Below are 57,671 nucleotides of genomic sequence, written 5' to 3'. Positions count from 1 at the left end.
TCGGTGCTGCCGAGCGCGCTGCCGGCGACCCAGGCGAGGAGGCTGCCGGGGTGGTCCGGGTCGGTGGCCACGGCACAGCCTTCCACGCCGCGCAGCCGGGCCACGGCGCCTTCCACCGCGTCCAGTTCGACCCGGTAGCCGCCGAGGGAGACCTGCCGGTCGGCGCGGCCCGCCAGGGTCACGGCGCCGTGCCGGTCGCGGCGGGCCAGGTCCCCGGTCGGGTAACGGCGCACGCCGTCGGCGAGGGCCGTACTCGCCTGCCGGTCCGGCGCGTTCAGGTAGCCGGTGGACAACCCCCGTCCGGTGACGACGAGTTCACCCGTCTCGCCGGTGAGCGCCGGCCGCCCGGACGCGGTGACGACCTCCAGGCGCCGGTACGGGGTGCCCCGCCCGACGGGCACGGAGGTGCGCGGCCCGTCCGGCCGGGTCCACCGGTGCAGGCTGCTGGCCTGGGGGGTCTCGGTGGTGCCGTAGAGGTTGAACAGCGCGGCGCCCGGCGCCAGTCGGGCCGTCTCCTCGGCGCGGGTGTCGTGCAGGGGCTCGCCGTGGAACACCACCGCCCGCGCCGATGGCAGGACGCGGCCGGCCCGGACGGCGGCGAGGATGCCCGCCTGCGAGGGCGTCAGGTGCAGCACGGGGGCACCGGACCGCGCCAGCAACTCCAGGTGCAGGTCCGGCCGTTCCGCCTCGCCGGGCCCCGGCACGTGCACCCGGGCGCCGACGGTCAGCGGCAGCAGCAGGGCGCGCAGTACGGGGTCGTGGGCGGGCGGTGTCGTCAGGCAGCAGACGTCGTCGGCGCCCAGGCCCAGCTCCGCCGCGTACCAGGTCAGCGGCTCGGGAAGCGCGTCGGCGGGCAGCACCACGAGCGCCGGGCTCCCGGAGGTGCCGGAGGTGACGATGAGATGACCGGGCGCGTCCGGCTCGAACTCCGCCTGCCCGGCGTCCGGTTGCCCCGTGCCCGGTTCCCCCGGCGCCGTCCGGTCCACCCGCTCGTACGGCACTCCCGGCACCGCCTGGGGCCCGGTCCCCAGCACCAGCGCGACCTCGGCCGCGTCCAGCACCTCCCGGCGCCAGGGCGCGGGGGCCTCGGCGTCCACGAGCAGCGCCGGCCGCCCGGCGTACCAGGTGCCGAGCAGCGCCGCGGCGAGCCCCGCGGTGCGGCGGGCCAGCACCGCGACGGTCCGGCCGGGCTCGGTCCGCTCCCGCACCAGGGCGCCGACCCGGCGCACCCAGGCGGCCAGCTCCGCGTACGTGACCGTGCCGTCGCCGCCGACCAGCGCGGGCCGGTCCGGCCCCCGCTCAGCCTGCTCCAGCACGGCACGGACCAGGTCGGCGCAGGTACGGCGGGGCCCGGCGGCCGGCGCGAGCCCGGCGGCGGACTCGGCGAGGGCCGCGGCTCCGGGAGCGGCTCCGGCGGGCTCGGCGAGCACCGCCAGCAGGGCCTCCCGGCACGCCTGGAGGAAGTCCCCGGCCGTACCCGCGTCCCAGAAGTCCGTCGCGTGGACCAGCCGCAGCCGGTAGCCCCCGTCGGGGCGACGCGACAGATAGAGCCCGAGGTCGAACAGGGACCAGCGGACCGACGGCTCCTCGGCGGCGGCCTCGTGGCCGCCGAAGGAGGCGGGCGGCGCCGCCTGCGTCAGATCGTTGAACCACGCCTGGAACAGGGGGTTCTCCTGCGGGGACCGCTCCGCGCCGACCTCCGCCACGATCTCGTCGAAGGTCACCGCCATGTGCTCGGCCGCGCCGAGTACCGCCTCGGCCACCGGCCCCAGCACCGCACGCGTCCCGGCGCCCTCGGGCACGTCCACGCGGACGGGCACGGTCCGCATGAAGAAGCCGACGGCCTCGTGCTGCTCCTCCGTCTCGCGCCCCGACATCGGCACGCCCACGAGCACACTGCGCCGACCCGCCCACGCCGCCAGGGCCCGGGCGTACGCGCCGAGGCCGAGGGTGGCGACGGTGACCCGCTCCGCCCGGCAGACCTCGTCCAGGCGGCGGCTGGTCTCCGCGTCGAGGTCGGCCAGCACCTCCGCCCCCCGGTGGTCCGGGAGCCCGGTGCGCGGCCGGGCGTGCGGCAGACCCAGCCGCTGCGGGGCGCCGTCGAGCCGGGAGCGCCAGAACTCCAGGTCGGCGGCCCGCCGTTCGGCCGCCCGCGGGTCCTCGGGTGCCGACGCCAGCGCGTCGCCGAAGCCCACGGCGTCCGGCAGCCGCGCGGCACCCCCGCGCGCCCGTGCCGCGTACAGCTCGGCGAGGTCGTGCTGGAGCAGGTCCAGGGAGCGCTGGTCGCAGACCAGGTGGTCGACGCTGAGCACCAGCCACGACCCGGCGCCCGCCGCGTCCCGCAGCAGGCCCACCGCGAGCCGGGGCAGCCGGTCGGGCGGGAAGGGCACGTCCGCGATCCGGGCGACGAAGTCCCGTACCGCCTCGTCGGTGACCGCCGCCAGGGTGCGCTCGGTGAACAGCTCGGGCGTGCCCCGCGGCAGGACGCGCCGCCGCGGCCCGCCGGAGGACTCCAGGACCGTGCGCAGCGACTCGTGGCGGGCGATCAGGTCGGCGCAGGCCGCGCGCAGGACGTCCGGGTCGAGCGCGCCGGACACCCGCAGCACCCCCACCACGTTGTACGCGGGGCAGCCGGGGAACACCTGCTGCCACAGCCACAGCCGCCGCTGCTCGGGGGAGGCCGGGCCGTCGCCGCCCGGCCCGCGGGGAACGGCCCGGACGCGCGCGGTCCCGGGCAGCCGGGCGCGCAGCCCGGCGAGCGAGACGTTGTCCCGCAGGAACACCGACAGCGGGAGCCGGACCCCCCAGCGGCCGAGGATCCGCCCGGCGAGCCGGGCAGCGGCCAGGCTGTGCCCGCCCGCGTCGAGGAAGCCGACGCCCTCGTCCTCGGGGACCGAACCGACGGCCTCCGCCCAGCAGCCGGCCAGGTCGTCGACGGGCTGTCGGGCGCGGACCGGCGCGGCGAGCCGCTCCTCGGCCAGCGCGCGCAGCGCCTTGTCGTCCCGCTTGCCGCTGCCGGTGAGCGGCACGGCCTCGACGGCGGTGAACAGCGCCGGTACGAACGCCTCGGGCAGCGCCGCGGCCACCCGGTCCCGCAGCCCCTGCCACAGCGCGTCGTCCGCAGCGGTCCCCGGCGCCGGCACGACGAAGGCGCACACGGTCGCCGCGCCGTCCGGACCGGGCGCCGCGACCACCGCGGCGTCCCGCACCCGCGCGAGGGCCCGGAGCACGTCCTCGGTCTCCCGCAGCTCCACGCGCTGGCCGCGGATCTTCACCTGGTGGTCCATGCGGCCCAGGTACTCCAGGGCGTCCCCGTGCCGGCGCACCAGATCGCCGGTCAGATAGAGCCGGGGCACCGGACACCAGTCGGGCGCCGCCACGAACGCCGCCTCGGTGAGGTCGGGCCTGTTCAGATAGCCGAGGGCCAACGGCACGCCCCCGATGGCAAGTTGACCCGCCTCACCGGCCGGTACCGGTCGCAGGTCCTCGTCCAGGACCACCAGCGTGCAGTTGTCGATCGGGCCGCCGATCAGCACGGTGCCGGGATCCGGCGGGCACTCCCACGCCGTGACGTCGATGGCCGCCTCGGTCGGGCCGTACAGGTTGTGCAGCTCCGCGTCGAGGACGGCCCGGAAGCGCCGGACGAGACCGGGCGTCAGGGCCTCCCCGCTGCACACGACCGCGCGCAGCGAGACGCAGCCCCGCGCGCCCGGCCAGCGCAGGAACTCCTCCAGCATCGACGGCACGAAGTGGCAGACGGTCACCGCGTGCCGGACGACCCAGTCCACGACCTCGCCCGGATCGCGGTGCGCGCCCGGGGGCAGCAGCACCTCGGTCGCGCCGGACACCAGCGGGCCGAGCAGTTCCCAGCCGGACACGTCGAAGGTGGCCGGCGTCTTCTGCAGGACGCGGTCCGCAGGCCCGAAGCCGTACGTCTCGCACATCCACAGCAGCCGGTTGCACAGGGCGAGGGAGGGCACGACGACGCCCTTGGGCTCGCCGGTGGAGCCGGAGGTGAACAGCACGTAGGCCGGATGGTCGTCGGCGACCGGGGCCGGCGGCGCCCAGTCCCGCGCGGCCACGGGGAGCCCGTCGAGGCGCAGCACCCGGGTGGCTCCCTCCGCCGGGCCCGCCAGGCTGTCCGCCGTCTCCCCGGTGACCAGCGCGAGCCTCGCCCCCGAGCGGCGCAGGATGCCGAGGCGCCGCTCCCGCGGGTCCTCGGGGGCCAGCGGCAGATAGGGCAGGCCCGCCTTCAGCGCGCCGAGCAGGGCGAACACCAGGGCGCGCCCGCGCGGTACACAGACGGCCACGACGTCACCCGGGCGGCCGCCGGCCTCGGTCAGGAGGCGGGCGACGGCGTCGGAGGCAGCCTCCAGTTCGGCGTAGCTGACCGTCCCCGCGTCGTCGACGAGCGCCACGGCGTCCGGCGTGGCGGTGGAGACGGCCCGGACGAGTCCGGGCACGCCGCGGGGCGCCGGGCGGTCCCGGTCCGGGCCTCGCAGGATTGCACCGCTGGCATCGGCCGTCGAGCCGTCCATGCGCGTTCCCTTCCGGTGCGGTGAGGTGGGAAAAGCTTGGCGAGTCGGGTTCGGCGCGGGGCTGGGGCCGGCGTGGGGATCGGGGGCGGCGCCGGGGCCCGCGGGGTCAGCCGCCGTCCGTGGCGAGGCGGCGCGCCCTGCGGTCGTTGCGGCGCAGCAGCGACAGCCCGGCGACCAGCCAGGCGGCGCCGACCAGCGCCTCCAGGGCCGCCTGCGCCGCCCAGGGCCGGCCGTCGGCCAGGGCGCGCAGCGACTGGGCGCCGTGGGTGAGGGGCAGAAGTTGCGCCAGAGCGCGCACGGGCGCGACCAGCCGGTCGGTCGGCGCGATGATGCCGCACAGCACGAGCAGCGCGTACACCGCGAGGTTGGTCAGGACGGGGGAGGCGGGGTGCAGGGCGGCGACCGCGGCGACGGCCAGGCCGAACGCGGTGGCGCTGAGCGCGGTGAGGACGAACAGGCCGGAGCCCTGGAGCAGCGCGCCCATCAGCCGCCACTCCTGGAAGAAGGCGCACACGCCGACCACCGCCACCAGCGCCGAGGCCACCGCCTCCACCACGTAGATCCAGCACCGGGTCAGATGGACGAGGGACAGCCCCGGCCGGCTGATGCGCACCCGGTACAGGGTGCCGGCGGCCCCGTCCTCGGTCATGGTGTCGGCCGCCTTGACGACCGCGGCGAGCGACAGGACGTGCACACAGGCCCCGATGATCGCGAACCGCCGCCCTTGCACGCCGCCCGCGAGATAGCCGAGGTAGGCGAGGAACAGGGGCTGGAGCACGCACCGGGGCACGGTGGAGCCGACGAGGGTCTTCACCCCGTACACGGCGAGGTAGTCGCGGCGGGCCGCCCCGGCGACGACCGTCAGTCCGCGCAGGCGTTCAGGACAGCGCAAGGGTGCCTCGCTCCCTCGCCCGGTGCAGCACCGTGCGGAACGCCCAGCGGGCCAGCAGCGCGTAGCCGCCCGTGGTGGCCCCCAGGCAGACCCACGCGGTGACGCTCTGCGCGCGGCCCTCCGCGGCGGCGGTGAGCGCCTCGGTGGCCCAGCGCAGCGAGATCACGTCGGGCACGTGCCGCAGCCAGACGGGCAGCAGCCGGATCGGTACGATCATGCCGCCGAGCAGCGACATCGGGTAGACCAGCGCCTCCGCGATCCGCATGGCGGCGGGGGTGAGCAGGAACAGGCAGCTCAGCAGCGCGCCCAGCACCAGGGCCGAGGCGAAGGTGGCGAGGGCGGCCAGGACGAAGGTGCCCGGGTGCGCGATGCGCAGCGGCTCGCCCGTGAGCAGGCCGACGCAGCCGATGGTCAGCGCGATCAGCAGGGCGCAGCGCAGGGCCGTGCCGAGCGTCTTGCCGAACAGCACCGTGCCGAGGCCGGTGCGCCGGGTGAGGATGCCGGGCAGGGTGCCCTGCGCCAGCTCCTCGCGCAGGATCAGACCGGTCTGCCAGATGGCGCAGCTCCACAACGCCAGCACACCGCAGCCCAGCTCGATCTGACGGGCCGTCAGCATGGAGTGGGGGCCGCGGGCGAGCAGGGTGGCCAGGCACAGCGCCGCCGGCACCACGCAGCCGGGGATCACGGCGCTGAGGATGTGCTGCTGGCGGAGCTGGAAGACCATGGTGTGCCGCAGCACGGACAGCAGGGCGCGGGGTCCGGACGCCGTCGTCATCCGTCCTCCCCGTGCCGGGGTCCCGCGAGGCGGCTGAACACCTGCTCAAGACCGACCGGTTGGACGCGTACGTCCCTGATCGTGCCCGGGGGCCACAGCCGGGACAGCTCGCGCAGCGATTCCGCGCTCCACTCGGCGACCTCGAACTGGGTGCGCCACAGGGCCGCTTCGGCGGCGCGCTCGCTGGACAGGGTCCGGATGCCGAGGCCGTCGTCCGCGTCCGCCGCCACCGGGCAGGGGGCGTCGGACAGGACCACGACGGTGGTGGCGGCACCGCTCTGCTCCAGCAAGTCGGCGAGCGGCAGGTCGTGGCTGACGGTCCCGCCGCGCAGGATCACCACCCGGGACGCCAGCCGTTCGATGTCCTGGAGGTTGTGGCTGGTGAGCAGGACGCCGACGCCCTCCTCGGGCAGCTTGGCCACGACGGAGCGCAGCCGTTCGGTCTCCAGCGGGTCCAGGCCCACGGTGGGCTCGTCGAGCATCATCAGTGCCGGGCGGGCCATCAGGCCGACCGCGAGGTGCAGCCGCTGCCTCATGCCCTTGCTGAACGCGCCGACCGAGCGGTCCGCCACGTCGAGCAGTCCGACGGAGGCGAGCGCGTCGCGCGCCGTGGGGGCGAGGGACTTGGCGGGCAGGCCGGACAGGGAGCCGAAGAGCATGGCGTTGTCGAGGGCGGACAGCCTCGGGTAGAGCCCGCGGTCGCCGCCGAAGACCACGGACAGGCGCGTGCGGACCGATCGGGGGTCGGCCGCCACGTCGACGCCGTCGACCAGGACCCGGCCCCTCGTCGCGGTCAGCAGGGTGGCGATGATGCGCAACAGCGTGGTCTTCCCCGCGCCGTTGACGCCCAGCAGCCCGACGATCTCCCCGCGGCCGACCGTGAAGGACACCTCCGACAGCGCGGTGACGACCTTCTTCTTGTCCACGTAGTCACGGCCGACGCCGTCCAAGAGCAGGGCGGGCGGCGTCACCGGTCCCCCTCCCGCGGGCCGGTGCCGGGCGGCTCCCAGGGGGCGGCCCACGGCTGCTGCCACTCCTCCTCGGGCAGCGCCCGCCGCCCGAACCGGCCCAGCCACTCGGAGGTGTCCGCCGGCGGTCTGCCGGGAAGGGGTGAGGACGGCACCGGCAGCGCGACCGACCACAGCGGACCGAGCCGGGCGCCGCGCGCCAGCTTCGCCTGGTAGGTCTCCATTCCGAGGTGGAGCGCCCTCAGGCCCTGTCGGTGCATGTATTCGATGGGCAGGTAGTAGCAGAGCGCGTAGTATTCGAAGGCTTTCCCGGTCTCCGCGTAGTCGAAACCTACCGCGCGCGCGTAGAGCGTCTCGCCGAATTCATACATGAGCGAGAAACCGACGAGCCGTCCGGAGCGGCGCGCGGTGAAGACCCTGGAATATTTCCCGAGCGCTTCGACCTGTCCGGCGAGATATCCCCGCATTCCCTCGTCATGCGCCTCGTGGCCGTATTTCCGCTGGATCTGCCCCAGTAACGGCGCGGCCTCGGCGTAACAGTCCTCCAGCTTTTCCAGGCCCAGTTCGTACCCGGCTGCACGGAACGTAGAGAACTCGTGACGGACCGCGATCCTCCGTTTACTGCTGAGTTTTCGCAGGTATTCCTCGAAGGGCGCGCCGTCGGTGACCACCGAGGCGTCGGCGCCGTCCATGGCGACCGCCGCGCCGCGCTCCCACAGCAGCCGGGCGGTGCGGCTCGTGGCGAACGGGAACAGCAGGCCGCGCCGGCCGCGGGCCGCGGCCCGCTCGAGTGCCGCGGCGAGGAGGGCGTCCAGCTCCGGGCCCGTGTCCGGGGCGGCGGGCAGGTCGTACCGGTACCCCCGGCGGGCGCCCGCGAGGTCCCAACTGCCGTCCAGGCCCAGCAGGTCGAGATGGCGCCGGGGTGCGTAGTACGGGTTGTGCTCGACCTCCACGTCGTACACCGGGAGGGCGCAGGCGAGCCGGTCGGGGGAGCCGGCCAGGAGGTACTCGACGCCGGATCCGGGCTCGCGCTCGACCGAGGCGAGCCACGCGTGCGACGCGTACAGCCCCCCGGGCGCGGCCAGGGCGTCCCACTCGGCCGCCGGGATCTCCGTCAGGGACGGTACGGCACGCACCTCGACCGTGACCGGCAAGGCGCACCCCCTTCCGCTCGACATGGTTCATTGCGAGGAACCCATCACGGATTTCGCCTCGTCAGAGGGAAACCCGGCGCAGAGGAAAGGAGTACCGTCCCCCGACAGAACTTCATATTAGCCAGGCGCCGACGATACGCCGCAGTGACCCAGGTCACACGACCCCGGTATGTACCAATGGCCCGAAACGTCATCGGGGTCCTTCGGCAACCAATGCGAAGTTCCTGTGAATCGACGCGGCGAAGTAATTGCTTGCCTCGGCCGAACGGGGATGCTTAACTCCCAAGGGATAACGGCCGAAGCTCGTGCGTCTTGACAGGTCCATAGGCTTAGGGGGAATCATCGACGGCGACTGCACGTCTGCAAGCACCGTCGGGCCGGTGGTCCATACGGCGCTCACCGAAGAACTCCTGCGGCTTTCCCTCCCGCGACTGCGGGCGGCATTCGGCCCCTCGGTCGAACTCCGCCCCTGGCAGGAGGCCCCGGAGCACGACGGGGTCCTGCTGATGGCCCCGCACGAACTGTCCGAGGCCCGGCGCGCCGCGGTCCTCCGCTCCGCCCGCTGGTCCTGGGCCCACCTCACCTCCGCCGGCGCCGACTTCATCGACCTCGCCGACTGGCCCGCCGACACCCTCCTCACCCGTAGCTGGCGCTGCTACGCGGCGCCGCTCGCCGAGTACGCCCTGCACGCCGTGCTGACCCACGAATGGCGGCGCGGGGCACCCTGGCAGGAGCGGGACACCCGCTCGGCACCGGCCGCGGACGCCCCGCCGGTCCCCGCCGGGGCCAGCACCGGCGGCGGCGCCGGGCTGTGGGGCGCCGAGGTCACCGTCGCCGGATGGGGGGCCGTGGGACAGCGCCTCGCCACCGTGTTCGACTCGCTCGGCGCCTCGGTGACCGTGCTGCGGCGCAGCCCCGAGCCCGGCTCCCGCATCGACCAGACCTCCGACCTCGGCCGGGCCCTGGACGCCGACCACCTGGTGGTGGCGCTGCCCCTGACCGCCGGCACCCGGCACCTGTTCGACCGGGCCGCGCTCGGCCGGGCCCGCCCGGGGCTGCACCTCGTCAACATCTCCCGCGCGGCCATCGTCGACCAGGACGCGCTCGCCGAACTCTGCGCGGCGGGGCGGCTGTCCGCCACCCTGGACGTCACCGACCCGGAACCACTGCCGACCGGACACCCGCTGCGCCGGCTGCCCGGCGTACGGCTCTCCCCGCACGTGGCGTGGCGCAGCCGCGCCAGCGACGTGGCGTTCGCCGACGACTTCGCCGCGATCTGGGCGGCGCTGGCCGCTCCCGGCGCTCCCGTCCCCGGCGTCGTACCGCCGACGAGCGCGGCCCGCGCCCGAGCCGCCGTACGCGGCACCCTGACGCCGGGCCGGTCATGACCGGCACCCGCGCTCACACCCCCACCACCGCCACCCCCACCCGTACTCCCACCGCCACCACCCGCACCGGCGCCGACAGGACAGGCCGATCATGACCAGTTCCCCCGCCCCCCGTCCGACCTCGGCGCCCGCACCGCGCCCCCTGGCGGTGCTCCTGCACTCCCGGCAGCCGCTCACCACCGACCCGGCGGCCACCTTCGACCCGGCGCACTGGGAGAGCGTCGTCCTCACCGACGCCGAGGCCGACGCGGTGATGCGCGAGGACGCCCCGGGCGCCACCCCCGCCGTGCACCGCGCGCCGCGCGACACCTGGGCCACCGAGATCCGGCGCCTCGCCGGGGACCGGCCGGTGCAGATCGTCACCAACGACGAGTACTGCCTCATCACCTGCGCCGCGCTGCGCGCCGAGTTCGGCCTGCCCGCCCGGCACCCGGACCGGCCCGCGCACTACATCGACAAGGTCCTGATGAAGGAGCGCCTCGCCGCGGCGGGCGTGCGGGTGCCGCGCTTCCTCGCCCTCACGGACGGGGTGCCGGAACCAGAGGCCGGCACCGCCCTGGTCACCGGGACCATCGGCCTGCCGGCCGTCGCCAAGCCCCGGCGGGAGGCCAACTCCCGCGGCGTCGCCATCCTGCGCGACCAGGCCGGACTGCGGGACTGGCTCGCCGCCCACCAGGGCGAACAGGGCTGGCAGATCGAGGAGTTCCTCGACGGCACCTTCCACCACGTCAACGGCCTGGTCCGCGACGGCGTGCTCACCCCCGTCCAGACCGGCACCTATCTCGGCCCGCTGCTCGACCTGCCCGACGGCCGTCGGCTCGGCGGCTGGACCGTCCCGTACGACAGCCGACTGGACCGGCGCGCGCATGAGCTGAACCAGGCCGTGGTCGCCGCCCTCGGCGGCGAGGGGGCCTTCGTCGTGCACACCGAGTTCGCCGTCAACCGCGAGGACGAACTGGTCGTCGTGGAGGTCGCCGGGCGCGCCCCCGGTGCCCTGGTCTCCGAACTGGCCCGGCTGCACGCCGGGTTGAACCTGGAGGAGGCCAACCTCGCCCTCCAGGCGGACCTTCCCCTGCCGCGGCCGCACCCCACGGGCACCGAGGCCGCCTGGGTGTGGATCCCCGTCATGCCGGGCGAGCGGTACCGGCACACCCCCGAGACCACGAGCAAGCGGCTCGTGCACGTCAGAGAGGCCGCCCGGCGCACCCACACCGGCACCTCGGGAGCCCTCGGCGTCTCGGTGCTGCTGTGGCACACCGACCCGGACGTCCTGGCCGCCGACGTGCGGACCGCGGCCACCGCCGCGTGGTGTGGCGCCTGACCCACCGGCCCCCACCACGCCCGCCCCGCCCGGCGCCCCCACGCCCCCGACACCCCCCGTCCACCAGCCCGGAGCTTGGAGAACGCATGGCCACCAGCACCGCACCGCCGAACGGAAGTCGGACCGGCACCTCGTACCTGTCCGGCCTCGCCGACGGCCGGCGGGTGTACCTCGCGGGCCGGCCGGTCGCCGACCTGGCCCACGACCCGAGGACCGAGGGCATGGCCGCCTTCCTCGCGGAACTGCTCGACGAGCACCGCCCGGACGGCGAGCTGACCGGACCCGACGGGTACCCCCTCGCCTACTCCCTGGCGCACTCGGCGGACGAGGTGCGCGCGCGGGGCCGGGCCTTCGCGCGGATCGCCCGGCTCAGCGGCGGACTGATGGGCCGCAGCCCCGACTTCGTCGCCACCGTCCTCACCGCCTGGGCCGGCGCCGCCGACCACTTCGGCCCCCACGCCGACAACGTCCGCGCCTACTGGCGGCACGCGCGCGCCGCCAACCTCCTGCTCACCCACGCCATCAGCGACCCGCCCGCCGACCGCCACCTCGGCCCCGGCCCCGACGGCGAGGTGCAGGCGCTGCGCGCGATCCGCACCACCGACGAGGGAGTGGTCGTACGCGGCGCCAAGATGCTGGCGACGCTCTCCCCGTTCGCCGACGACCTGGTGGTCTACCCGTTCCGCCCGCTCGGCGAGTCCGAGACCGACCAGGCCCTGTGCTTCGCCATCCCCGTCGCCACGCCCGGACTCACCCTCTACTCCCGGCCCTCCTACGCCTCCGCCCCCGCCGGGGACGGGCCGCTCGCGGGCCGCTTCGACGAACTGGACGCCGTCTGCCACTTCGACGACGTCCTCGTCCCCTGGGACCGCGTCTTCATCCACGGCGACGTGGCCGCCGCCAACAACCTGCGCCCCGGCACCGGCATGACCTCCTACGCCTGGCACCAGTCCGCGGTCCGCGCCTGGGTGAAGGCGGAGACCGTGTACGACCTGGCCGCCAGGTGCGCGCGGGCCGGCGGCCGCGACCGGCAGCCGCTCGCGCGCCAGCAGCTCGGCGAACTCGCGGGCATCGTCGAGACGTTGCGCGGCCTCGTCGTCTCCGCCGAGACCGGCGCCGGGCCCGACGGGTTCGGCGCGCACGTCTGCGAACCGGTGCCCCTCGCCGCGTCCGGGATGCTCAACGCCCGGCTCTACCCCCGCGCGATCGAGCTGCTCCAGGCGATCGCCAGCAGCGGCCTGGTGATGCACCCCGTCACCGCCGACGAGGACCCCGAAGCGGCCAGCCACGCCTTCATGCAGACCTACTTCGCCGGAGCCGGCGTCGACGGCCTGGCGCACGGCAGGCTGCTGCGGGCCGCCGCCGACCTCACCATGAACCGCTTCGGCACCCGCCAAGTCCTCTACGAGCGGCTCTTCCTCGGCCCGCCCGAGGCATTCCAGGCCAAGTTCCACGACCTCTTCGCAGCCGGCCGCACCGTCGACAGCCCCGTGCTGAACGGTCTCGGCGACTGAGTCCCTGAGTCCCGGCGCCGGCCGGCGCTGTCACGTGTACGTACCGACACCGATTGGATACCCCATGCCCATTCGCGAGTCCCACCTCGTACGCGCCCTTGAGCCGTTCAGGGGCTACGTCCTGAGCACCATGATCTTCACCCTCCAGCAGTCCGGCCTCCAGGACGAGTTCGCCGCCGGCACCACCGTCGACGCCCTGGTCACCACCAGGAAGCTCGACCGGGCACGCCTGACCGCGATGGCCGACTACTGGGTCGCCGCCGGGCTCCTCGACCGCTCCGTGGACGGCGTGCTCACCCTCACCGACCTCGCCCGCACCTACGAACAGGCGCGCCCCTGGTACGAGATGATGGTCGGCGGCTACGGCCAGACGTTCCTGGCGCTCGGCGACCACCTGGCCGAAGGCACCGGCCCCGCCCCCCGGCGCGGCGGCTACGTCGGCAGCGGTAGCTGCGGCATCAGCATGCACGACTCCCTGCCGCTGCTGCGCAAGCTGCTCGCCGAGGACGGGCGCGACTATCGGCGCCTGGTGGACCTCGGCTGCGGCAGCGGCGTCTACCTGACCGAACTGTGCGCGGACTACCCGGAGATGACGGCCGTCGGCATCGAGCCCGACGCCGACGGCGCCGCCGCCGCGCGCGCCTGGGTGGCGGGCCAGCCCACCGCGGACCGGGTGACCATCGAGCAGGTCGACGCGGTGCGGTGGATCGAGAACACCGAGGACAAGCCCGACCTCGCCGTCTACGCCTTCGTGATCCACGAGGTGCTGGGGCAGGAGGGCGAGGAGGGCGTGCGCCGCATGCTCACCAAGCTGTTCGCCGAGTCGCCCGACCTGACCCTGGCCATCGTCGACATCGACCTGAAGTCCGCCGACCGCGAGGCGATGTCCCAGCCGCTGGCGCAGGCCTACTACAACGCCTATCTGCTGATGCACCCCTTCACCAGCCAGCGCCTGGAGACCAGGCAGTGGTGGGAGAAGCTGTTCGCCGACTGCGGGCTGCGCGTCGACGCCTACGACACCACCGACCCGGCCATGGACTCCACCGGCTTCTGCGTCGGCTGGCTGCTGCGGAAGGCCGACGCGTGAGCGAGCACTACCGCCCGCGGGACAGCATGACCAAACCGCGCATCGCGTCCGGCCCGCGCACCTTCATGCGGCTGCCCTGGGTGGACGACCCGCTGGCCGCCGAGGGCCGCGTCGACGTGGCGGTCGTCGGCGTGCCCACCGACTCGGCGGTCTCCTACCGGTCCGGCGCCCGCTTCGGGCCGGAGGCGATCCGCGCGGCCAGCATCCTGCTGCGCGACCACAACCCGGCCACCGGAGTGGACGTCACCAGGGCCCTGTCGATGGTCGACGCGGGCGACGCGCCCGTCGTCCCCGGCTACCACGAGCTGACCCTGGAGCGGCTGGAGGAGTTCCTCGCCCCGCTGTACGAGCGGGGCATCGTGCCGCTGCTCCTCGGCGGTGACCACAGCCTGGTGATGGCGGAGATGCGCGCCATGGCCCGCCACCTCGGCCCGGTGAGCGTCGTCCACTTCGACGCCCACGGGGACGTCCTCGACGACTACTACGGCGTCAAGCACTTCCACGGCACGATGTTCCGGCGCGGCGTGGAGGAGGGCGTGGTCGATCCCCACACCAGCGTCCAGGTCGGCATGCGCGGCTCCGTGCACCCCGACGACGTCGACTCGGGCAAGGCGCTCGGCTACGACGTCATCGGCTGGGACGAACTGGCGGAGCTCACGCCCGAGGAGTTCGGGCGCAGGGTGCGCGAGCGGGTCGGCGACCGCCCCGTCATGGTCTCCTTCGACATCGACTTCATCGACCCGGCGTACGCGCCGGGCACCGGCACGCCCGAGGTGGGCGGGCCGACCTCCTATCAGACGCTGCGCTACATCCGGGCGCTGGGCCCGCTGAACTACCGGGGCCTGGACATCGTCGAGGTCGCGCCGCCGTACGACCACGCGGACATCACCAGCCACGCCGCGTCCGTGGTCGCATTCGAACTGCTGGGACAGGTCGCGCTGCGCTCCGGCCGGACGCGGGCGGCCGAGACGGGGGAGGAACACTGATGTCCACCACGACCGGCGTCACCGCACGCACCCAGGCCGGCCCCGAGCCGGACCGGCGGAATCTGACCTCCATGGAGACCGACGCGCTGATCGGCGGCCTCAACGTGTCCGACGGGCATCCCCGGATGCCGCTCACCGCCTCGCAGCGGGCCATCGTGGACAGCCTGCCCGCGCTGTTCGACGAGGCCGAGAAGCGCGTGTTCGAGGAGATCGAGGCCGAGGCCCAGCAGGCGTTCCTGCACGGCATCGGCCAGCACCGGGCACCCGTCGGCACCGGCCGGCTGGTCAGCTGCTACTCCTCGTCCGTCGCGATGGACATTACGGCCCGCGCGCTCGCGCACCGCACCGACACCATCGCCCTGGTGCACCCGACCTTCGACAACATCCCGGACCTGCTCAAGGGCCGCGGCCTGACGCTGCTGCCGCTGACCGAGGCCGAGTTGGCGGGCGGGGAGCCCGAACTGCCCGACGCGGTAGGCGCGGTGTTCGTGACCACGCCCAACAACCCGACCGGCTGGGTGCTGGCCGAGGACGGGCTGCGCCGCCTCGCCGCGTTCTGCGCCCGCACCGGCCGGGTGCTGGCCATGGACACCTGCTTCCGCGCGCAGGACGAGCGGGCGCAGTACGACACCTACGCGATCCTGGAGGAGTCCGGCGCGCAGTGGGTGGTCATCGAGGACACCGGCAAGCTCTGGCCCACCCTGGAGCTGAAGGCGGGCTTCCTGGCCTGGGGCGAGAACACCGACCTGCCGCTGCTGGAGTACTTCAGCGACGTGCTGCTGTCCGTGTCGCCGCTCGTGCTGCTGATGCTCACCCGGTTCGCCCAGGACGCCGGGCGCGGCGGCTACGCCGAACTGCACGACCTGATCGCCCGCAACCGGCGCGCCCTGGCCGAGGTCCTCGACGGCGGCCCGGTGACCCTCACCGACCCCGAGGCCCGGATCAGCGTGGCCCGGGTGACCCTGCCCGACGACGGCCCGGACGCCGCCGCCCTCTACGACGACCTGGTGCGGCGGGGCACCCACGTCCTGCCCTGCGGCCCCTTCCACTGGGACCGGCCGGAGGACGGCGTGCGCCAGGTCCGGCTGGCGCTGGCCCGCTCCGGACCGGACGTGGTCCGGGCCGCCCGCCTCCTGGTGGACGCGGTGCGCGCGCACCGCTGACCGGCGGCCGTGTCCCTCCCGTTTGCTCCGACCGACCCCGTGCAGCTGAGGCGGATGACGCGATGCACCACACCCCGAGCGGTCTTCGACTGGAAACCGCGACCACCCTGGACAAGGTGGCCGCCGAGGACTGGGACGCCCTCGCCGAACCCGAGGGCTTCTACCTGTCCCACGACTGGCTGCGCGCGGTGGAACGCGAGAGCGGTGCGCCGGTCACCTACCTCCTCGCGTACGCGGGCGACCGGCTGGTGGGCGGGCTGCCGCTGTACGAGATCGAGCACGAGCACAACAAGTTCTACGCCCGGCAGCCGCGCCTGGACCAGATGGGCGCGGGCGGGGAGTGGGGGGTCGCGGGGTCGCACCGCGGGTACAGCTGCGGGATACCGAGGGCGGCGGAGTACGACGACGCCGTCCTCGACCTGCTGCTGGACGCGCGCGCGAGACTGAGCCCCCCGTCCCGCACCGGCTCGCTGTTCCTGTTCGCCACCAACCGCACGGCGACGGCCCTGCACCGGCGCGGGGCCGCCGTCGACTTCGACTGCGGCGACGCCACCCTGCACACCGGGGGGCTGGGCTTCGAGGAGTACTGCGCCACCCTGGTCAGCCGCCGCCGGATCCGCCTGAAGGGCGAGTACGCCCGCTTCCTCGCCGCCGGGTACGAGCTGGGCCGGCAGCGGCTCGGCGAGTGCCTGGACGAGGCCGTGCCGCTGCTGGTCAACCTCCAGGCCAAGTACGGCCATGCGACCAGCGAGGCGGAGATCCACCGCGCCTTCGCCGACCAGGCGGCCACCCTGGACCACCGCTCCGTGGTGTTCACCGCCCGGCGCGGCGGCCGGCTGGTCGGCGTCTGCGTCATGTACGAGTGGCGCGGCACGCTCTACGCCCGCGCCGCCGGCTTCGACTACGCGGCGCTGAGCGGCGCCTACGAGTACTACGGCCTCTGCTACTACCTGCCCGTCGACTACATGAGCGAACGCGGCCTGACCGCCCTCCACCTGGGCATCGGCGCCTATTCCGCGAAGGTCAAACGCGGTGCCCGGCTGGTTCCGCTGTGGACCGTGGCGCTCGCCGACGACCCCGCCGACACGCCCCGCCCGGCCCCCGTCGACCTCAGCTCCTGGCAGCGGGACCACGGGAGCGCCGTGGACCCCGGCGACTGGCGGCATCCGTGGACGCGGTGACGAACCGGCCGTCGTGCCGGGCCCGTTGAGCGGGTCCCGGCACGACTGACGGGTCAGCTTCCGGAACCCGGCGCCGTCACCCTGCCGACCAGCCCCTCCGTGCGCCCCTCCAGGGCGGCGCCGACCAGTTCGGCGACCCGGCGCCGGCTGCTCGCCTCGGCCTCCTCGGACAGGAACGCCCGGTGGCTCGTCACGACCACCGAGGGATGCGCGAGGACCGGGTGCCAGCGGGGGTCCTGGTGCGGGTTCTCGGGCGAGAAGACGTCCAGTGCGGCCCCGGCGATCCAGCCCTCCGCCAGCGCCCGGTGCAGCCCCCGCGGATCCACCAGCCTGCCCCGGGCGGCGTTGACCAGGTAGGCGCCGGGCTTCATGCGGCGCAGCGCCGCCTCGTCCATGAGCCCGTCCGTCCGCGGCGTCAGCGGGCAGTGCAGGGTGACCAGGTCGGACTGGGCCAGCAGCTCCTCCAGGGTGTCGGCGGCGAGCGCGCCGTAGCCCTCGGCGAGATCGCGGCCCACGTACGGGTCGTACACCAGGACCCGGCCGTAGAAGGCGCCCAGCCGCCGCACGACCGCCCGGCCGATCCGGCCGAAGCCCACGATGCCGAGGGTGCGGCGGTTGGTGCGGTGCGGTATGCCGCCCGCGTAGATGTCGAAGGTGCCGCCCACCAGCGTCCGGTGCTGCGGCACCACCTGCCGCTCCAGGGCGAGGGCCAGCGCCGCCGTGTGCGTCGAGACCTCGTCCACGCAGTAGTCGGGCACGTTGTAGGCGGGCAGCCCGCGGTCCGCCAGCAGGGCGGCGTTGAGGTTGTCGACGCCCACGCCCTGGCGGACCACCACCCGCAGCCCCTTGCCCGCCGCGTCGAGCAACTCCTCGGTGACCTGGGTGCGGTAGACCACGAGGACGTCGGCCCCGGCCGCCCGCTCCAGCATCTCCGGGCCGGCGGTCAGGTACTTCGTGCCGTCGTGCGGTCCGAAGACCAGCTCCACGTCCGGGCCGAGGACGCCGCGCTCCACCGTGGCCAGCGCGGGGTCGGGGCGTCCGTCCTCGACCAGCCACGGCGGGTCGGTGTAGAGCACGCGGGATCGGGTCACAGCGGTTCCTCCCAGGCGGCGGAAACGATCGGGTTCAGACGAGGAAGCGAAGGATGTCGTCCTCGGTGAGGACGCAGGGGTTGTTCCACGCCCGGTTCGAGGCGAGCGCGGCGGCCAGCGGCTGCCGCCAGGAGTGCGCCGGCAGGGCCAGCTCCCGCAGCCCGGCCGGCTGGCCGCCCGCGGCCAGCAGCCGCCGCACCAGCAGCTCCACGCTCGCGCCGGTGGCCTCCTCGGCGAGACGCTGGACGGTCTCCACCCGGCGCCGCACCCCCGAGGCACCCTCCGGATGCCGGCACTCGGCCTCGGTCAGCGCGGCGTGCCGGGCCATCAGCCAGTCCAGGTGCAGCGCGACCGCGGTGCCGTGGGCCAGCCCGAGCCGCGCGGTCAGCTCGTACGACAGCGCGTGGGCCGCGGTCGTACGGGTGGCGTCGATCGCGGCACCGGCCAGCGAGGCGCCGTGGGCCAGACCGGCGCGCACCCCCGGATCGGCGAAGGAGCCCGTGGCCGCGGCACGGGCCAGCGGGGGCAGCAGCCGTTCCAGGGCGGCGACGGCCAGCGCCCGCGAGCCCCCGTCGGCCGAGACCGACCAGTACGACTCGACGGCCTGCGCCAGGGCGTCCAGGCCGCTGGCGACGAAGTCCCGCCGGGGCAGCGAGGAGGTGAGCCGGGGGTCGACGAGGACGACGTCCGCGCGGGCCTGGTCGAGGTCGAGGGAGTGCTTGCGGCCCTCGACGTAGACGGTGGCGAACCGGGTCATCTCGCTGCCGGAACCGGCGGTGGTGGGCAGCAGCACGAGCGCGGCGGAGCGCGGCCGGGTCACCAGGCCCGGATCGCGCAGGCAGTCCAGCGGGTCGCCCGGCTGGGCGCCGAGCACCGCGACCGCCTTGGCCACGTCCAGGCTGCTGCCGCCGCCGACGCCCACCACCACGTCCGGGCCGAACCGGCGGGCCAGGGCCACGCCGTCCCGCACCTGCCCGATCCTCGGGTTGGGCCGGACGCCGTCGAAGTGCTCGACCCGGTAGCGGCCCGCCCACCTCCCGACCGACTCCGCGACGCCGGAGCGCTGGTAGGACGTGCGGCCGTGCACGAACAGCACCCGGCGGGCGCCGAGCGCCTCGATCACCGCGCCCAGCCGGCCGGCCGCGCCCTCGCCCAGATAGGCGGCGGGATGGCCGGGCAGCGGCCGCAGACCCGCGTACACCGTGTCCGGGAGCGCGGGGCGTTCGTGGAGGGCGAGCAGCGACTCGCTCATCGGTACGTCCCCGCGCCCCCGGCGAGCCGGTGGCCGGACCGGGGGGCGGTCAGCTGTACCACAGCCGGTCCTCGGCCACGTACCGGTCGACGCCGCCCGCCGCCATGGTGCCCACCGCGTAGCGCACCTCCGGGGTGACCGAACCGGAGATCCGCAGCAGCAGGACGCGGGGCCGGGCGCCTTCCCGGGCCGCCGCGAAGGCGACCGGCACCTGGGGGAGCACATAGGCCGAGTCACCCGGCGCGAGCGTCTCGGCGACGCGCTCGCCCGCGAACTCCCAGTGCAGGTCGACCGGTTCGTCACCGAGTACGTACAGGTACTGGTGCTGGTACGTGGTCAGGGGAGCCGACCGCTCGGCGGGCCCGGCCAGGACGTCGACCTGGAGGGCCGTGGTGTGCGGGTGCAGGGGGTCGCCCGCGAGCCGGGTCATCCGGTAGGCCGGCGCGCCGTCGTCGGGCCACACCCAGCTCCGGGCGGACCGGGCGTGCTGGAGGCGCACCCCGTCGGCCGTCTCGGTGCGCGGCGGCAGCAGGTCGCGTACCGAGACGCCCAACGCGGCCGCCAGCAGGTCGAGTTCCCCGGCGTCCGGGAGCGCCGCGCCCCCGGCCAGTTCCCCGGCGCGCTCCGGCGGCAGGCCCGTGCGGTCGGCGAGTTCGGTCACGGTGACCGCGCCCGCGTCCATGAAGGACCGGATCATCGCCCCCGGCCGCCACGCGTCCCCCGCCAGCGGGACCGCCAGGGCCCGGGTGGTGGTGTTGCCGAGGACGGCCAGCTCGCGCTGGGCGTCGCCGAGCAGGGAGCCGCCGTAGGTCAGGGCGAGGATGCAGGCCGGTTCGGTGGCGGAACGGGACGTGAAGGAGTGTGGGGCGAAGGGCAGCCCCCAGACGGAGTCGCCGGTGTCCATGGGGACGCAGTGCGAGACGCCGTTCCACCGGTAGTAGTAGTTGACCGGGCCGATGAAGTACGTGAACTGGTACAGAAGATGGCCGCGATTCCACTGGACAAGAGGGTTGTCCGGATCGTCGTCCTCGACCACCCGCAGCATCCGGATCCACTCCGGGCGGTAGGAGGCGACGCGGGACATCGCGGTGTCCCGGTACTCGTAGTACGGCTCTCCGCCCCGGCTGAGCACCCGCCCACTGGCCCGGGACTCCTCGTGCCGCATGACGCGCACACCGGCCGGGCAGTCGTCGTGCCCGGGCAGCAGGTCCCGTTCGTTGAGCGGCCAGACCTCGGCCGCGCGGCGCATCAACTCCCAGGTCACCGGGCGTTTTCCCGACGCGTGTTCGGCGAACGTGCCCTTTTCCAGGCCGAGTTCACGCTCGGCGTTCTCGTCGTCACGCTTGAGGTCGTTGGCGGCGGCACGCAGCAGCGCTCCGGCGCGCCGCGTGAAATCGTCCTCTGCTCGCACGAGGTGTCCCCTGTCCCTCTGTGGTCTCGAAGAGCGCCCTGGACGCCGTCCATCGCGAGGAATTCATCGATCAGACGTCAGTTGAAGCAGCACAGGGGCCGTCAAATGACCAGCATGTGATCACGCCAGAACGTAGTCTGTCAAGATCGAAAACGGTGCGCGGGGGCGGCCGGGAATTCGCCCGACTGCCGGCCACCGGAGGGTCAGTCCGCGCGCAGGAGTCCGGCCGCTTCGAAGGAATCGCGGGTCGCCGGGTCGTCGAGCGCCCCCGCCTCGGTGAAATAGCGGACGAGGGAGCGCGCGGCCCCGGCCATGTCGCGTACGACCTTCTCCCGCGGCCAGGATTCCGCGACGACCTGTTCGACGCTCGGCTCCGGCAGCCCCAGCAGCCGCAGATCCCCGGCCGCCCGTGCGAGGTCGGGCGCCAGGAACGCGTGGATCACCGCCGGGACGTGCGGCCCCACGGCCCCGCGCTCGCCCGGCGTCAGGGCGGCCCACAACCGGCGCAGCACGGCCCGGAAGTAGACGTGGTGGCGCCCCTCGTCCTCGGCGTGGTCCCGGACGTGCTCCCGCAGCGACCGGGGCAGCCGCTCGTCCCGGGGGATCTCCGCGAGGATCCCGGAGATCAGGGTCTCGCTCACGATCGCGAAGACGAGCGCCTCCACGCCCCTGATCTCCCGCGGCAGCCGGTCCCGGATCGCGTCCAGCCGCTCGGTGAACACCGGGGGACCGCCGCCGTCCGGCCGCTCGGCGGGCACCCCGGTCGCCCGCTCCACCTGCCGCGCGAAGTCGTAGGAGACCTGCGCGTGCCACGCCTCGTCCGTGACGATCTTGAACGCGTCCGCCCGCATGCCCTCCGGCAGGGGCAGGCCCGAGCGGCCCCGGCTGATCGCGGTCACCACCGGGATGACCGCGAGCGATTCGAGCTGGGTGGTGAAGTCCAGGTAGTCGTGGAGCCGGCGCAGCAGCAGCCACTCGACCCCCGCCGGCCCCCCGGCCGTGACCAGGGGGTGCGCGGCCACCGGGTGCAGCTCGGGCGGGAAGTAGAGCGGTCCGGGTTCCGTGAACGACCGCTGGGGCCGGTTGCGCACCCCGGCGAGGCGGTCCCAGCGGCCGAAGCCGCTGGTGTAGCCGTCGCCGTGCTCCCGCCCCGCCGGCCGCGCCGCGAGGAGCGGCTCCGTCGCCCGCTCCCGGTACATCAGCCGGCCCAGGCCAGGAAGCCGAGGTCCAGCAGGTTGCCCACGTCGGCGCGCGCCTCCTGTTCCCCTTCCGCGCCCACGGGTGCCAGGAGGCCGGCCAGCGGGGTCCTGCCGTCGACCGCCCGCAGCACCTCAAGGGTCGGCGAGCCCGCCTGGAGCACGAACTCGATCTCCCCGTCCTTGATCAGGTACCAGTCGGCACCCGCCGGGTCGGTGAGCAGCAGCACGTTCTCCGCGAACACGGGCACCGCGTCGCCGGGCAGCTCCGGCAGGTCGGCCACGGCCTCGGACACCGGCCCGCCGCCGGTGACCTCCTGGAGCACCGCGCCCGGCGAGGTGTCCTCCAGCCGCGGTGCGTCCACGGCCAGTTGCGCGAGCAGACCCATGTTCAGGACGCGCATCAGCATCTCCACGGAGGGCGCGTCGGTCCTGCCCTCGCCGATCTCGGCGAGGTGGGCGCGCACGCGGTCCCCGTCGATGAAGTCCGCCGCGCCGGGGGCCGCGAGCGCCCGCTCCACGAGGGCACCGGAGTCCGCGCGCATCAGCCGGACCAGCATGCGGTACGAGTGGTACGTCCCCTCGCCGTAGAAGAAGGGGACCTTCGGCCGCTCGGCGATCCGCTCCGGCAGCCGGGAGCCCACCGCCTCCCGGAGGATCCGCTTGTTCCACAGGAGTTCGGGACGCAGCCGCTCCGGGATCCGCGCGCACAGCTCGACCAGGCGGTGGTCCAGGAACGGCACCCGGGCCTCGACCCCGCTGCCGGCCGCCGTGCGGTCCTCGTGCCACACGTTGTACTGCTGGATCTGCCAGTACTCGGAGCGGAGATAGGCGCGGTAGAGCCGGTCGCCGTCCTGGTCCAGGCCGTCGATGCCCTTGGGAGAGACGAAGTACGGCTCCTGCGCCCACCAGTGCCGCAGGGCCGGGCGGCGCGCGAGGCGGGTGTCGCGGTCGACGAGGGAGAGGATCCCCAGGAAGGACGGCCAGTCCCGCGCGCCCATGTCCCGCGCGTAGCCCCCGTTGAACTCGTCGCTGGCCGCGCCGAGGAGCATGCCCCGCAGTCCGGGCCGGGCCGCGCGCGCGAAGCGGTGGAGTTCGTGCTTGTAGTACACCTCGGGGCCGCACATCGGGGTCTCGGTGAGCCACAGCAGCCGCAGCCACTCCTGCGGCGTCGGCACGTGGTCGGGCGGGAAGACCACCTGGTGGTTGGGCACGCCCAGCTCGCGCGCGATCCAGGCGGCGTTCTCCGCGTCCCCGTTGTCGAACGTGCCGCCGGTGAGCGCGGTGAAGGTGTGCATGCCCGCGCGCTTGTCCCCGGCCAGCGCGAGCACGGCGGACGAGTCGATGCCGCCGGAGAGGAAGAGGCCCAGCTCGGTGTCGGCCGTGACGCACTCCTGGACGGACTCCTCCAGGAGTTCGCCGTACCGCCGGACGAACTCCGGTGCGCCCGCGCCCTCGTCGGAGTCTTCCGGCAGCTCCCAGTAACGGTGCCGCGTGGTACGGCCGTCGGCCAGGTCGATGCGCTCGACGGTGGCCGCCGGGACCAGTTCGACGCCCTCGAACCAGGTGGACACCGGCGCCTCGTTGAAGGTGCCGGCGGAGGCGAGCAGGGGAGTGGCGAGGGCGCCTTCCCAGTCGAAGCGCCGGGGCGTGGCGGGGTCGGCGAAGAGGCCCTTGATCTCCGAGGAGAGGACGATGCGGGCGTCGTCGCGGTGGTAGTAGAGCGGCTTGATGCCGAAGCGGTCGCGGGCGAGCACCAGTTGGTTCCTGGCCCGGTCCCACAGGATGAGGGCGAACATGCCCCGCACGTCACGCAGGAAGTCGAGTCCGTGCTCGCGGTACAGGTAGAGGAGAACCTCGCAGTCCGAGCCGGTCTTCAGCGGGGCGCCGCCGGGCAGCGAGGCCGCCAGCTCCCGGTGGTTGTAGACCTCGCCGTTGGCCACGAGCACGAGCGAGCCGTCGTCGCTGACCAGGGGCTGGCTGCCGTCCTCCGGGTCGACCAGCGCGAGCCGGGTGAAGACCAGCCCCACCGCGTCGTCGCGGAGGGTCTCCCGCTCGTCGGGTCCGCGATGGTCGAGGATGTCGGCCAGCCGATCGAGGACGGCGTCCGTCTCCGCGCCCAGCGTCCGGCCGCCCAGCCGGGCAATTCCCGCTATTCCACACATGTCTTGTTCCTCGGGCCGCCGCCCGGTGCCGTGCGTGGTCCGGGCGAGGGTGAGGGCCCCGGCCTGCGAAGCCCTCACCCGCTCGTCTTACTTCAGGCAAGAACCATCAGAGAGGTGCCCTGGCTGACGGTCTTCGTCGTCGGCTTGCTGTACTTCTGCATTCTGACCCACCTCCCTCCAGCAACTCGGCGTGTCCACCGGAGAATCAGCGGGAAGCGGCGGCCTGTTTCAGGCCACCTCAGCCCGGCTGGCGATCACAGTAACCGAGCGGGGCCGGGCGGCCTATGGATTCGGTTCTCGCCGAACCCCGCACGGTGCCAGGGCGCCACCGGCCGGTCTATGATCACCGCACTCCCATGTCCGGGGCTTGGCAACGGCGTTGCGAACGAGGGGTGTTCGGGTGCAGGAGAACGAATCCGGCCAGTGGCTGCGGGTCCTTCGGGAACGCGAGCTGATCCCGGGGGACGCCCTCGCGGTCTCCCTCGTCGGCTCGGTGGCGCACGGCTGGCACAACGAGCGCAGCGACTACGACTTCTACGTCGTCACCTCCCAGGAGCCGGACTTCGCGGGCCAGTCGAGCATCACGATGCCGCTCAACCCGCCCCGGGTGCGCAGCCAGTCGTTCTACCTGGGGGAGCGGCGCTGGGAGGTGACGTACTGGCTGGACAGCCACTACGACCAGATGCTCGCCAAGGTCTCCAGGGACGAGTACAACCGGGGGGTCGCGCCGGCCCGGGTGCTGGCCGCCCGGGAGGAGCTGGCCCTCGGCCGCCTGGACAGCTGCGTGATCCTCCAGGGCGAGCCGTGGTTCGAGGCCCGGCGCGCCCGGCTGGCCGAGTCGGCCTTCCGCTCGTTCATGATCGCCCGCTCGCTCGGCGCCTCCGACAACTGCGTCGAGGACGCGCTCGGGCAGATGAAGTCCGGCAACCTGGAGAGCGCCACCCTCTCCGCGCGCGCCGCCCTCGGCTCCAGCGTCGACGCGCTCCTCGAAGGGCACGGCCAGTTCGGCAGCCAGGCACCCAAGTGGCGCCCCCAGCGCTTCCGGGCCGCCCGGCCGGACGCCCTCTCCTTCGAGGACTACTGGGCCCTGGAGACCATGCGGGACTACGACCCCGAGGACCCCCGGCCCTGGATCAACAAGGTGCTGACGATCTGCCAGGACATAGCGATGCGCGTGGAGGTCTCGTGAGCGCCCTGCCGGGCCCCGGCCCCCTCGACGTCCCCCGCCGCACCCTCGGCATCCGCATCCGCCGGGTCCCGGACGGACTGCTGCTCGGATACCGCGACCAGGCGGTGCTGCTGTCCGGCCCCGCCGAGCTGATCTACCGGCTGGCCGACGGCGACCGGACGGTCGCGGACATCGCCGACGGGGTCGCCGGGGAGTACGGCATCGACGCGGCGGAGGCCCTCGCCGACGTCGTGGAGTTCCTCGCGGACCAGGGCGGCAGCGGGACCCTCCAGTGGTGACGCGCCCCGCGCCCCGCCCCCCGTCGTCATGATCCGCCTGGACGTCGACGACGAGAGCCTGCGCTCGATCCGGCTGGCCCTCAGCCCGCTGTGGGAGACCCTCGGCAGCCTCGCCCTCCTCGCCCGCTACCGGGGGGCCGTGCCCACGCCGTACACGGGCTGGGTACGGCAGACCCGGCGCGCGGTGCCGCCCAAGCTGATGGACACCCTCGTGCACCTGGTGCACCGCCGGGAGAGCCCGTTCCTGCGGCACGCCCACTCCTACGTACCCGACCCCGCGCGCGCCTCGTTCCAGGAGGAACTCGGCTTCCTGCGGGGGCGCTGCGGCGACGGCGCGGACGAGCGGGCCGCCGCGCTGATCGAGGACTACTGGAACCGCGCGCTGCACCCCTACTGGGCCGCCATCCGCGCCGCCCTGGAGGAGGAGGTCCTCTTCCGGGGGCGGACCCTGGCCGTCAACGGGCCGGAGGCGATGCTGGCGGAACTGGAGGGCCGGGTGCTGTGGCAGCGACCCAGGCTGACCGCGCCGTACCACCTGGACCTGACCCGGGGCGTCCAGCGGTCCAAACTGGTGCTCGTCCCCAGCATGTTCTCCGCCGTGACGCGCGTCTTCACCTCGACCGCCGACGTGACCGCCATGTCCTACCAGGCCAGGGCGACCGGCTTCCTGCACTCCGTCGCGACCGACCGGCCCGCCGAGCCGGACACGGACCGCCTCGCCCTGCTCATCGGCGGCGGCCGCGCGAAGATCATCAGGGCCCTCCAGGTACCGAAGACCACGACCGTGGTCGCCCAGTCCCTGGGCCTCGCCAAGAGCACCGTCTCCCAGCATCTGGGGGTGCTCACGGAGGCGGGCGTGGTGTGGCGGCAGCGGCTCGGGGGACAGGTGTTCTACCAGTTGGACCGCAGCGGGTTCGCGCTGCTGGAACAGCTCGACGACTGACGCGGGTGGCCGCCGCGTGGCCCCGACCCCGGCCCCGCGGCCGCTCACCCCTCCAGCGCCGCCCCTATCCGGCGCAGCACCGCGGCGGTCATGCCCCGGCGCGCCGTCGTGGTCGCGCTGCCGATGTGCGGGGTGAGCACCGTACGAGGACTGTCCCGCAGCTCGGCCGGCACGTGCGGTTCGTCCTCGTAGACGTCGAGCGCGGCCCCGCCCAGGTGCCCGGCCGCCAGGAGTTCGACAAGCGCCGACTGGTCCACCACCCGGCCCCGCGAGGTGTTCACCACGACGGCGCCGCGCGGGAGTTCGGCGAGCAGCGCCTTGTCGACCAGCCGTTCGGTCGCCGGGGTGAGGGGGACGTGGATGGTCAGGAAGTCGCTCACCCGCATCAGCCCGGCCGGCTCCCGGTGGGGTGTCACCCCGGGCGGGAGCGGCGCGTCCGGGCGGTGCAGCAGGCCGTGCACCTCCATCCCGAAGGCCTGGGCCCGGCGGGCCACCTCCGAGCCGATCGCGCCGAGGCCGAGGACGCCGAGCCGGCGGCCGTGCAACTGGGTGCCGAGGAAGGCGTCGGCCTCCCAGCGCCAGTCGGCGCCGGACCTGACGAACCGGTCCGCCTCCACGATCCGCCGGGCGCAGGCCAGCAGCAGTCCGAGCGTGTGCTCCGCGACGGCCGGCGCCAGCGCGCCGGCCGCGGTGACGACCCGCACCCCGGCACGCCGGCACGCCTGGACCGCGATGTGGTCCACCCCCGTGGAGTATGTGCCCACCACCCGCAGGCCGGGGCCCGCCGCCCCGAGCAGGGCCTCGTCCACCGGCTCGTTGGCGGTCACCAGCAACGCGGTGCTGCCGGCCGCCGCCCGCAGCAGACTCGCGCGGTCCCCGCCGTCCCAGCGGGCCAGGGTCAGCCCCGCGGGCAACGCGGCCGGGAGGCCGGGGAGTTCCGCGGTGACCAGCAGCCGCCGCTCAGCCGCGCTCATCGGGCTTCTTCCGCATCCCGTAGCGATGGCGGCACAGCGTCGTCGGGAACTGCCGTCCCCCGTCGAGGTTGACCCACTGCCGCAGCAGCAGCCTGCCCCCGCCGCCGGCGGCGTCGCTGAACGAACGGCGGGAGTGCACCACGATGTTGTTGTTCACCAGCTGGAGATCGCCGGCGCGCAGCGCGTACTCGGTGGCGGCACCGGGCCGTGCCGCGAGCGCCTCGAACAGGTCGAGGGCGTAGCGCTCCAGGTCGCTCACGGGCACGGACGTCACGCTCGGGGAGGAGTCGACGTAGTCCCGCAGGAAGTATCGGCACGTCAACTGACCGTGGTAGTAGCCGAAGACGGCGTTGCGGTAGGCCGGGGGGTCCTCCTCGTCGCGGTTCTCGTAGACGAAGCCGTTGTAGTAGAGGCCCAGCAAGTGCGGTGCGCGGTGGAGCAGTTCGTTGTAGATCGTCATGGCGCTGGCGATCAGCGAGGCGCCGCCGTCCTCGGCGGGCCGAACGCACAGCAGCAGCGCGAGGTCGCCGTCGTCCGAGTGGAAGCGCAGCGCGGAGGTGGTCTGGTGGCCGCGCACCGTGCTGTCGTCCAGGCCGCCGTTGCCGTAGTCGCGGACGTCGGCGATGTACTCGCCCCGGGTGTTCTGCGAGACGGCGGTGCCCATCACGGCGCCCAGCGCGCGGTAGAGGCCGCGGATCTCGTCCGGCGCGAGGTCGTCCACCGGGAGGCCGCGGAGCACGGCCGTACCGATGTGGGTCTCGGTGCGGTGGGCCGTGGTGTGCGCCAGTTCCGACAGTGTGGGCATGGTCGTGCGGGCGAGGGCGCGCCAGGGCTCGCGGTCCGCGACGAGGGGCAGCGGCTCGTCCCGCAACGCCTTGACGAGGCCGCCGATTTCGTCCAGATGCGACGGCGCGAGCCGGTGCACCACCCCTTCGGGCACCGGCAGGTCCCCGGCCAGCCACGCCGTGGGGCCGGTGACCGGCTCGGTGAGGACCGACTGCGGCGGGTCAGGCAGTGTCATGGTGCTCCCCTTTCCTGGGGCCGGTGTTCCCGAGGCCGGCCTTTTGGAGGACGACGAGGGCGGTGCCGTTGGCGGCCTCGACGAGCCGGGTCCGGTCGAGGCCGCCCACGTCGGCGATGCGGGCCAGCAGTTCGTCCTGGTGGAAGCGTGCCTCGCGGCCTCGGCCGCGGATGTGGTCGCGCATGACCTGGCCGGAGATCCCGCCCCAGGTGGGCAGCGGGATGTCCCGGTCGGGCAGCGTCGCGTAGTCGATCTCGCCCACGTCGGGCCGCCAGAACAGCCGCTGTTCGGCGGGGGTGAGTGCGTCGTGGATCTGCCGGTCCCGCTCGTACCAGCCGAACCGGACGGTGAGGGCGAGCGTCCCGCCCGGGGCCACCAGATCGCGCAGACCGCGCAGGCCGCCGGGCAGGTCGGCCGCGCTGAACCGGTTCACGAGCCGGTCGGCGAGGACGAGTTCGTAACGGCCGCGCAGCGGTACAGGAAGCTGTCCGGTCACGTCCACCAGGTGCCGCCGGTCCTCGGGCAGGGCGAGCCACTCGCCCGCCTCCCGCAGGATGCCGGGGGCGAAGTCGAGCACGTGGAGTTCCGCGCCGGCCTCCTGGGCGGCCTTGGAGAGGGAGACGGTGCTGGCGCCGACCACGGCGGTCGGGGCGCCGGCGCGCATCAGCTCCCGCAAGACGACGTCGTGTTCGGGCGCCGGGCCGCCGTAGTAGCCGGAGTTCCAGTAGCTGCCGCTGACGAGGTCCCAGGCATGGGCCTTCGCCGGGAGTTGCGTCACGTCTCCTCCTTCAGGGTGGCGGTGATGGCCGCGCGCAGCCGCGAGGCGATCTCGGCGACGTCGCTCGCACTGGTGATCAGCGGGGGACAGAGCGCCAGGACATCGCCCAGGTCACGCACGATCAGGCCGAGTTCGCGGGCCTTGCGCGCGATCCGCCGGCCGATGCGGCGCTCCGGGTCGAAGGGCCGCCGGGCGGCGCCGTCGGCCATCAGCTCCACCGCCGCGAGGCCGCCGAGGCACCGCACCTCCCCGACCACGGGCAGGTCCAGCAGCCCCTCCAGGGACGTGCGCAGCGACGCCTCCAGCCCGGCCACGCGCCGCTCGATGCCGCGCTCGGTCAGGGCGCGCAGGTTGGCGCGGGCGACGGCCGCGGCGACCGGATGGCCGCCGAAGGTCGAGCCGTGCCCGAGGACGCCGTACGACTCGGCCGCCGCGGCGACGGAAGCGGTGAGGTCCGCGCCGAGCAGGACCGCGCCCAGCGGGGCGTATCCGGCGGTGATGCCCTTGGCCACGGTCACCGCCGCGGGCCGCAGCCCGAAGCGCTGGTGCCCGAAGAGCGGCCCGAGCCGCCCGAACCCGCAGACGACCTCGTCGGCCACCAGCGGGATCCCGAGATCGGTGAGCAGCCGGTCCATCGCGGGCCAGTACCCGTCGGGCGGCACCAGGACGCCGCCCGCCGCCATGACCGGTTCGGCGACCATGGCGGCCACGTTCTCCGGGCCCGCCTCCTCGATCCGGCTCCGGGTGGTCCCGACGATCCGGTCGACGTACTCCTCGCGCGACTCGCCGTCGAGGTGATCGCGGTAGTAGTGCGCCCGCGGCACCCGCACCGTGAACGGCAGCGGCAGGTCGAACCCCGCGTGCTGGTTCGGGATGCCGGCCAGCGAGGCGGCGCCGAGGGTGGTGCCGTGGAAGCCGGAGTCCCTGGTGACGACCAGCTTCCTGGACGGCGTGCCATTGGCGTTGGCCGCCAGCCACAGGAACTTGAGCACGGACTCGACGGCCTCGGACCCCGAGGCGGCGAAGTAGACCGAGTTGAACCGCCCTTGGGCGGCGGCGAGCAGCTCGTGGGCCAGGGCCTCCGTCTCGGCACTGCCCCGGCCCAGCGCGCAGGGGAACGCCGGGAGTCTGCGGTACGCCGAGGTGGCGGCCTCGATCAGCTCCGCGTCGGAGAAGCCGAGGTTGGCGTGCCACAGCCCGGACAGCGCGTCGATGTAATCCTTCCCCGCGGTGTCCCGGACGCGGATCCCCTCGCCCTCGGCGATGACCAGCGGCGGGTCCTCGCGGTGGACGCGGTGGTCGGTGAAGGAGTAGACGATCGGTTCGGTCGCCAGCTCAGCCATGGTTCCCCTCGGTCAGCGGGATGTTGTCGAGCAGCCGTACGCCACCGAGCCGCGCCGCGGCGAACAGCCGTACCGGGACCGGCCCGTCCAGGGTCCGCACCTCGGTCAGCGCCTCCTCCTCGCAGGCCACCAGGTACTCGACCTCGAACCCCAGCGACGTGAGCCCGTCCCGGCCGGCCGCCAGCACCTCGGGCAGCGCCTCGCCGGACAGCGCCGCCTCCCGCATGCTCTTGAGGCGCTCCCGCAGCCGGGGGCCGAGGGCGCGGGCCCCGGGGCTCAGGTTCTTGTTGCGGGAGGACATCGCGAGGCCGTCGGGCTCGCGCTTCGTGGCGCCCCGGACCACGGTCACCGGCAGCCGCATGTCGCGCACCAGCGTCTCGATGATGCGCAGTTGCTGGAAGTCTTTCTCCCCCCAGTACGTGCGGTCGGGCCGCACGAGGTTCAGGAAGAGCAGGCTCTCGGTGACCATGCCGTCGAAGTGGCCCTCGCGCGAGCGGCCGCACAGCTGGTGGCTCAGCCGGGGCACCGAGACATGGGTGCCGAAGTCGTCGAGCACGCGCTCGCCGCCGGGGAAGATCTCCCGCCAGTCCGGCAGGAACGCGAGGTCGGTGTCCCGGGCCCTGAGGAGCTCCAGGTCGCGCTCCACGGGCCGCGGATAGGACTCGAAGTCCTCGTCGGGCCCGAATTGGAGCGGGTTGACGAAGATGCTGCAGACGACCAGGTCGCACTCGGCGCGAGCCAGGTCGACCAGGCTCAGATGTCCCTCGTGCAGCGCTCCCATGGTGGGCACGTAGCCGATGACGGCGCCCGCCCGGCGCCCGGCCTCCCACTCGGCGGCCAGTTCCGTGGCCGTGGTGACGACCTTCACCGCAGTTCACCCACCTTCGCCTCGACCGCCGCGAGCACGCGCCGGTGCACCTCCTCGAACGTCGCGTCCGCGTCGATCCAGGTCCACTGCGACGCCTGCGGCAGCGCGGCGTACGCGGCCCGCATCCGGGTGAGGAAGCCGTGGTCGATCCACTCCTGCGGGTCCCGCGCCTTCACCCGGGCCACGGACAGCTCCGGGTCGAGGTCCATGAACAGCGTGAGCGTCGGCTCCGGCAGTCCCCGGAACAGCCCCTCGATCAGCCACCGGTTGCTCGCGCCCAGCGCGTCCGCGGCGGCGATCTGGCAGTACGCGTAACGGTCGGCGATGATCAGGTCCGTGCCCGCGGGCGCGGTGCCCAGCGAGGACATGGCCATCCACTTCACGGCCGCGGTCATGATCTTGTGCGTGTCGGGTCCGAGCATCGCGAACCGGTCCTCGTACCCGTGCTCCGCGGCGACCTCGTCCAGCCGCGCCGACAGGCCCTGAATGCTCGGGTTGGGATGCACGAAGACCGACAGGCCGCGGGCCTCGTAGGCGGCCTTCAGCAGCTCGATCTGGGTGCTCTTCCCGGCGCCGTCCAGGCCGATGAACGCGACGATGGGGGGTGTGGTCATCGGGCGACCGCCACCTGCGGCAGATGCCTGTCGGCGAGTTCCGTGAACGCGGCTTGGAGGATTCTCGTCCGCCCGTACGAGGGCGCGGCGAACAGCAGGATCAACTCTTTCTCCAGATCGACGAGGAAACTGGTGCCCGCCCGGCCGAGCCAGGCGACGCGGCGGGCGTCGGCCGGCCCGCAGTGCCGGGGCGAGATCTTGAAGTTCAGGCCGAATCCCCAGCCCGGCCCGGGAATGTAGTCGGGTCCGGTGTCGTGCAGCCCGGTTATCTGGTCCGAGAGCAGCTCCGCGCGCGCGGACGCGCTGAGGAAGGCGGAATCCGGCGCGGGCAGGAACACCGCCTCCAGGAAGGTCAGATAGTCCCGCAGGCTCGCCAGCCCCCCGCTGCCCGCGGACCGGAACCCGCTGGTGCGCCGCAGCCCGGCCAGCGACTCGCCGGTCGGCGGATCGAAGGGCGGCTGGAGCACCACGTCCTCCGGCCGGTCCGGCGGCAGGAAGAACCCGCTCGACGCCATCCCGAGCGGCTCGAAGAGGTAGGTGCGCAGCAGCGCGTCGAGCGGGGTGCCGAGGTGGTGCTGGATCAGCAGCCCGGCCACGTCGGCCGAGCGCCCGTACTCCCACTGGGTGCCGGGCGCGGCGGACAGCTCGCAGCCGAAGACCCGCCGCAGGAAGTCGGTCTCGTCGGTGCCGTACCCGCGTTCGGTGTAGTCGTACGGCAGGACACCGGCCGCCCGGTACACCCGCTGCATCCGCTCGTGTTCCTTGGACCCGGCGAGGCCGGAGGACATGGTCAGCAGGTGGCGCAGGGTCATGGCGGCCGGGACCCGGACCCCGTCGAGGCCGGCGGCGAGTTCCGTCACGCTCATGTCGAGGCCGGGGAGCCGCCCGGCGTCCACGAGGCGCAGTGCCAGCGTCGCGAGCATCGGCTTGGTCATCGAGTACAGGCGAACGACGCTGTCCAGGGACACCGCGGGGCCGTCCGGCGCGTTGCGGCCCACGAACACCGTGTGCTGCTCCCCGGCGGCGACATCGCGCAGGCAGGCAGCGCCGCCGCCGATCCGCCCGGCCTCGATCTCGGCCCTCAGCGTGGCCTCGCAGTCGCGGGCGAGGCCGTCGAGCGCGGCGCGCGTCACTGGAGTTCCCCGTTCGGTACGAGGCTCACGCGGCCGCTCTCGCAGCGCTCGGCCGCCGCCAGCGCGTCCGTGACCGAGTCCAGCCCGAACTCCGCCAGCGGGAGCCGCCGCAGCGGGGTGTCGCCGCAGAGCAGGTCGACGGCGGCGACCAGATGGCGGGCGTTGTAGCGGATCGCGCTGGAGACCGTGATCCCCTTGCGGGTCAGCACGCCCGGTCGGATGGACACGACGTCGGTGTCCCGGGTGTTGATGATGCCCATCATCACGATCTGGCCGCCCGGCCGCACCTGCTCCAGGGCCGTCTCGAACGCCTCCGGCGTGCCCGCCGCGACCACCACGAGGTCGTAGTGGCCGTCGAGCGTGCCGCCCGCCGGGGGCAGCGCGTCCAGGGCGCGGGCCCAGGGGAACAGCCCGGCGTTGGCGCGCCGCGCGGGGAGGCGGTCGTAGACGTCCCAGACCGTGCCCTCCGGCGCGCCCGCGACGACCGAGAGACCGAGCGCGCCGGCCCCGATCACCAGGCACGGACCCGCGAGCACGTCCGCGCGGATCTGGTCCACGACCGCGAGCCCCTGTGCCAGCGCGCAGTTGGCGAGCGCGGCGAGCGAACTGGGCAGCGCCTCGGGCACCTTGACCGTGAACTGCTCCGGATGCAGGTGGTAGTGGCTCGCGAACGCGCCCCGGAAGTGCGGCTGTTCCAGGCTGGAGCGGCCCCAGGAGGCGTACGCGACCTCGCACAGGTTGGTCCGGCCCAGGCGGCACATCGCGCACGTGCCGCACACCCGGAAGTACGAGCAGACGAGCCGGTCGCCCTCGGTCAGCGGCTCGCCGCGGGCGTCGCGCGGCTTCGTACCCGCCGTGTCCGTGATCCGGCCCACGAACTCGTGCCCGAGCACGCAGTCGTGCAGGGTGGGATGTCCGCCCCGCCACAGGTGGACGTCGCTGCCGCACACGTTCGCCCGCTCGATGGCGAGCAGCGCCCCGCCCTGCCGTGGCGGCAGCAGGGGATGTTCGCGCCGCTCCAGGCCGCCGTCGGCGCGCAGGTTGATGGTGACACCGGTGCTCATCGAGGTCCTTCGGTCGGGGCGGGGAAGACGATCGTCTTGGCGAAGCACATGTTGCGCGCGGACGAGAGCACGCTCTCCCGGCCGTGGCCGCTGTGCCCCACTCCGCCGAAGGGGGCCAGCGGATGGTCGTACTGCGGGCCGTCGTTGAGGACGACCGTGCCGACCGGTAGCCGCCCTGCGAGGTTCAGGGCGCGGTCGAGGTCGCGGGTGAAGACGCCGGCCTGGAGGCCGCCGGGGTAGCCGTCGGGCAGGTCGTCCAGCGCCCGTTCCGGCAGGGCGATCACCGGGGCCAGCGGCGCGAGGAACTCCTCGTTCACCAACTGGGCGTCCGCCGCGACCTTGTTGAGGACGGTGGGCCAGCACTGCGCCCCCCGGTACTCGCCGCCGGCCACGACCTCGGCGCCGCCGCGGACCGCCGCCTCGACCGCCGTACGCACCCGCTCCACCGCGCCCGCGTCGGCGAGCGTGCCGACGCGGGTGGTGCGTTCGGCGGGGTCGCCCACCCGCCAGGCGCCGCTCTCCTCGGCCAGGAGCGCGGCGAACTCCTCGGCCACGCCCTCCGCGACCAGGATGCGCTTGACCCCACGGCAGGACTGGCCCGCGTTGCCGAAGGCGCCCTGGGCGGCGGCGCGGGCGGCGGCCGGCAGATCGGCGTCGGCGTACACGATCAGAGCGCCCACGTCGCCCAGTTCGTAGCAGCCGGGCCGGGGCCCGGCCGTCGCGGCGACGGCCCGCGCACCGCGCGCGCCACCGGTGAACGCCACGAAGTCCACGGCGGGATCGGCGAGCAGCGCCTGCGCCACGTCCGGCCCGCCGGTCCACAGCGAGAGGTACTCGGGCGGGTAGCCGCTGTCGAGGAGGATCTCCACCGCCAACGCCGCGCTGGCACTGGCCCGTTCGGACGGCTTGAGGGTGATCGGCGCACCCGCCAGCATCGCCGGGGCCACCTTGACGATCAGCTGGGCCAGCGGACGGTTGTACGGCGTGATCGCCATGACCCGGCGGTACGGCTGCGGCGTGGTCACCGCGAGCCGGTCGCCCCCGGGGCCGGACAGCCGGGTCGAGGTGCCGTCGAGGTGCGGCACCGCCTCCGCCGCCAGTCTGAGCCAGCGGACCGACCGGTCGACCTCCTTCTCGGCGTCGGTCACCGGCATGCCGATCTCGGCGGAGACGGACGCGGCGATCTCCGCCCCGCGGGCCTCGAACCCCTCGGCGCAGGCGTGCAGCACGCGGGCGCGGTCGGCGGCGGCGAGGCCGCGCACGGGCTTCGGGCCGCGCGGCACCTCCTTCGCCGACGCATGGCTGACGGTGGCCACGAGGCGGCCGTCGTAGGGGCTGCGCACCTCGTGCACCAGCTCGCCGTGCCGCCAGCTCCCGTTCTCGAAGACACCCGGGCGCACGGGTGGGGACTTGGGCGCCGGACCGCCGGGGCGGGCCGGGCTCGGCTCGTTGGGGGGATGGGCGACTACGGACATGATGTTCCTCGAATCATCTGTGCGTCGCACGGTCGGCCGGCCCGTCAGGGGCGTGGCCCGCTGGGCGAGTCGGTCGTGCCGTGCCCTCCCTCGGCTGTCGTTCGCCGCCTGCTCGCGAACCCGCCGGTCACTCGAACGAGTGCTCCGGTCCCGGGAACGCGCCGTCGTGGACATCGGCGGCGAATTCCTTCACGGCACGGTCGAGTTCGCCGGCCAGGTCGGCGTACCGCCGCACGAATCTCAGTGACCGTCCCGTGCGCAGGCCGGCCATGTCCTGCCAGATCGCGACCTGCGCGTCACAGGACGGGCCCGCGCCGATGCCGATGGTGGGGACGGGCAGTTCGGCGGTGAGTTGCTCGGCCAGCCGCGCGGGGACCATCTCCAGCACGACCGCGAACGCGCCCGCCTCCACGACGGCTCGGGCGTCCGCCAGCACGGCCTCGGCGGCGTCGTCGCGCCCCTGGACCTTGTAACCCCCCAACTGGTGCTCGCTCTGCGGGGTGAACCCGACGTGCGCCATCACCGGGATGCCCGCGCGCACGAGCCGGGAGATCTGCGGCGCCGTGTCGCGCCCGCCCTCCAGCTTCACGGCCTGGCAGCCGCCCTCCTTGAGGAAGCGGACCGCCGTGCGCAGGGCCTGCTTCCCGTCCTCCTCGTAGGAGCCGAAGGGCAGGTCGGCGACGACCAGGGAACGCGGCGCGGAGCGCGCCACCGCCCGGACGAGCGGCAGCAGTTCGTCCACGGTGACCGGGATGGTGGTGCCGTGGCCGAGCACGTTGTTGGCCGCGGAGTCGCCCACCAGCAGCACGGGGATGCCCGCCGCGTCGAAGAGGGCGGCGGTGTACTGGTCGTAGCTGGTGAGCATCGCCCAGCGGTGGCCCGCCGCCTTGGCCGCGAGCAGGTGGGTCGTTCGCACCCGGCCACGGGCCGGCCACGCGAACGCGGCGGGAGATTCGCTTGCCGGCTCTTCAGACATGACATTCCCCCTTGAGGACGTCGTCCCAGCCCGAGCCAAGCAGCGCGCCCGACCAAGATCCATCAGTGCGTGATCGTAACCTCACAATTCTTGGCCTACAACAGTCTGGCGCTCGGCCGGATACTGTGACGCGCGTTACTGCGGGGGAAGGGGGGATCTGGTCCACTGCGGGCCTTCGGGGGAGAGGTGGCCATGGCTCAAGCCGAGCTGAGCAGTGAGACGAAGTCCCGCAAGGCCGGTGGCGCGGGCCTGTTCTGGCGTTACTGGACCGCCTCGACGGCCAGCGGCGTCGGCGACGCCGTCACCACCGTGGCGCTGCCGCTGGTGGCCATCGAGACACTTCACGCCACCGCGTTCGAGGTGAGTCTGCTGCCGGCCGCGCGCTTCGTCGCCTGGCTGGCGATCGGCCTGCCCGCCGGAGTCCTCGTGCAGCGGCTGCCGTTGCGCGGCACGCAGATCGCCATGGACCTGATCCGGGCGGTGGCGATGGCGTGGGTGCCGCTCGCCGCGGCGCTCGGGATCCTCCACCTGTGGCAGCTCGTCGTCGTCACCCTGGTGACCGGTCTCGCCGGTGTCGTCTTCGACGTCGGCAACTCCAGCTTCCTGCCCAGCATCGTGAGCAAGGAGGAACTGACCGCGCGCAACAGCCTGTTGTCGGGCTCCAGCGCGGCGACCCAACTCGGCGCGCCCTCGCTCGGCGGCGTGCTCGTCCAGTTCTGCGGCGCCGCGACCAGCCTCCTGGTCGACGCCGTCAGTTACGTCGCCTCGGCGGTCGTCCTGTGGACCGTGCCGCGCCCGCGCGCCGAGCGGCCCTCGCCGGCCAAGGGCTCGCCGTGGTCCCAGATCTCGGAGGGCTGGCGCTACGTCACCCGGCACGCCGTGATCCGGCCGTGCGTGCTCGCCGCGACGCTGGTGAACTTCGTGTGCGGCGCGCTGATCGCGCTCACGCCGCTGTACCTGGTGCGCACGCTGGGCACGCCCGTCGGCCTGGTCGGTGTGGTGATGGCGACCGACGGCCTCGGCAGCCTGCTCGGCGCGGCACTGACCCCGCGGCTGTCCGCCCGGCTCGGCAGTGCGCGGGCGATCTGCTGGGCGACGCTCGTCGCGGCGGTGGCGCTGGTGCTGCTGCCGCTGAGTTCCGGGGGAGGGGGGCTGCTCCTGTTCGGCCTCGGGAACACCGTCTTCACCATGGGCGTCGTGGTGCTGAGCATCCTCACCCGCACGCACCGCCAGAGCGTGACGCCGCCGGAGCTGCTGCCCCGGGTGATGGCCACCGTGCGGTTCGTGTCCTGGGGTGCGGTGCCGGTCGGCTCGCTCCTCGCGGGCGTCGTGGCCGCCGGGCTGGGCACGCGCGCCGCCCTGTGGCTGGTCGGCGCGGTCGCCGTACTGGCGCCGCTGGCGCTGTGGTCCGGGCCGGTGCGGCGGATGCGGGCGCTGACCTGAGGGACGGGCGGCGCCGGGGTGCCGGCTTCGGCCGCCACCGGCACCGCCCGCCACGCCGGCCCTACTGCCGGTACCCCCCGAGGAACCGCCCGATCCGGCCGATCGCCGCCTCCAGGTCGTCGGCCTGGGGCAGCGTGAGGATGCGGAAGTGGTCCGGGGAGGGCCAGTTGAAGCCGGTGCCCTGGACGACCTGGATCTTCTCGCGCAGCAGCAGGTCCAGGACGAACTTCTCGTCGTCGTGGATGCGGTGCACCTTGGGATCGAGGCGGGGGAAGGCGTACAGGGCGCCCTTGGGCTTGACGCAGGAGACGCCGGGGATCTCGTTCAGCTTCTCCCAGGCCACGGTGCGCTGCTCGTACAACCTGCCGCCGGGCCGGGTGAGTTCGCGGATGGACTGACGGCCGCCGAGCGCGGCCTGGATGGCGTACTGGGCGGGCGCGTTGGCGCACAGCCGCATGGAGGCGAGCATGGTCAGCCCCTCCAGGTAGTCCTTCGCGTGCTGCCGTGGACCGGTGACGACCAGCCAGCCGGAGCGGAACCCCGCGACGCGGTAGGTCTTGGACAGCCCGCAGAAGGTGAGGACGACCAGGTCGGGGGCGAGGGCGGCGGCCGAGTGGTGCACGGCGTCGTCGTACAGGATCTGGTCGTAGATCTCGTCGGCGAACACCATCAGGCCGTGGCGGCGGGCGAGGTCCAGGATGCCCTCGACGACCTCCTTCGGATACACCGCGCCCGTGGGGTTGTTGGGGTTGATGATGACCAGGGCCTTGGTGCGGTCCGTGATCTTCGAGGCCATGTCGGCGAGGTCCGGGTTCCAGTCGGACCCCTCGTCGCACAGGTAGTGCACCGCCTTGCCGCCGGCCAGGGTGGTCACGGCGGTCCACAGCGGGAAGTCCGGCGCGGGGATGAGGATCTCGTCGCCGTCCTCGACGAGGGCCTGCACCGCCATGGAGACCAGCTCCGAGACGCCGTTGCCCAGGTAGACGTCGTCCACGTCGACTTCGAGGCCCAGGTTCTGGTAGCGCTGGGCGACGGCGCGGCGGGCGGAGAGGACGCCGCGGGAGTCCGTGTAGCCGTGGGCCCGCGGCAGCATCCGGATCATGTCCTGGAGGATCTCCTCCGGTGCCTCGAAGCCGAAGGCCGCGGGGTTGCCGGTGTTCAGGCGCAGCACGCTGTGGCCCGCCTCCTCCAGCGCGTCCGCGTGTTCGATCACCGGGCCGCGGATCTCGTAACAGACCTCGCTGAGCTTGTTCGACTGCCGGAACTCCATGCGTCCCTCCGGGGAACTCGTGTTACTTGGTTTTACCAAGCTGGAGCTTGGAAAGTCCAACAAAGTGTCTAGACTGCGTCGCATGCCACCTCGCCGAAGCTACGACCAGTACTGCTCCGCAGCCCGCGCGCTCGACCTCGTCGGCGACCGCTGGACCCTGCTGATCGTCCGGGAGCTGCTCGCCGGCCCCCGCCGCTACACGGACCTGCACGCGGACCTGCCCGGCGTGAGCACCGACGTCCTCGCCTCCCGGCTGAAGGACATGGAACGCGACGGTCTGGCAACCCGCCGCCGGCTGCCGCCGCCCGGCGCGGCCACGGTGTACGAACTCACCGAGCGGGGCGCGGAGTTGCTCCCGGTCCTCCAGGCGCTGGGCGCCTGGGGCGAGGCCGGGCTCGGCGACCGCCGCCCGACGGACGCGGTCCGCGCCCACTGGTTCGCCCTGCCGCTGCTGCGGGCGCTGGCGGGGCTCGGGGTCCAGGGCCTGGTCGAAGTCCACGTGGAGGAGGGCGACTTCCACGTCCGCGCGGGCCTGGACCCGGCGGCGACGGCACCGGTGTACGGCGACGGCCCCGCCCCCGCCTCCGCGGACGCCCGGCTCACCCTGACCGCCGCCGCCTGCGAGGCGCTGGCCCGCGGCACCCTCTCCCTCCTGGAGGCCCTGCGCGCGGGTCAGGTCACGGTGACGGGCGAGGGCCCGGTGGCGAAGGCCCTGCGGGAGGGGTGACGGCGGACCGGACCGGCCACCACCGCGGCTTCGGTGCCCGCCGGGTTCCCGGTCGCGGAAGGGGAGTTCACGAGGACGCCGGCGAGCTCCATTCCCCCGAGTGGCCGGGCGGGAGGTCCAGGTCGCGCCGGACCGCCGCGTAGTACGCCTCCCGCGCGGCGCGCTGCCGCGCCAGCATGGCCGGCCAGGTCTCGGGGGCGGGGGCGGCGGCCGCGCGCACGAAGCGTTCCATGTCCATGACCGCGACGACCCACGCGCGGGCTTTGTCCACCACGCCGGTGCTGCCGAGCATGAGCAGCGCCTCACCGGCGGGATCCCGGGCATCGGTCGCCGCGGCCAGGTGCGGAGCGGCCTCCTCGGGCGACAGGGGATGCGGATGCGGATCGATCCCCAGATGGGCCGCGATCCGGTATGTCAGGGTGACGGACTGCTTGAGCGCCCTCGCGTATTCGGCGTAGATCGCCAGCCGGCGCTCCTCCCAGCGGGCGGAGTGCTCCCGGCGGAAGCGGGCCTGATCGCCACGAGTGATCGCCACGTACGAGCCGATGGCCCCGATGATGACCCCGACCAGCGCCGGAAGCTGTTGTATGAAGGCGGACATGGCGACAAGCTATCGGCCCGGATGAGCGGCCGGGGGCAGGAAAAAGGGCCCGCCGTACGGCGGGCCCTTCTCCACGGCGGGGTCAGACGGTCGGCGGCCGGCCGGAGCCGCGCGTCAGCGCGTACCCCCCGATCCCGGCCAGCGCGGCGAGCACCGCGCCGATCCCCGTCCAGACCCAGCGGTCGGACCACCACCCGGAGGACCAGCCGTCCCGGGAGCCGAAGCTGGAGAGGACGGCGGTCTTGGAATCGTCGCCCTGCGCCTCGGACTTGACCGCGATGCCGGGGACCAGCGGCTTGCCCAGCGAGCCGTCGACGGCGGCGGGCCCCCCGATGTCCTTGGAGTCCACCCGCACCTCCGCGTGGACCGGCTGACCGAGGTCCGCCGCGCCGAGGTCCACGACCGTCAGCCTGACGTAGTACGTGCCGGGCAGCGGGTCGTTGGCCCACGGCTCCGCCCAGCCGCGCACGGTGCGCATCACACAGGCCAGCTCGACCGAGCCGGCGTCCTGCGCCGCGGTGCGCGCCGACGCGCCGTACTGGCAGGACTGCCGGCGCCGCAGACCGTCGTACACGTCGAGCTGCCAGGTCTCGGCGCCGTGCGTCTGCGGCAGCTTCACGCTCGCCTTGACCGTGGGCCGCTGCCCGGTGTCCGCCGGGAACGACCAGTACAGGTAGTCACCGGTGGAACCGGACGCCGTCGCCTGCTGCCCCTGCTGGATCTCCGTCGCCGTCCGGAAGGACGTGCCCGCCTGCGTGGGCGCCGAGCCGTCGGTGCCCGCGGAGGCGCTCGGGGAGGGCGAGGAGTCCGCGGCGGCCGGCCCCGCGGCCAGCCCCAGCGCGAGCAGCGCCGCGCCCAGTACTCGTATGGCCCGCATCAGTTCGTCCTCCAGACCGCGATCCGCCAGCGCGACAGCCAGCCCCACAGCACACCCGCGACGAAGCCGACGAGCACCAGCGTGCCCAGCAGCCACCAGCCGCGCCCGAGACCGAACGCGGCCACGTCGTGCGCCTGGTCGGGACCGTTCACCACGTCCACGGTCAGCTCCAGCGGCAGACCCGGCGCGCTCTTCACGCCCGCGGGCGCCGAGAAGGAGTGCGTGACCTCCAGGCACACCGTCTCCGCCGGCGCGTTGTCGTCGTCGCTCGCCGGCTTCGGGTAGCGCAGCCCCGTGGAGATCACGTCGGTGCGCCCGGTACCGGCCGCCTCACCGCGGACGATCTCCCGGCCCTTGAGGGTCACCGCCCGCAGCAGCACCCCGTAGGAGGGGTTCACCGCGCGGTCGTCCGCCACGCTCACCGAGGCGCGCAGCTCCTGGCCGGGGTCGACGTCGACCTTGTACCAGCGCTGCTGCCCGAACTGCGCGCGGTCGGTGTACAGGCCGGACTTCAGGGCCGGCGCGTTCTCGCACCGCGCCGCACCCGAGGTGGCCACCGGAGTCACCACGGGATCGGCCGCCCGGTCCACCAACTGACCCACCCGGTCGGTCAGTTCCTCCTTGTGCTGCACGGAGGTGTAGGTGCCGCCGGTCGCGTCCGCGATACAGCTGAGCTGGTCCCGGGTCTTGGCGTCCGGTACCAGACCGAGCGTGTCGATGGTCAGGCCGATGCCCTTGGCGGCTATCTCCCGGGCCACCTCGCACGGGTCCAGCGGCTGGCAGGTGTCCTCGCCGTCACTGATCAGCACGATGCGGCGGGTACCGGAACCCCCGTCGAGGTCGCCCGCCGCCTTCAGCAGCGCGGGCCCGATCGGCGTCCAGCCGGTCGGTTGCAGCGTCGCCACCGCCGTCTTCGCGTCGGTCCGGTCCAGCGGGCCGACCGGGTAGAGCTGCGCGGTGTCCTTGCAGCCCTCCTTCCGGTCGTTCCCGGGGTAGTTGGCGCCGAGCGTGCGGATGCCCAGCTCCACGTCCTGCGGGGTCGCGTCGAGCACGTCGTCGAACGCCTGCTTCGCCGCCGCCATCCGGGTGCCGCCGTCGATGTCCCGGGTCCGCATGGATCCGCTGACGTCCAGCACCAGTTCGACCTTCGGAGCGGCCTGCTCCGTCTCGTCGGCGGCCGCCGCGGTCGGGAACGTGAGCCCGGCCGTCAGGGCGGCGAGCAGAGCGCACACTCCTACCGCCAGCCGTTGTCTTCTGATCATCGACGGATCCTATTGATCAACCGTGCCGGGCTCCAAAACGAGCGGGTGGGGCAGGGCCGTCCACTGGTCGCCCGGCGTACCCGGGGAGAGCCGCATCAGCGTCAACGCCTTGGCGGGCACCGGACCGTGCCGCAGGACCGCGAGATCGGACGTGTCCGGCAGTTCCGGTACGACCGCCGCCAGCGCCGCCCCGAGCGCGGCACCGGAGCCCGCGGTCGCGGCCAGGGCGCCCGCCACCAGGGAGCCGAACAGCTTGCGGCGCAGGGCGGTTTCGTCGTCCGTGACCAGCCGTCCGCCGAGCGCGGGCGGCGCGATGCCGTGCCGGGCGAGGCGGGCGGGGCTGATCCGGATGTCGGCCAGATCGCGGTAGACCAGCCGCCGCGGGCTGTCGTCGGGCGCGAGGACCACCAGGAGGTTCTGCCCGTGCGCCTCCAGGGCCACCCCGAGGTCGAGCAGCCGCAGCCCCACCGTGAGCGCCAGCCGGGCGAACGCGGCCAGCCAGCCGGGGTCCCGGACGAGCCGCGTGGTGGCGAGCGCGGCCACCGGCAGGACGCGCTCGCCCGGCCCCGCACACCCCTCGGGCGACTCCCGCAGCAGCGCGGCCAGTTCGGGCACGCCGGCGGTGACCGCGCCCAGGGTGCGGGTGATGTCCAGCAACCCGCCGGTACGGCCCGCGAGTTCCGCGGCGAAGTCGGACAGGACCGCCGCCGCCTCGACCGAGTACGGCGAGATGTTGCGCACCGAGGACGTCAGCCGGGCACTCAGCGCCGTCTTCACATGGGGTCCGTCGGGCAGGGCCAGCGTCCGCAGGGACATCAGCGGATGGGCCGCGCGCCAGTCGTCGTACGGCCGCTTCAGCACATGCGCCGCCTGCCACGGGTGCACCGGCACCAACAGCCGCCGCCCCTCCCGCAGTTCCTCCGGCCACTCGCCGGTCACCAGGCACTCGGCGGCCGGCACCGGCAGCGTCCCGAGCCGGACCACCGGCCGGTGCTCCGGCGCGTACGCCAGCTCTTCCGCCACCGAGAACCCCGGCCGGGAGCGGCAGTTGGGATGGAAGGGGTGCCCGTCGACCACCCGCTGCTCCCACTCCCAGTCCCTCCACCGGCCCTCGGCCGGGGAGACCCCCACCGGCCGGTCCCGCGGGTGATCACCGGTTGCCCGGGACAGCGCCAGGGAGGCCACACTGTGCCCCAGCTCCGCCGCGAACCCCCAGGCCCCAGTCCCCCGCCCGGCACCGGCCGCCAGCTCCGCCATCAGCACGGCCGGATCCTCGTGACGCTCCCGTTCCAGGCGTACGGCGGTGACGTAGGCGTGGGTGGCGTACGGGTCCGCGTGCGGCCCGTGCAGCGTCCGGCCGTCGGCCAGCCGGAGGGAGAGACCGTACGCCCCGCGCGTCCGGCCGGTGATCCAGGGCAGCGGCTCGTGCGCGAGCCCCCGCCACAGCCGGGTCAGCACGGCCGCGCGGGCCCCGGGCAGCTCGGCCTCGTACCGGGGCAGCAGCGCGGGGCGTACGGCCGTCAGCTCCGCGGCGACCTCGGCCTCGGCGGTGGGGGAGTGGGGCACGGTCGGCTCCTCGGTCGAGGCCGGTACGGGGCACGATGGTGGGTACGGAAGACAACACCATGGTCGGATACGAAGCCATACTGATCGCTTCCGGTCCTCTTGCGAAGAACGCACCTCTCCTGGGTACGACGCCCGGAGAACGACGCCGAAGAACGACGACGCGCCGAAGAAGAACGCCGCCGAAGAACGAATGGATCGCGTGGACCTCAAACCTCCCGCAGACGCCGTCGGCCGGCTCGCCGACGCCCATGCGGCCGCCCCCCTGCTCAACTGCCTGCTCCGGGAGGTGGCCGAGCCCCTGCCCGCCGGCCCCGGGGAGCGGCCCGCCCACCGGCTGCCCGGCACCGGGCGGCTGCTGCGCGTGCGCCCCGGCCGCCGCCCCGCCGACCCCGAGGTGTACTCGGCCGGCGCCTGGCACCGGATCGGCCACCCGGAACTGGTCAAACTGGTCGCCGAGGAACTGCGCCGGCACACCGGACTGCCCGGCGGCGACCTGCCCGCCGAGATGCTCGACAGCCGGGACGCGGTCGCCGCCCTGCTCGCCGCCCGCGCCCGTACGAAGCCGCCCGAGGACCCCTATCTGCGCTCCGAGCAGTCCCTGATCACCGGCCACCCCTACCACCCGGCGCCCAAGGCGCGCGGCGGCGGTCCGGTCGCGTCCTGGCTGCCGTACGCCCCCGAGGCGCACGCCCGCTTCCCGCTGGTGCTGCTGGGGGTGCGCGAGGACCAGGTGGCCGAGGAGGGCGACACCCGCGCCCTGGACGCCCTGGGCAGCGCACCGCCCGGCTACCGGCTGCTGCCCGCCCACCCCTGGCAGCTCGACCTGGTCGCCGGCACCCTCGCCCCCGCCTTCGCCGACGGCCGCCTCGTCCGGCTCGCCACGACCGCCTTCGACGTCTGGCCGACGGCGGCGATCCGCACGGTGTACGAGCCCCGGCGCGACCTCTTCCTGAAGTTCAGCCTGGATGTGCGCGTCACCAACGACATCCGCCGGCTCTGGCGCCACGACCTGGCCCGGCTGCGCCGCACCGACACCGCCGCCGGGCGCGCCTTCGCCGCGATGGGGCCGCCCGCCGCGTGGCTCGCCGACCGCGGCCACCGGACGGCGTCCTTCGCCTATGAGGAGCTGGCCGTGGTGGTCCGCGACGGGCTGCGCGCGCACCTGCTGCCGGGCGCCGTACCGCTGCTCGCCGCGGGGCTGGCCGAGGGGTTCGACGGCAGCCCGCTGGCCGCGGCGGCCGACCCGGCGGCCTGGTGGGAGGCGTATCTGGGGCAGGTCGTGCCGCCCGCGCTGACCGCGTTCGCCGAGCACGGGGTCGTCCTGGAGGCGCACCTGCAGAACACCCTGGTCGCGGTGGACGAGGCCGGGATGCCCGTGCAGGCGCTGTTCCGGGACGCCGAGGGCGTCAAACTGCTCCCGGACGTCTCCCGCGCGGCGGGCTGGGAGCGGCTGGTGTACTGCCTGCTCGTCAACCATGTGATGGAGATCGCCGGCGCCCTGGCCGAACACCATCGCGGGTACGACCCCTGGCCCGCCGTCCGCCGCTGCCTCGCCCGGCACGACCTGCCGGAGATCCCGCCCCTGCTCGGCTCGCCGACCCTGCCGGGCAAGACCAACCTGCTGCTGCGGTGGACGGGCGCGGACGGGGCGGACGCGCGGTATCTGCCGCTGCCCAGCCCCCTCGCCGCCGCCCGGTGAGCCGTCGTACGGCTACCGGGCCGTGCCGAAGTCCTGCGTCCAGTAGCTGCCGGGCTGCGCGAGACCGACCCCTATCTCCTGGAAGCCGCAGTCGAGGATGTTGGCCCGGTGGCCGGGGCTGGCCATCCAGCCCGCCATGACCTCGCCGGCGGTCGAGTAGCCGTAGGCGACGTTCTCGCCGTACGCGCTCCAGGTGTACCCCGCCGCCGTGATCCGGGTGCCCGGGTCGGAGCCGTCGGAGCCGGTGTGCGACATGTTCTGGTGGGCCGCCATGTCCGCGCTGTGGTCCTGCGCGGCCTTGGTCAGCTTCGCGTTCAGGGTGAGCGGCTGGCAACCCGCCTTCGCACGCTCGGCGTTGACGAGCTGCACGATCTGCGCGGTGACGCCGGACGCGGCCGTGGTGGCCGCGGGGGCCGTGGGAGTCGTGGGAGTCGTGGTGGCCGCGGGGGCCGTCGTCGGGGTGCTCGACGTGGTGGGGGCGGGCGCCGGGGCGCCGGTGGCGGCGGGCTGGGCGGCCGTGGTCGCGGCCCGGGGCGCGGTGCCGGCCGTCCGGGGGGTGGCCGTCCGCGGGGTGGCCGGGGCGGTGGTGGCGCGGGCCTTGGGGAGGTGGCGGGGGTGCTGGTGCCACACCCGCTGCCCGGGTATCCCCTGGGGTATGCCCGCCTGCGGAGCCGTCGCCGTCTGCTGGGGCGTGCCCGCGGGCGCGGGCGTCTGTGTCTGCGCCAGTGTGCTCGCGACGGTGGCCGCGGCGGTGCCCTGCTCCGTCACGCCGTCCGGCCAGTCCGTACAGGCCAGGGCGACGGACGGCACGCCCACGGTGCCGAGCGCGACGGTGCCGATGACCATTCGCCGGAAATACTGCGTCTTGCGATGCTTGCCCATGTGTGAACCTCGCTCGGTGATCGCCGAGCGCCCAGTCTCAGCACGGGCTCGAGAGGACCGCAAAGGGCCTCTCCTACGATCCGGCTTCGTAGATCCTCTGGGCCCTTGTCAGACGTCCGCGGAGGTGCCGACTTCGCGAACGCGACGTCCGCGGATGTCCGGCACACCGTCAGGAAGGCGCTCGCGCGGGCGGGTAGGGACGGGGCCCGCGCCCGCCGGAAGCGGTCACTGCCGGAGAGGTCCGCGCCGACACCAAGACGGACAAATCCCATATGTCGCCGGAGCTCCGTCTACTATCCGGGACGCCTAGTGGCCGTTTTTATGTGAGGGATATCACGCGACCATCTGGATTCGACGCGAGAGTAATGGTCCCAAGGCCTGTTTCGGGCATTTCCAGGGGGCCACTGCAATTTTCTGCAAGGTCTTGCATCTAGATCACCTCGATGCTTGACTCGTGGACCGCCGAAAGCGTGCCGTTCAGGGACGGCGGGACATCGGAACAGGGGGCAGGGACATGGTTGTCGCTGAGACGGGAACCGCCGCGGAGGAAGGGTCCGAAATGACCCTCGATGTGGCCCTCCTTGTCGCGAGCGAAGTCGTCTGCGTGGGACTCGAGGCTTTGTTGAGCAGAGTTCCCGTGGTGGCCGCGGTGCGGATTGTCGTGCCCGAAGTCGAAGACCTGCCCGAGCGGATCGGGCCCGCCGACGTGCTGATCGTGGCCGCGGAGCAGTGGGGTCTGCTGGACGGCTGCAAGGAAGTCCCGGGTCTGCCCCCTACGTTGGTATTGGGCGACGATCTGTACGAATGGTGGAACGGAGATCTCTCCACGCTTCCGGTGGACGGATTCCTCTCCCTCAAGGAACTGTCGGCACAGACTCTCGACGACGCGTTGAAGCGGGTGATCGCGGGAGAAATGCCGATTCCGGCTTCGCTCGCCAAACGCCTGCTCACCGGCGGACGCAGCCGGGGAACGGCCGCCGCCCAGGGCGTCATTCCGCTGACTTCCCGGGAGAACCAGGCCTTCGCACTGCTCGCCGACGGCATGAGCAACAAGCAGATCGCCCGATGCCTCGGCATATCCGTGCACGGAGCGAAGCGGCTGGTCGGTTCCATTCTGCTCAAACTGGGTGCCTCGAACAGGACATCGGCCGTGATCACCGGAATCAAATCCGGTCTTCTGGGCCCACCTCCCCACACATCCTCGGATGCCGTCGGAGACCTTTAGGAACACGCGGGACGTCATCGGGGGCGGCGCGATGTCCCGTTCGTCATCGTGCCTCTCCCTCCCGGCGGCGGACAAGGCTCGTTGGTCGCGCTCCCGGCGCGCTGCTCAGGCATGCTCCAAAGGGGAGGTCTACATCCGCGCCGGCGCCCTCCAGAATGTGAGGGCCCCGCCGGCCGCGGTGCCTGACGGCATCCGGTCCAGGATCACCAGGACACGTAAGGCTGCGTAAACGATGCATGTGGTGACCTTCGCCTTCGAATGCGGGGCCTTCGATCCGCGACTGATGCGGAGCGGCACCGCCAGCCTGGTGTGGAACACCGCCACCGGACTCGCGGCACGCGGCCACACCGTCTCCATCGTGACCCCGGCCCACGGCCTCGGCGGCTATCTGCGCGAGCGGTACGGCGCCGAGGACACCGGTTTCTCGGACGAGTTCGCGATGCCCCTGCTCCTCGACCCCTCGGTGTGGCGCGGCTTCCCGCCCCGTGCCGCCCCGCGGCTGTGCACCACGGCCCTGCGCCTGCGACGGCAGGGAGTGGACCTCTACTTCCTCTCCAACAGCCATCTCGACCTGCTCGCGCGGACCTTCGTGCCCCCGGCCGGGACCGAGGGGCGGGACCTGGCGTACTTCAAGGAGCAGGTGTTCCAGGTCACGGGGGTCAGGTTCATCCGGCAGGTGCTGGGTGACGCCGACCTGGTCCAGGCGTACGAGCCCCACCAGCACTACCTGCTGCCGGCCGCCCTGGGCGCCGCGCCGGGGATCCCGGTGGTGAGCACCGTGGCCACCAACGTGCCGGTCAACCTCAAGGTCCACCGTGCCCAGGCGGCGGAACTGCTGGCCTTCCTCGGCGCGCACGCCGGCCTCGACGAGTACGCGGACCCGCCCGAGGAGCCCGGAGCGCTGCACGACGTCCTGCGCCGGTACCTGCCCGCCACCCTGCTGGACCCGCCGGAACGGCCCGGCTACGTCGCCTGCCACTCCCTCGCCTTCGACCACGCGGCCGCCGTCGACTTCATGACGCCGGGCCAGCGCGAGCACTGCGTCACGTTCGCGAACACCCCGTTCGAGGAGCGGTTCGGCCGGCTGACGATCTCCCGGGTGCTCCGGCGCAACGCGGACAAGGTGTTCGTCGGCGGCTGTGCCATCTCCGGCAGCTGGCTGCGCCGCGAGCCGCCGCGGGACCACCGCCGGGACTTCCTGACGGGCCTCGGCCTCGATCCCGCGCTGCCGACCTTCTACCACGGCGCGCGCTACGCCCCCGACCACAAGGGCCAGTCGGAGCTGTTCGAGGCCCTCGCCCAGGTGCTCGGCGAGGGCCTGGAGGCCAACTTCCTGATCCGCTGCGCCCAGCCCGGCGGCAGCGAACTCCCGCCCGAGCTGGCCGAGCTGGCGGACAAGTACCAGGACCGGGTGCGCGCCGACGGCGAGCTGGTGGACGAACCCACCCTCTTCGCCTACGCCGCCGCGGCCGACTTCTGCGTCTTCCCGTCCAAGTTCGAGATGGACACCTTCCTGATCGCCCAGGGCGAGGCCATGGCGTTCGGGGCGGTGCCGATCGCCACCGAACAGGCCGGCACCCGCCACTTCGGGCAGGCATTCGACTGGCGCGAGCGGCCCGAGGCCACCGGCTTCGCCCTGCCCCGCTCGTTCCGGCCCGACGACGACCTCCTGCGGGACCGCCTCGCCGAGCAGCTCCGCGAGGCCGCCCACCTGTTCCACCACGACGCCGGCACCTACGCGCGGCTGTCCGGCCGGGCCCGCCGGACCGCCCGGAGCTTCACCTGGGAGGCCAGCGCCCGGCTCCGCGAGTACCGGTTCCGCGGCGTCCTGGCCGGCGCCGCCGTCCCCACCGACGCCGAGACCCTGATCCGCCGGGGCTGGTACGACGGTCTCGACGACGACGCCTGGACGGCGCATCGCGAACTCATCGCCCTGACCGCGGCCGCGCAGGGCCGCCCCCAGGAGTGCGTCCGCGCCTGCGCCGGCCGCCCGGACCTCGCGGCGGCCGCCTTCGACACCGCGTACCGCGCCGCCCGGTTCCGGGTCTGCGCGGCCCTGGACACCGAAGAACCCCCGCCGGGCGCGGGGGACTTCCGGCGCAGGCTGCGCGTCCGGAGCCGAGCGGACCGGACCGACGTCACCTACCACTTCCCGCACGCCGAGCGGGTCGAGCTGTTCAGACCGGAGGCCGACGGCCCGCCGGACGGCTTCGGACAGGTCATGCGCCGCCACGGCGACACGTTCCGGGGCAGCGTCCCCGGTCCGCTCGGCGAGGGCCCCCTGGTCCTGCTGATCACCTTGCCCCGCGGACGCTTCGTCTGGGACGAGGTCCGCCCTTCCCCGGAGCACTGAGCCCCCTGCCCGCGTGGTCCCCCACGAGTGAGCCCGCCGCGCCGCAGGACCGAGAGGAGAAGACTGCCGTGACAGCAACCGCCCAGCCGCAGCACGCGCCGGAAGCGCTCGCCGAACTCGCCCGCGCCAAAGGGGTGGACACCTGGTACCGCGCCGCGGACGGCACGGTCAGGCCCGTCTCGCACACCACCCTCATCCGGGTGCTGGCCGCCCTGGGCGTCGACGCCTCGACCCCCGAGCGGGCCCGGACGGCACTCGAAGAGCACCGGCGGGAACAAGCCGCCCGTCCGCTGCCGCCGTACGTGATCGCCCGACCGGGCCGCCCGGCGCGGCTGGACACGGCGGCGGGCACCCGGCTCGTCGTGGACCTGGAGGACGGCGGCAGCCGCGACCTCCCCGCGGACGGGACGCTGCCCGCCGACCTCCCGCTCGGCTACCACACCCTGCGCGCCGCCTCGTCCGACGGCTGGGTGAGCGCGCCGCTCATCGTCGCCCCGGACCGCATCCCCGCACCGGAGCGCCGCGGCTGGGGCTTCGCCGCCCAGCTGTACTCGGTCCTGTCCGACGACTCCTGGGGCATGGGCGACCTGGGCGACCTCACCACCCTCCTCCAGTGGTCCGGCCGCACCCTCGGCGCCGACTTCGCCCTGATCAACCCCCTGCACGCCATGCTCCCGGCCGCCCACGCGGACCACTCCCCCTACTGGCCCTCCAGCCGGCTCTTCCCCGACCCGGTGCACCTGAGGGTCGACGCCCTGCCCGAGTACGCGGCGCTGACCGGCCCGGACCGGGCCGCCGCCCGCGAACTGCACGAGCGCGCCGAGCGGCTGCGCACCCGCGTCCTCGACGGCGAGGCGCTCATCGACCGCGACGCCGTGTGGGAACTCAAACGCGCGGCCCTCCGGCTGCTCCACCGGGTGCCGCCGACCTCCGAACGTCTGCACGCCTACCGGGACTTCACCGCCCGGGAGGGCCAGGAGCTGACGGACTTCGCGACCGCGCGCGCCCTCGCCGAGGCCCACGGCCCCGACTGGCGCACCTGGCCCGCCGCACTGCGCCACCCCGCGTCCCCCGCCGTCCGGCAGGAGCGGGAGCGGCTGGCCGGCGAGGTGGAGTTCCACCGCTGGCTCGCCTGGCTGGTCGACGGCCAGCTCGCGGACGCCCAGGCGGCGGCCGAGGAGGCCGGGATGGCGATCGGCGTCGTCCACGACCTCGCGGTCGGGGTGCACCCGGGCGGCGCGGAGGCCTGGGCCCTCCAGGACTGCCTGGCCACCGGGGTCGCCGCGGGCGCCCCGCCGGACGCGTTCAGCGCCCAGGGGCAGAACTGGCAGATCCCCCCGTGGCGGCCGGACACGCTGGCCCGGACCGGGTACGCGCCCTACGCCGCACTCCTGCGCCGCGTCTTCCGGCACGCGGGCGCGGTACGCGTGGACCACGTCATGGGGCTCTTCCGGCTGTGGTGGATCCCCGAGGGCGCGGGCATCGCCGAGGGGACGTACGTGCGCTACGACCGCGAGGCGATGCTCGGCGTGCTGGCCCTGGAGGCACTCCGGGCGGGCGTCCACGTGATCGGCGAGGACCTCGGCACCGTCGAGAACGGCGTCCGCGACGAACTCGCCGCCCGGGGCGTCCTCGGCACCTCGGTCCTCTGGCTCACCCGGGAGACCACCTCCTTCGGCGAGGAGGACCCGGCCGGCGCGATCGTGCCCGCACACCGCTGGCGGCGCCAGTGCCTCGCCACCCTCACCACCCACGACCTGCCCAGCACCGCCTCCTGGCTCACCGGCGACCACGTCGAACTGCGCCACCGACACGGCCTGTTGCCCGGCTCCCTCGCCGAAGAACGCAAGGCGGCCGACGAGTTGCGCGGCACCTGGCTGGACGAGGCCGCCCGCGCCGGCTGCGCCCCGGGTGACGACCTGCCCGGCCAACTGACCGCCCTGCACCGGTACCTGGCGCGCACCCCGTCCGTCCTGCTGGCGGCCTGGCTGCCGGACGTCGTCGGCGACCTGCGCTCCCCGAACCTGCCCGGCACCTCGGACGCGCAGCCCAACTGGCAGCAGCCCGTCGCGGACGCCGACGGCCGGCCCGTCACCCTCGCCCGGCTGAGCACCGCACCCCTGGCCCGTGCGGTGGCCACCGCCCTCACCGGGGGCGGCCCCCGGTGAAGGCACTCGTCCTGGCGGGCGGCACCGGAAGCCGGCTGCGCCCCCTCACCCACACCCTGGCCAAGCAGCTCATCCCGCTCGCGAACAAGCCCGTGGTCCGCTACGGCATCGAGGCGATCACCGCGGCCGGCATCACCGAGATCGGCGTGGTGGTCGGGGGCGCGGCCCGCGACCTCAGGGACGCCCTCGGGGACGGCTCGGGGTCCGGCGCCCGCCTCACCTACCTCGTCCAGGAGGAACCGCTGGGCCTGGCGCACGCCGTACGGATCGCGCGCGACTGGCTCGGCGACGAGGACTTCCTGATGTACCTCGGGGACAACTACCTGTCGAACGGCGTCGCGGACCTCATGGCCCGCTACCGCGCCGAGCGGCCGGCCGGGCTCGCCGACGCCTGGCTCCTGCTGGCCAAGGTCGCCGATCCCACGGGGTTCGGCGTCGCCGAGGTGGCGCCGGACGCGACGGTCCTGCGCCTCCAGGAGAAACCGGCGGAGCCCAGCAGCGACCTGGCCGTGGCGGGCGCCTATCTGTTCACCCCCGCCGTGCACGAGGCCGTCGCGGCCATCGGGGCGTCCGCGCGCGGCGAGCTGGAGATCACCGACGCCGTGCAGTGGCTGATCGACTCCGGCCGGACGGTGCGCGCCTCGCTGCTCACCGGCTACTGGAAGGACACCGGCACCGCCGACGACCTCCTGGAGGCCAACAACGCCGTCCTGGAGGACGTCGAGCGCTCGGTGCGCGGCGAGGTGGACGCGGACAGCGAGGTCGTCGGGCCGGTGCGGATCGACGAGGGCGCCTCGATCGTGCGCTCCCGCGTCGTGGGCCCGGCCGTCATCGGCGCCGGCGTCCTCGTACGGGACTCGGTCGTCGGCCCGTACACCTCGGTGGCCGACGGCTGCCGGATCACCGGCAGCGCCGTACGCTCCTCCATCCTTCTGGAGGGGGTACGACTCGACGGCGCGGGCCCGGTCGAGGGCTCGCTGCTCGGGCGGCACGCGAGCGTGACCGGGCCGGGTCCCGGCTCGCGGGCGCAGCGGCTGGTGCTGGGCGACGACAGCAGCGTCACCGCGGCGCCCCGCCCGCCGGGCGACCGTCCCCGTCCCTCCCCCAAGGACAGACCGCAGGAAGGCCCGGTGGGCACCTCATGAGAATCCTCGTCACGGGCGGGGCGGGCTTCATCGGCTCGCACTTCGTCCGCTCCCTGCTGACGCCGGACGACGACACGCACATACCCCCGGACAAGGTCACGGTGCTGGACGCCCTGACCTACGCGGGCAACCGCGCCAACCTCCGCCCGGTGGCGGACGATTCGCGCTTCACGTTCGTCCACGGGGACATCCTCGACGCGGGCCTGGTCGACCGGCTCATGGCGGACCACGACGCGGTGGTGCACTTCGCCGCCGAGTCGCACGTGGACCGTTCCATCGCCGCGGGCCACGCCTTCGTCGCCACCAACGTCCTCGGCCCGCAGACCCTGTTGCAGGCCGCCGTGAAACACGGGCCGCGCACCTTCGTGCACGTCTCGACCGACGAGGTGTACGGCACGATCCCCGCCGGATCCTGGACCGAGGACCAGCCCCTCGCGCCCAACTCCCCTTACTCCGCGTCCAAGGCGGGCGCCGACCTGCTCGCGCTGTCGTACCACCGCACCCACGGCCTGGACGTGCGGATCACCCGCTGCTCCAACAACTACGGGCCCCACCAGTACCCGGAGAAACTGATCCCCCGCTTCGTCACCCGCCTCCTCGACGGACGGAAGGTCCCGCTGTACGGCGACGGCCGCCACGTGCGCGACTGGTTGCACGTCGAGGACCACTGCCGGGCCGTCCGCCTCGTCCTGGAACACGGGCGCCCCGGCGGCGTCTACAACATCGGCGGCGGCGTCGAACTCTCCAACCGGCAGCTCACCGAACGGCTGCTGGAGCTGTGCGGCGCCGACTGGGAGAGCGTGGAGCACGTGGCCGACCGCAAGGGCCACGACGCCCGCTACAGCGTCGACTGGTCCCGGATCCGCAGCGAACTGGGCTACCTGCCACGGCGTTCCTTCACCGAGGGGCTGGCCGAGACGGTGGCGTGGTACCGCGCCAACCGGTCCTGGTGGGAGCGCCCGCGCCCACAGCGCGCGGCGGCCCCGGCCACCACCGTCCACCGCAGCAGCACCACGCTCGGGGACGGCCGGCGCGTGCACTACTACGACGAAAACCCCGGGCGCGTCCGCGCGGACGCACCGGCGCGGCCCGTGCCGGCCCCGGCCCCCGCCTCGTCGCTGCGGCGCGACCCGACGACGGGGGAGTGGATCCTGATGGCCGCGCACCGGCGCCGCCGCTCCGCCACCGGACCGCACTGCCCCCTGTGCCCCGACACACCCGGCGAGGCGGCGGAGATCCCGGGCGGCGCCTACGACGTGGCCGTCTTCGACAACCGCTTCCCCGCGCTCGGCGGCACGTCCGCGCCCGGACCGGCGGACGGCCCCGCGATGCTCGCCGACGCCCCCGCGCCGGGCCGCTGCGAGGTGATCTCGTACAGCGGCGACCACCACACCCCGCTGGCCCGGCTGCCCCGGTCCCGGGTCCGCACCGTGATCGAGGCCTGGGCGGACCGCACCCGCGAACTCAACCGGCTCGACGGCGTGGCCCAGGTCGTGTGCTTCGAGAACCGGGGCGCGGAGGTCGGCGCCAGCCTGGACCACCCGCACGGGCAGATCTACGCCTACCCGTGGATCCCCGACCGGTTCGCGCGCATGCAGGAGACGGCACGCCAGGCCCGGCTGCGCGGCGAGGACTGCGTGTTCTGCGCGGTCCTGGGCACCGAGGAACGCGAGGGGAGCCGGATCGTGACGCGCTCGGCGCACTGGGCGGCGTTCGTGCCGTTCGCCGCGCGCTGGCCGTTCGAGGTGCACCTGTACGCGCGACGGCACGTGCCGGACCTCGCCGCGCTCACCGAGGAGGAACGCGAGGATCTCGCCGGGATCTACCGGTCGGTCCTGCGGCGCTTCGAGACGGTGGCCGACCAGCCGCTGCCGTACATGGCGGTGTGGGTGCAGGCACCCGCCCGCGAAGGCCGGGAACTCGCCCATCTGCGGGCCCAGGTCTTCTCCGACCACTGGGGCCCCGGCGCGGTCAAACGGATGGCCGCGGGCGAACTGGGGGCAGGCGCCTTCGTGAGCGAGACGGACCCCGAGCGGGCGGCCGAGGCGCTGCGCCGGGCGGCGGTGACGGCATGAGCCAGGGCATCGGAACGGAGGCGGGCACCGGCATGGCCAGGGCAGGGGCGAGCGGCGCGACGGGAGCGGGCGTGAGCGGAATGTGGGTGAGCAGCGCCCCGCTGCGGGTCTCGCTCGCCGGCGGCGGCACCGATCTGCCCGGCTACGCCGGCCGGTTCGGCGGGCTGGTGTTCGGGGCGGCCACGGATCTGCGGGTCACCGTCGTGGGCCGGCGCGCCCGCAGAGCGACCGGGATCCGGGTGTGCCTGGACTCCTGCGGGCACGCCGAGTCGGCCGGGGAACTGGCCAACCCCTTCGCGCGGGAGGCGATGCGCCGCCACTGGGACGGCGCCCCGCTGGACCTGTTCTCCTCGGGGGACGTGCCGGGGGCCACCGGCATGGGCAGCTCGGCCGCGTTCTGCGTCTCCCTCGTCGCCGGTCTGTCCGGCACGCCGCTGGACGCCCGTGCGCTGGCCCGGGCGGCGAGCGACATCGAGATCGAGGGCCTCGGCCGGCCCGTGGGGCGACAGGACCACTACCTCTCGGCCCTGGGCGGGTTCCGGCTGCTGCACTTCCACCGCGACGGAAGCGTGGAGGTGGAGGACGTGGACGTGCCGGCCGAGCACGTGCGCGGGCTCGGCGAGGAACTCCTGCTCTTCCACACCGGCACCAGCCGCGACGCGGGCGCCATCCTCAGCGACCAGGCCGGCGGCACCGAGCGCGGCGACCGGGACACCACCCACCGGCTGCACGAGATCAAGGACCTCACCGAGCCCCTCAAAGAGGCCCTCGTGAAGGGCGATTTCACCGAGGTGGGTCTGCTGCTCGGCCGGCACTGGGAACTCAAGCGCGGGCTCGGCGCCCGGGTCTCCCTGCCCCGGGTGGACCGCGCCTACGACGACGCCCTCGCGGCCGGCGCCACGGGCGGCAAGCTGCTCGGCGCGGGCGGCGGCGGGTTCCTGCTGCTGCACGTCCCGCTCGCGGGGCAGGACCGGGTGCGCGACGTCCTGGCGGCCCACGGCATGCGCGAGCAGCCGTTCGCCTTCGACACGCGAGGAGCCGTACTGCACACCCTCTGACCCGCGCGGACCGGCCCCAGGGGGTCAGAGCGCCGACCGCACGCGCAGCAACTCGCCGACGGACCGGTCCAGCACACCCTTGTAGTAGTCCTCGCCGAACGTCCACGGCCGTGCGGACAGGGCGCGCAGCCGCTCGATCGAGACCGAGTGCCTGCTGGTCTCCTCGACGTACCGCCGTACCGGATCCGTACCGGTCAGCGCGGCGACATGGTCGACGATCGCGTCCACCTCGGTGGAGCGTCCGGACGCCACGTTGACCGTCTCGCCCTCGACCCCCGCGCCGAGCACGGCGTCCGTCATCGCCACGAAGTCGGCCACGTCGAGCAGGTCGCGGCTCGCCCGGCGCAGGATCCGCACCTGCCCGGCGAGCGCCTGCGCCACCAGGGACGGCACGAGCTGATGGGGCCGCATCCCCGGGCCCACGAGATGGCTGAGCCGCAGGATCAGCCAGCGGCAGCCGGACTGCCGCACCAGGTCCTCCATGGCGACCTTGTGCCGGCCGTACGCCGTGCGCGGCGCGTGCCGGCACTCCTCCGTGCCCGAGCAGCCCGGCGTGCCGTACAGCGCGGCGGAAGCCGTCGA

46 protein-coding genes and 1 pseudogene (2 of these 47 cut by a window edge) are annotated in these 57,671 nt (G+C 74.0%); 20 read left to right on the top strand and 27 right to left on the bottom strand.

Going from position 1 to position 57,671, the window contains the following annotated elements:
• From AB0927_RS03730 to AB0927_RS03710, 5 genes are all read right to left on the bottom strand, one after another.
• Nucleotides 1–4,538 carry the 5' portion of an amino acid adenylation domain-containing protein gene (locus AB0927_RS03730; RefSeq protein ID WP_366665867.1) on the bottom strand. It extends 523 nt beyond the left edge of the window, so the window shows 4,538 of its 5,061 coding nt (coding positions 1–4,538); it begins with the start codon at nt 4,536–4,538; its stop codon lies beyond the left edge, outside the window.
• A 106-nt stretch (nt 4,539–4,644) separates the two neighbouring features.
• The gene (locus tag AB0927_RS03725) at nt 4,645–5,430 is read right to left on the bottom strand and encodes an ABC transporter permease (RefSeq protein ID WP_366665866.1); all 786 of its coding nucleotides are present in this window, start codon (nt 5,428–5,430) and stop codon (nt 4,645–4,647) included.
• The gene (locus AB0927_RS03720; RefSeq protein ID WP_366665865.1) at nt 5,417–6,205 is read right to left on the bottom strand and encodes an ABC transporter permease; all 789 of its coding nucleotides are present in this window, start codon (nt 6,203–6,205) and stop codon (nt 5,417–5,419) included. Before AB0927_RS03720 ends, AB0927_RS03725 begins: the two co-directional genes overlap by 14 nt.
• The gene (locus AB0927_RS03715; RefSeq protein WP_366665864.1) at nt 6,202–7,176 is read right to left on the bottom strand and encodes an ABC transporter ATP-binding protein; all 975 of its coding nucleotides are present in this window, start codon (nt 7,174–7,176) and stop codon (nt 6,202–6,204) included. The genes AB0927_RS03720 and AB0927_RS03715 overlap by 4 nt, the downstream gene beginning before the upstream one ends.
• On the bottom strand, nt 7,173–8,327 hold the full coding sequence (locus tag AB0927_RS03710) for a GNAT family N-acetyltransferase (RefSeq protein WP_366665863.1): 1,155 nt from the start codon (nt 8,325–8,327) through the stop codon (nt 7,173–7,175). Before AB0927_RS03710 ends, AB0927_RS03715 begins: the two co-directional genes overlap by 4 nt.
• 380 nt (nt 8,328–8,707) lie before the next feature.
• On the opposite strand from AB0927_RS03710, the gene AB0927_RS03705 reads away from it, so the two are divergent.
• From AB0927_RS03705 to AB0927_RS03675, 7 genes are all read left to right on the top strand, one after another.
• A complete protein-coding gene (locus AB0927_RS03705) occupies nt 8,708–9,715 on the top strand; it encodes an NAD(P)-dependent oxidoreductase (RefSeq protein WP_366665862.1) in 1,008 nt (335 codons plus the stop codon).
• Nucleotides 9,716–9,806: 91 nt separating this feature from the next.
• Nucleotides 9,807–11,036, top strand: a complete 1,230-nt coding sequence (locus AB0927_RS03700; protein ID WP_366665861.1) for a hypothetical protein — start codon at nt 9,807–9,809, stop codon at nt 11,034–11,036.
• Nucleotides 11,037–11,122: 86 nt separating this feature from the next.
• Nucleotides 11,123–12,550 (top strand): 4-hydroxyphenylacetate 3-hydroxylase N-terminal domain-containing protein, encoded by a 1,428-nt coding sequence (locus AB0927_RS03695; protein WP_366665860.1) that lies wholly within the window; start codon nt 11,123–11,125, stop codon nt 12,548–12,550.
• Between the two features lie 64 nt (nt 12,551–12,614).
• Nucleotides 12,615–13,637: a methyltransferase domain-containing protein gene (locus tag AB0927_RS03690; protein WP_366665859.1), complete on the top strand. Its 1,023-nt coding sequence runs from the start codon at nt 12,615–12,617 to the stop codon at nt 13,635–13,637.
• Nucleotides 13,634–14,623 (top strand): agmatinase, encoded by a 990-nt coding sequence (gene speB, locus AB0927_RS03685; RefSeq protein ID WP_366665858.1) that lies wholly within the window; start codon nt 13,634–13,636, stop codon nt 14,621–14,623. The genes AB0927_RS03690 and speB overlap by 4 nt, the downstream gene beginning before the upstream one ends.
• Nucleotides 14,623–15,786 carry an aminotransferase class I/II-fold pyridoxal phosphate-dependent enzyme gene (locus AB0927_RS03680; RefSeq protein ID WP_366665857.1) on the top strand — a complete coding sequence of 388 codons (1,164 nt, stop codon included), beginning with the start codon at nt 14,623–14,625 and terminating at the stop codon, nt 15,784–15,786. Before speB ends, AB0927_RS03680 begins: the two co-directional genes overlap by 1 nt.
• Before the next feature lie 62 nt (nt 15,787–15,848).
• On the top strand, nt 15,849–16,967 hold the full coding sequence (locus AB0927_RS03675) for a GNAT family N-acetyltransferase (RefSeq protein WP_366665856.1): 1,119 nt from the start codon (nt 15,849–15,851) through the stop codon (nt 16,965–16,967).
• A 53-nt stretch (nt 16,968–17,020) separates the two neighbouring features.
• On the opposite strand, the gene AB0927_RS03670 is transcribed toward AB0927_RS03675, so the two are convergent.
• The 5 genes from AB0927_RS03670 to asnB all read right to left on the bottom strand — a co-directional run bounded on the left by AB0927_RS03670 (nt 17,021) and on the right by asnB (nt 24,082).
• Nucleotides 17,021–18,058, bottom strand: a complete 1,038-nt coding sequence (locus tag AB0927_RS03670) for a C-terminal binding protein (RefSeq protein ID WP_366665855.1) — start codon at nt 18,056–18,058, stop codon at nt 17,021–17,023.
• Between the two features lie 34 nt (nt 18,059–18,092).
• Nucleotides 18,093–19,310 carry an iron-containing alcohol dehydrogenase gene (locus AB0927_RS03665; protein WP_366665854.1) on the bottom strand — a complete coding sequence of 406 codons (1,218 nt, stop codon included), beginning with the start codon at nt 19,308–19,310 and terminating at the stop codon, nt 18,093–18,095.
• A gap of 49 nt (nt 19,311–19,359) precedes the next feature.
• The gene (locus AB0927_RS03660) at nt 19,360–20,721 is read right to left on the bottom strand and encodes a hypothetical protein (RefSeq protein WP_366665853.1); all 1,362 of its coding nucleotides are present in this window, start codon (nt 20,719–20,721) and stop codon (nt 19,360–19,362) included.
• A gap of 203 nt (nt 20,722–20,924) precedes the next feature.
• A complete protein-coding gene (locus tag AB0927_RS03655; RefSeq protein ID WP_366665852.1) occupies nt 20,925–21,920 on the bottom strand; it encodes a diiron oxygenase in 996 nt (331 codons plus the stop codon).
• Nucleotides 21,920–24,082: an asparagine synthase (glutamine-hydrolyzing) gene (gene asnB, locus AB0927_RS03650; RefSeq protein WP_366665851.1), complete on the bottom strand. Its 2,163-nt coding sequence runs from the start codon at nt 24,080–24,082 to the stop codon at nt 21,920–21,922. Before asnB ends, AB0927_RS03655 begins: the two co-directional genes overlap by 1 nt.
• A 400-nt stretch (nt 24,083–24,482) precedes the next feature.
• On the opposite strand from asnB, the gene AB0927_RS03645 reads away from it, so the two are divergent.
• The 3 genes from AB0927_RS03645 to AB0927_RS03635 are packed head-to-tail and all read left to right on the top strand — an operon-like array spanning nt 24,483 to nt 26,492.
• On the top strand, nt 24,483–25,271 hold the full coding sequence (locus AB0927_RS03645) for a nucleotidyltransferase domain-containing protein (RefSeq protein WP_366665850.1): 789 nt from the start codon (nt 24,483–24,485) through the stop codon (nt 25,269–25,271).
• Complete coding sequence (locus AB0927_RS03640) at nt 25,268–25,549, top strand: PqqD family protein (protein WP_366665848.1); 282 nt, start codon at nt 25,268–25,270, stop codon at nt 25,547–25,549. Before AB0927_RS03645 ends, AB0927_RS03640 begins: the two co-directional genes overlap by 4 nt.
• A gap of 28 nt (nt 25,550–25,577) precedes the next feature.
• A complete protein-coding gene (locus tag AB0927_RS03635) occupies nt 25,578–26,492 on the top strand; it encodes a winged helix-turn-helix domain-containing protein (protein WP_366665847.1) in 915 nt (304 codons plus the stop codon).
• Nucleotides 26,493–26,536: 44 nt separating this feature from the next.
• On the opposite strand, the gene AB0927_RS03630 is transcribed toward AB0927_RS03635, so the two are convergent.
• The 10 genes from AB0927_RS03630 to panB form a co-directional block, all read right to left on the bottom strand.
• Entirely contained in the window at nt 26,537–27,466 is a 930-nt protein-coding gene (locus AB0927_RS03630) for an NAD(P)-dependent oxidoreductase (protein WP_366665846.1), read from the bottom strand.
• Complete coding sequence (locus tag AB0927_RS03625) at nt 27,453–28,487, bottom strand: TauD/TfdA family dioxygenase (protein WP_366665845.1); 1,035 nt, start codon at nt 28,485–28,487, stop codon at nt 27,453–27,455. Before AB0927_RS03625 ends, AB0927_RS03630 begins: the two co-directional genes overlap by 14 nt.
• Nucleotides 28,474–29,265 (bottom strand): hypothetical protein, encoded by a 792-nt coding sequence (locus tag AB0927_RS03620; protein ID WP_366665844.1) that lies wholly within the window; start codon nt 29,263–29,265, stop codon nt 28,474–28,476. Before AB0927_RS03620 ends, AB0927_RS03625 begins: the two co-directional genes overlap by 14 nt.
• On the bottom strand, nt 29,262–30,608 hold the full coding sequence (locus AB0927_RS03615) for an aminotransferase class III-fold pyridoxal phosphate-dependent enzyme (protein WP_366665843.1): 1,347 nt from the start codon (nt 30,606–30,608) through the stop codon (nt 29,262–29,264). The genes AB0927_RS03620 and AB0927_RS03615 overlap by 4 nt, the downstream gene beginning before the upstream one ends.
• Nucleotides 30,601–31,476: a pantoate--beta-alanine ligase gene (gene panC / locus AB0927_RS03610; protein WP_366665842.1), complete on the bottom strand. Its 876-nt coding sequence runs from the start codon at nt 31,474–31,476 to the stop codon at nt 30,601–30,603. The genes AB0927_RS03615 and panC overlap by 8 nt, the downstream gene beginning before the upstream one ends.
• Nucleotides 31,473–32,090: a hypothetical protein gene (locus AB0927_RS03605; RefSeq protein ID WP_366665841.1), complete on the bottom strand. Its 618-nt coding sequence runs from the start codon at nt 32,088–32,090 to the stop codon at nt 31,473–31,475. The genes panC and AB0927_RS03605 overlap by 4 nt, the downstream gene beginning before the upstream one ends.
• Nucleotides 32,087–33,223 carry a serine hydrolase domain-containing protein gene (locus tag AB0927_RS03600; RefSeq protein WP_366665840.1) on the bottom strand — a complete coding sequence of 379 codons (1,137 nt, stop codon included), beginning with the start codon at nt 33,221–33,223 and terminating at the stop codon, nt 32,087–32,089. The genes AB0927_RS03605 and AB0927_RS03600 overlap by 4 nt, the downstream gene beginning before the upstream one ends.
• A complete protein-coding gene (locus AB0927_RS03595) occupies nt 33,220–34,287 on the bottom strand; it encodes an alcohol dehydrogenase catalytic domain-containing protein (RefSeq protein ID WP_366665839.1) in 1,068 nt (355 codons plus the stop codon). The genes AB0927_RS03600 and AB0927_RS03595 overlap by 4 nt, the downstream gene beginning before the upstream one ends.
• The gene (locus AB0927_RS03590; RefSeq protein ID WP_366665838.1) at nt 34,284–35,762 is read right to left on the bottom strand and encodes an aldehyde dehydrogenase family protein; all 1,479 of its coding nucleotides are present in this window, start codon (nt 35,760–35,762) and stop codon (nt 34,284–34,286) included. Before AB0927_RS03590 ends, AB0927_RS03595 begins: the two co-directional genes overlap by 4 nt.
• Nucleotides 35,763–35,889: 127 nt before the next feature.
• Complete coding sequence (panB, locus tag AB0927_RS03585) at nt 35,890–36,678, bottom strand: 3-methyl-2-oxobutanoate hydroxymethyltransferase (protein ID WP_366665837.1); 789 nt, start codon at nt 36,676–36,678, stop codon at nt 35,890–35,892.
• Between the two features lie 252 nt (nt 36,679–36,930).
• Here panB and AB0927_RS03580 point away from each other — a divergent pair, with 252 nt between their 5' ends.
• A complete protein-coding gene (locus AB0927_RS03580) occupies nt 36,931–38,181 on the top strand; it encodes an MFS transporter (protein ID WP_366665836.1) in 1,251 nt (416 codons plus the stop codon).
• A gap of 61 nt (nt 38,182–38,242) precedes the next feature.
• Here the strand turns inward: AB0927_RS03580 and AB0927_RS03575 are convergent, their stop codons facing one another.
• Nucleotides 38,243–39,451 (bottom strand): pyridoxal phosphate-dependent aminotransferase, encoded by a 1,209-nt coding sequence (locus AB0927_RS03575; RefSeq protein ID WP_366665835.1) that lies wholly within the window; start codon nt 39,449–39,451, stop codon nt 38,243–38,245.
• A gap of 82 nt (nt 39,452–39,533) precedes the next feature.
• Between AB0927_RS03575 and AB0927_RS03570 the strand changes: the two genes are divergently transcribed.
• Complete coding sequence (locus tag AB0927_RS03570; RefSeq protein WP_366665834.1) at nt 39,534–40,178, top strand: winged helix-turn-helix transcriptional regulator; 645 nt, start codon at nt 39,534–39,536, stop codon at nt 40,176–40,178.
• Between the two features lie 67 nt (nt 40,179–40,245).
• Here the strand turns inward: AB0927_RS03570 and AB0927_RS03565 are convergent, their stop codons facing one another.
• From AB0927_RS03565 to AB0927_RS03550, 4 genes are all read right to left on the bottom strand, one after another.
• The gene (locus tag AB0927_RS03565) at nt 40,246–40,779 is read right to left on the bottom strand and encodes a hypothetical protein (protein ID WP_366665833.1); all 534 of its coding nucleotides are present in this window, start codon (nt 40,777–40,779) and stop codon (nt 40,246–40,248) included.
• A gap of 82 nt (nt 40,780–40,861) precedes the next feature.
• On the bottom strand, nt 40,862–41,656 hold the full coding sequence (locus AB0927_RS03560; protein ID WP_366665832.1) for a hypothetical protein: 795 nt from the start codon (nt 41,654–41,656) through the stop codon (nt 40,862–40,864).
• On the bottom strand, nt 41,656–42,918 hold the full coding sequence (locus AB0927_RS03555; protein WP_366665831.1) for a VWA domain-containing protein: 1,263 nt from the start codon (nt 42,916–42,918) through the stop codon (nt 41,656–41,658). The genes AB0927_RS03560 and AB0927_RS03555 overlap by 1 nt, the downstream gene beginning before the upstream one ends.
• Nucleotides 42,919–42,927: 9 nt before the next feature.
• On the bottom strand, nt 42,928–44,484 hold the full coding sequence (locus AB0927_RS03550; protein WP_366665830.1) for an IucA/IucC family siderophore biosynthesis protein: 1,557 nt from the start codon (nt 44,482–44,484) through the stop codon (nt 42,928–42,930).
• A 190-nt stretch (nt 44,485–44,674) separates the two neighbouring features.
• Here AB0927_RS03550 and AB0927_RS03545 point away from each other — a divergent pair, with 190 nt between their 5' ends.
• On the top strand, nt 44,675–46,183 hold the full coding sequence (locus AB0927_RS03545; protein WP_366665829.1) for an IucA/IucC family protein: 1,509 nt from the start codon (nt 44,675–44,677) through the stop codon (nt 46,181–46,183).
• 12 nt (nt 46,184–46,195) lie between these two features.
• Here AB0927_RS03545 and AB0927_RS03540 read toward each other — a convergent pair whose 3' ends face one another.
• Nucleotides 46,196–47,065, bottom strand: a complete 870-nt coding sequence (locus AB0927_RS03540) for a CAP domain-containing protein (protein ID WP_366665828.1) — start codon at nt 47,063–47,065, stop codon at nt 46,196–46,198.
• Between the two features lie 559 nt (nt 47,066–47,624).
• Between AB0927_RS03540 and AB0927_RS03535 the strand changes: the two genes are divergently transcribed.
• The 7 genes and pseudogenes from AB0927_RS03535 to AB0927_RS03505 all read left to right on the top strand — a co-directional run bounded on the left by AB0927_RS03535 (nt 47,625) and on the right by AB0927_RS03505 (nt 57,089).
• Nucleotides 47,625–48,290 carry a LuxR C-terminal-related transcriptional regulator gene (locus tag AB0927_RS03535; RefSeq protein WP_366665827.1) on the top strand — a complete coding sequence of 222 codons (666 nt, stop codon included), beginning with the start codon at nt 47,625–47,627 and terminating at the stop codon, nt 48,288–48,290.
• Between the two features lie 241 nt (nt 48,291–48,531).
• Nucleotides 48,532–50,643: a glycosyltransferase gene (locus AB0927_RS03530; RefSeq protein WP_366665826.1), complete on the top strand. Its 2,112-nt coding sequence runs from the start codon at nt 48,532–48,534 to the stop codon at nt 50,641–50,643.
• Between the two features lie 68 nt (nt 50,644–50,711).
• The gene (malQ, locus tag AB0927_RS03525) at nt 50,712–52,811 is read left to right on the top strand and encodes a 4-alpha-glucanotransferase (protein WP_366665825.1); all 2,100 of its coding nucleotides are present in this window, start codon (nt 50,712–50,714) and stop codon (nt 52,809–52,811) included.
• On the top strand, nt 52,808–53,956 hold the full coding sequence (locus AB0927_RS03520) for a glucose-1-phosphate thymidylyltransferase (protein WP_366665824.1): 1,149 nt from the start codon (nt 52,808–52,810) through the stop codon (nt 53,954–53,956). Before malQ ends, AB0927_RS03520 begins: the two co-directional genes overlap by 4 nt.
• Nucleotides 53,953–54,924: pseudogene (gene rfbB / locus AB0927_RS03515) on the top strand (dTDP-glucose 4,6-dehydratase); the annotation flags it as partial. The gene AB0927_RS03520 and the pseudogene rfbB, both read left to right, overlap by 4 nt.
• Nucleotides 54,925–54,990: 66 nt before the next feature.
• Nucleotides 54,991–56,031, top strand: coding sequence for a galactose-1-phosphate uridylyltransferase (galT, locus tag AB0927_RS03510; RefSeq protein WP_366666052.1), 1,041 nt, complete (start codon nt 54,991–54,993; stop codon nt 56,029–56,031).
• Nucleotides 56,028–57,089, top strand: a complete 1,062-nt coding sequence (locus tag AB0927_RS03505; protein WP_366665823.1) for a hypothetical protein — start codon at nt 56,028–56,030, stop codon at nt 57,087–57,089. The genes galT and AB0927_RS03505 overlap by 4 nt, the downstream gene beginning before the upstream one ends.
• 24 nt (nt 57,090–57,113) lie before the next feature.
• On the opposite strand, the gene AB0927_RS03500 is transcribed toward AB0927_RS03505, so the two are convergent.
• A protein-coding gene (locus tag AB0927_RS03500) for an NAD-dependent epimerase/dehydratase family protein (RefSeq protein ID WP_366665822.1) crosses the window boundary here: on the bottom strand, nt 57,114–57,671 show its 3' portion. It continues 198 nt past the right edge of the window; 558 of the gene's 756 nt are visible here — the last part of the coding sequence; its start codon lies off the right edge, out of view; it ends in the stop codon at nt 57,114–57,116.

The sequence above is a fragment of the Streptomyces sp. NPDC048106 genome, from assembly GCF_040706415.1.
In the GTDB taxonomy this organism is placed as follows: domain Bacteria; phylum Actinomycetota; class Actinomycetes; order Streptomycetales; family Streptomycetaceae; genus Streptomyces.
The sequence above is the reverse complement of the archived record's forward strand: the minus strand, read 5'-3'. Positions and strand labels throughout refer to the sequence as shown.

Bases quoted from the DNA above. Each gene is read 5' to 3' on its own strand.
- AB0927_RS03720 (WP_366665865.1), bottom strand. From the start codon at position 6,205: ATGACGACGGCGTCCGGACCCCGCGCCCTGCTGTCCGTGCTGCGGCAC.
- AB0927_RS03700 (WP_366665861.1), top strand. From the start codon at position 9,807: ATGACCAGTTCCCCCGCCCCCCGTCCGACCTCGGCGCCCGCACCGCGC.
- AB0927_RS03695 (WP_366665860.1), top strand. From the start codon at position 11,123: ATGGCCACCAGCACCGCACCGCCGAACGGAAGTCGGACCGGCACCTCG.
- AB0927_RS03690 (WP_366665859.1), top strand. From the start codon at position 12,615: ATGCCCATTCGCGAGTCCCACCTCGTACGCGCCCTTGAGCCGTTCAGG.
- AB0927_RS03680 (WP_366665857.1), top strand. From the start codon at position 14,623: ATGTCCACCACGACCGGCGTCACCGCACGCACCCAGGCCGGCCCCGAG.
- AB0927_RS03675 (WP_366665856.1), top strand. From the start codon at position 15,849: ATGCACCACACCCCGAGCGGTCTTCGACTGGAAACCGCGACCACCCTG.
- AB0927_RS03665 (WP_366665854.1), bottom strand. From the start codon at position 19,310: ATGAGCGAGTCGCTGCTCGCCCTCCACGAACGCCCCGCGCTCCCGGAC.
- AB0927_RS03655 (WP_366665852.1), bottom strand. From the start codon at position 21,920: ATGTACCGGGAGCGGGCGACGGAGCCGCTCCTCGCGGCGCGGCCGGCG.
- asnB (WP_366665851.1), bottom strand. From the start codon at position 24,082: ATGTGTGGAATAGCGGGAATTGCCCGGCTGGGCGGCCGGACGCTGGGC.
- AB0927_RS03635 (WP_366665847.1), top strand. From the start codon at position 25,578: ATGATCCGCCTGGACGTCGACGACGAGAGCCTGCGCTCGATCCGGCTG.
- AB0927_RS03630 (WP_366665846.1), bottom strand. From the start codon at position 27,466: ATGAGCGCGGCTGAGCGGCGGCTGCTGGTCACCGCGGAACTCCCCGGC.
- AB0927_RS03625 (WP_366665845.1), bottom strand. From the start codon at position 28,487: ATGACACTGCCTGACCCGCCGCAGTCGGTCCTCACCGAGCCGGTCACC.
- AB0927_RS03615 (WP_366665843.1), bottom strand. From the start codon at position 30,608: ATGGCTGAGCTGGCGACCGAACCGATCGTCTACTCCTTCACCGACCAC.
- AB0927_RS03605 (WP_366665841.1), bottom strand. From the start codon at position 32,090: ATGACCACACCCCCCATCGTCGCGTTCATCGGCCTGGACGGCGCCGGG.
- AB0927_RS03595 (WP_366665839.1), bottom strand. From the start codon at position 34,287: ATGAGCACCGGTGTCACCATCAACCTGCGCGCCGACGGCGGCCTGGAG.
- AB0927_RS03590 (WP_366665838.1), bottom strand. From the start codon at position 35,762: ATGTCCGTAGTCGCCCATCCCCCCAACGAGCCGAGCCCGGCCCGCCCC.
- AB0927_RS03580 (WP_366665836.1), top strand. From the start codon at position 36,931: ATGGCTCAAGCCGAGCTGAGCAGTGAGACGAAGTCCCGCAAGGCCGGT.
- AB0927_RS03575 (WP_366665835.1), bottom strand. From the start codon at position 39,451: ATGGAGTTCCGGCAGTCGAACAAGCTCAGCGAGGTCTGTTACGAGATC.
- AB0927_RS03570 (WP_366665834.1), top strand. From the start codon at position 39,534: ATGCCACCTCGCCGAAGCTACGACCAGTACTGCTCCGCAGCCCGCGCG.
- AB0927_RS03565 (WP_366665833.1), bottom strand. From the start codon at position 40,779: ATGTCCGCCTTCATACAACAGCTTCCGGCGCTGGTCGGGGTCATCATC.
- AB0927_RS03560 (WP_366665832.1), bottom strand. From the start codon at position 41,656: ATGCGGGCCATACGAGTACTGGGCGCGGCGCTGCTCGCGCTGGGGCTG.
- AB0927_RS03555 (WP_366665831.1), bottom strand. From the start codon at position 42,918: ATGATCAGAAGACAACGGCTGGCGGTAGGAGTGTGCGCTCTGCTCGCC.
- AB0927_RS03545 (WP_366665829.1), top strand. From the start codon at position 44,675: ATGGATCGCGTGGACCTCAAACCTCCCGCAGACGCCGTCGGCCGGCTC.
- AB0927_RS03540 (WP_366665828.1), bottom strand. From the start codon at position 47,065: ATGGGCAAGCATCGCAAGACGCAGTATTTCCGGCGAATGGTCATCGGC.
- AB0927_RS03535 (WP_366665827.1), top strand. From the start codon at position 47,625: ATGACCCTCGATGTGGCCCTCCTTGTCGCGAGCGAAGTCGTCTGCGTG.
- AB0927_RS03505 (WP_366665823.1), top strand. From the start codon at position 56,028: ATGAGCCAGGGCATCGGAACGGAGGCGGGCACCGGCATGGCCAGGGCA.